Annotated in this window: 51 protein-coding genes (1 of these 51 running past the window's edge); 27 read left to right on the forward strand and 24 right to left on the reverse strand. The window is 51.9% G+C overall.

The genetic code is table 11. The features are described 5' to 3' along the window. Positions 1 to 355: 355 nt before the first annotated feature. Both Dpoa2040_RS18295 and folE read left to right on the forward strand, forming a co-directional pair. The gene (locus tag Dpoa2040_RS18295; protein ID WP_246867214.1) at positions 356 to 2407 is read left to right on the forward strand and encodes a phage head-binding domain-containing protein; all 2052 of its coding nucleotides are present in this window, start codon (positions 356 to 358) and stop codon (positions 2405 to 2407) included. A gap of 250 nt (positions 2408 to 2657) precedes the next feature. After that, complete coding sequence (gene folE / locus Dpoa2040_RS01090; RefSeq protein ID WP_168639992.1) at positions 2658 to 3326, forward strand: GTP cyclohydrolase I FolE; 669 nt, start codon at positions 2658 to 2660, stop codon at positions 3324 to 3326. Here folE and Dpoa2040_RS01095 read toward each other — a convergent pair. Beyond that, complete coding sequence (locus Dpoa2040_RS01095) at positions 3314 to 3463, reverse strand: hypothetical protein (RefSeq protein WP_168639991.1); 150 nt, start codon at positions 3461 to 3463, stop codon at positions 3314 to 3316. The genes folE and Dpoa2040_RS01095 overlap by 13 nt on opposite strands. A gap of 11 nt (positions 3464 to 3474) precedes the next feature. On the opposite strand from Dpoa2040_RS01095, the gene yeiB reads away from it, so the two are divergent. Beyond that, a complete protein-coding gene (gene yeiB / locus Dpoa2040_RS01100) occupies positions 3475 to 4623 on the forward strand; it encodes a DUF418 domain-containing protein YeiB (protein ID WP_246867215.1) in 1149 nt (382 codons plus the stop codon). Here yeiB and sanA read toward each other — a convergent pair whose 3' ends face one another. Both sanA and rimO read right to left on the reverse strand, forming a co-directional pair. Further along, positions 4624 to 5379 carry an outer membrane permeability protein SanA gene (gene sanA, locus Dpoa2040_RS01105; protein ID WP_168640017.1) on the reverse strand — a complete coding sequence of 252 codons (756 nt, stop codon included), beginning with the start codon at positions 5377 to 5379 and terminating at the stop codon, positions 4624 to 4626. It abuts the gene before it with no gap. Positions 5380 to 5564: 185 nt separating this feature from the next. Further along, entirely contained in the window at positions 5565 to 6968 is a 1404-nt protein-coding gene (gene rimO, locus Dpoa2040_RS01110; RefSeq protein WP_173024001.1) for a 30S ribosomal protein S12 methylthiotransferase RimO, read from the reverse strand. A 307-nt stretch (positions 6969 to 7275) separates the two neighbouring features. Here rimO and Dpoa2040_RS01115 point away from each other — a divergent pair, with 307 nt between their 5' ends. Then, positions 7276 to 8400: a PQQ-dependent sugar dehydrogenase gene (locus tag Dpoa2040_RS01115; RefSeq protein ID WP_168639994.1), complete on the forward strand. Its 1125-nt coding sequence runs from the start codon at positions 7276 to 7278 to the stop codon at positions 8398 to 8400. A 67-nt stretch (positions 8401 to 8467) separates the two neighbouring features. Here Dpoa2040_RS01115 and Dpoa2040_RS01120 read toward each other — a convergent pair whose 3' ends face one another. Then, positions 8468 to 9085 carry a glutathione S-transferase family protein gene (locus tag Dpoa2040_RS01120; protein WP_168639995.1) on the reverse strand — a complete coding sequence of 206 codons (618 nt, stop codon included), beginning with the start codon at positions 9083 to 9085 and terminating at the stop codon, positions 8468 to 8470. A 465-nt stretch (positions 9086 to 9550) separates the two neighbouring features. Beyond that, the gene (locus Dpoa2040_RS01125; protein WP_146411325.1) at positions 9551 to 10369 is read right to left on the reverse strand and encodes an alpha/beta fold hydrolase; all 819 of its coding nucleotides are present in this window, start codon (positions 10367 to 10369) and stop codon (positions 9551 to 9553) included. Between the two features lie 521 nt (positions 10370 to 10890). On the opposite strand from Dpoa2040_RS01125, the gene Dpoa2040_RS01130 reads away from it, so the two are divergent. Beyond that, on the forward strand, positions 10891 to 12096 hold the full coding sequence (locus tag Dpoa2040_RS01130) for a serine hydrolase (RefSeq protein WP_168639996.1): 1206 nt from the start codon (positions 10891 to 10893) through the stop codon (positions 12094 to 12096). A gap of 56 nt (positions 12097 to 12152) precedes the next feature. Here the strand turns inward: Dpoa2040_RS01130 and deoR are convergent, their stop codons facing one another. Together deoR and Dpoa2040_RS01140 are read right to left on the reverse strand one after the other, a co-directional pair. Then, on the reverse strand, positions 12153 to 12923 hold the full coding sequence (gene deoR / locus Dpoa2040_RS01135; protein ID WP_042873881.1) for a DNA-binding transcriptional repressor DeoR: 771 nt from the start codon (positions 12921 to 12923) through the stop codon (positions 12153 to 12155). Between the two features lie 447 nt (positions 12924 to 13370). Beyond that, positions 13371 to 15059 (reverse strand): aspartate:alanine antiporter, encoded by a 1689-nt coding sequence (locus tag Dpoa2040_RS01140; protein WP_042870171.1) that lies wholly within the window; start codon positions 15057 to 15059, stop codon positions 13371 to 13373. A gap of 348 nt (positions 15060 to 15407) precedes the next feature. On the opposite strand from Dpoa2040_RS01140, the gene Dpoa2040_RS01145 reads away from it, so the two are divergent. Continuing rightward, positions 15408 to 15779 carry an inner membrane protein YbjM gene (locus tag Dpoa2040_RS01145; RefSeq protein ID WP_042873882.1) on the forward strand — a complete coding sequence of 124 codons (372 nt, stop codon included), beginning with the start codon at positions 15408 to 15410 and terminating at the stop codon, positions 15777 to 15779. A 188-nt stretch (positions 15780 to 15967) separates the two neighbouring features. On the opposite strand, the gene Dpoa2040_RS01150 is transcribed toward Dpoa2040_RS01145, so the two are convergent. After that, positions 15968 to 16225 carry a GrxA family glutaredoxin gene (locus Dpoa2040_RS01150; RefSeq protein ID WP_042870173.1) on the reverse strand — a complete coding sequence of 86 codons (258 nt, stop codon included), beginning with the start codon at positions 16223 to 16225 and terminating at the stop codon, positions 15968 to 15970. 453 nt (positions 16226 to 16678) lie between these two features. Here Dpoa2040_RS01150 and nfsA point away from each other — a divergent pair, with 453 nt between their 5' ends. From nfsA to rlmC, 9 genes are all read left to right on the forward strand, one after another. Beyond that, a complete protein-coding gene (nfsA, locus tag Dpoa2040_RS01155; RefSeq protein ID WP_168639997.1) occupies positions 16679 to 17401 on the forward strand; it encodes an oxygen-insensitive NADPH nitroreductase in 723 nt (240 codons plus the stop codon). 53 nt (positions 17402 to 17454) lie between these two features. Next, on the forward strand, positions 17455 to 17748 hold the full coding sequence (locus Dpoa2040_RS01160; RefSeq protein ID WP_256376371.1) for a hypothetical protein: 294 nt from the start codon (positions 17455 to 17457) through the stop codon (positions 17746 to 17748). A gap of 138 nt (positions 17749 to 17886) precedes the next feature. After that, positions 17887 to 18366, forward strand: coding sequence for a YbjN domain-containing protein (locus Dpoa2040_RS01165; RefSeq protein WP_042870178.1), 480 nt, complete (start codon positions 17887 to 17889; stop codon positions 18364 to 18366). 383 nt (positions 18367 to 18749) lie between these two features. Then, positions 18750 to 19859, forward strand: coding sequence for a spermidine/putrescine ABC transporter substrate-binding protein PotF (gene potF, locus Dpoa2040_RS01170; protein WP_042870180.1), 1110 nt, complete (start codon positions 18750 to 18752; stop codon positions 19857 to 19859). A 118-nt stretch (positions 19860 to 19977) separates the two neighbouring features. Further along, positions 19978 to 21105 (forward strand): putrescine ABC transporter ATP-binding subunit PotG, encoded by a 1128-nt coding sequence (potG, locus tag Dpoa2040_RS01175; RefSeq protein ID WP_042870182.1) that lies wholly within the window; start codon positions 19978 to 19980, stop codon positions 21103 to 21105. 14 nt (positions 21106 to 21119) lie between these two features. Then, on the forward strand, positions 21120 to 22079 hold the full coding sequence (potH, locus tag Dpoa2040_RS01180; RefSeq protein WP_042870184.1) for a putrescine ABC transporter permease PotH: 960 nt from the start codon (positions 21120 to 21122) through the stop codon (positions 22077 to 22079). After that, the gene (gene potI / locus Dpoa2040_RS01185; RefSeq protein ID WP_042870186.1) at positions 22076 to 22921 is read left to right on the forward strand and encodes a putrescine ABC transporter permease PotI; all 846 of its coding nucleotides are present in this window, start codon (positions 22076 to 22078) and stop codon (positions 22919 to 22921) included. Before potH ends, potI begins: the two co-directional genes overlap by 4 nt. Positions 22922 to 23045: 124 nt before the next feature. Then, positions 23046 to 23483, forward strand: a complete 438-nt coding sequence (locus tag Dpoa2040_RS01190; protein ID WP_128569706.1) for a YbjO family protein — start codon at positions 23046 to 23048, stop codon at positions 23481 to 23483. Positions 23484 to 23519: 36 nt separating this feature from the next. After that, positions 23520 to 24677 (forward strand): 23S rRNA (uracil(747)-C(5))-methyltransferase RlmC, encoded by a 1158-nt coding sequence (gene rlmC / locus Dpoa2040_RS01195; RefSeq protein ID WP_256376370.1) that lies wholly within the window; start codon positions 23520 to 23522, stop codon positions 24675 to 24677. A gap of 124 nt (positions 24678 to 24801) precedes the next feature. On the opposite strand, the gene Dpoa2040_RS01200 is transcribed toward rlmC, so the two are convergent. The 5 genes from Dpoa2040_RS01200 to artP all read right to left on the reverse strand — a co-directional run bounded on the left by Dpoa2040_RS01200 (position 24802) and on the right by artP (position 28703). Next, positions 24802 to 25551, reverse strand: coding sequence for an arginine ABC transporter substrate-binding protein (locus Dpoa2040_RS01200; RefSeq protein WP_168639998.1), 750 nt, complete (start codon positions 25549 to 25551; stop codon positions 24802 to 24804). Positions 25552 to 25822: 271 nt separating this feature from the next. Next, positions 25823 to 26494: an arginine ABC transporter permease ArtM gene (artM, locus tag Dpoa2040_RS01205; protein ID WP_168639999.1), complete on the reverse strand. Its 672-nt coding sequence runs from the start codon at positions 26492 to 26494 to the stop codon at positions 25823 to 25825. Next, positions 26494 to 27210, reverse strand: coding sequence for an arginine ABC transporter permease ArtQ (gene artQ, locus Dpoa2040_RS01210; protein ID WP_168640000.1), 717 nt, complete (start codon positions 27208 to 27210; stop codon positions 26494 to 26496). Before artQ ends, artM begins: the two co-directional genes overlap by 1 nt. Positions 27211 to 27225: 15 nt before the next feature. Beyond that, positions 27226 to 27957, reverse strand: coding sequence for an arginine ABC transporter substrate-binding protein (gene artJ, locus Dpoa2040_RS01215; RefSeq protein ID WP_168640001.1), 732 nt, complete (start codon positions 27955 to 27957; stop codon positions 27226 to 27228). A gap of 17 nt (positions 27958 to 27974) precedes the next feature. Beyond that, positions 27975 to 28703 carry an arginine ABC transporter ATP-binding protein ArtP gene (artP, locus tag Dpoa2040_RS01220; RefSeq protein WP_168640019.1) on the reverse strand — a complete coding sequence of 243 codons (729 nt, stop codon included), beginning with the start codon at positions 28701 to 28703 and terminating at the stop codon, positions 27975 to 27977. 351 nt (positions 28704 to 29054) lie between these two features. Between artP and Dpoa2040_RS01225 the strand changes: the two genes are divergently transcribed. Together Dpoa2040_RS01225 and Dpoa2040_RS01230 are read left to right on the forward strand one after the other, a co-directional pair. Beyond that, positions 29055 to 29402: a heavy metal-binding domain-containing protein gene (locus Dpoa2040_RS01225; protein WP_168640002.1), complete on the forward strand. Its 348-nt coding sequence runs from the start codon at positions 29055 to 29057 to the stop codon at positions 29400 to 29402. Beyond that, a complete protein-coding gene (locus tag Dpoa2040_RS01230) occupies positions 29399 to 30304 on the forward strand; it encodes an N-acetylmuramoyl-L-alanine amidase (RefSeq protein ID WP_168640003.1) in 906 nt (301 codons plus the stop codon). Before Dpoa2040_RS01225 ends, Dpoa2040_RS01230 begins: the two co-directional genes overlap by 4 nt. A gap of 153 nt (positions 30305 to 30457) precedes the next feature. Here Dpoa2040_RS01230 and Dpoa2040_RS01235 read toward each other — a convergent pair whose 3' ends face one another. The 3 genes from Dpoa2040_RS01235 to hcp form a co-directional block, all read right to left on the reverse strand. Further along, positions 30458 to 31927, reverse strand: a complete 1470-nt coding sequence (locus Dpoa2040_RS01235) for a DUF2867 domain-containing protein (protein WP_210423772.1) — start codon at positions 31925 to 31927, stop codon at positions 30458 to 30460. Positions 31928 to 32161: 234 nt separating this feature from the next. Next, a complete protein-coding gene (gene hcr, locus Dpoa2040_RS01240; RefSeq protein ID WP_168640004.1) occupies positions 32162 to 33169 on the reverse strand; it encodes an NADH oxidoreductase in 1008 nt (335 codons plus the stop codon). A gap of 61 nt (positions 33170 to 33230) precedes the next feature. Then, positions 33231 to 34883, reverse strand: coding sequence for a hydroxylamine reductase (gene hcp / locus Dpoa2040_RS01245; protein WP_042870206.1), 1653 nt, complete (start codon positions 34881 to 34883; stop codon positions 33231 to 33233). Positions 34884 to 35132: 249 nt separating this feature from the next. On the opposite strand from hcp, the gene Dpoa2040_RS01250 reads away from it, so the two are divergent. Continuing rightward, positions 35133 to 36794, forward strand: coding sequence for an ATP-dependent endonuclease (locus Dpoa2040_RS01250; protein ID WP_042870208.1), 1662 nt, complete (start codon positions 35133 to 35135; stop codon positions 36792 to 36794). A gap of 96 nt (positions 36795 to 36890) precedes the next feature. On the opposite strand, the gene cspD is transcribed toward Dpoa2040_RS01250, so the two are convergent. Further along, complete coding sequence (gene cspD / locus Dpoa2040_RS01255) at positions 36891 to 37112, reverse strand: cold shock-like protein CspD (protein ID WP_012770072.1); 222 nt, start codon at positions 37110 to 37112, stop codon at positions 36891 to 36893. Between the two features lie 321 nt (positions 37113 to 37433). On the opposite strand from cspD, the gene clpS reads away from it, so the two are divergent. Next, entirely contained in the window at positions 37434 to 37754 is a 321-nt protein-coding gene (gene clpS / locus Dpoa2040_RS01260) for an ATP-dependent Clp protease adapter ClpS (protein ID WP_042870210.1), read from the forward strand. Positions 37755 to 37782: 28 nt separating this feature from the next. Beyond that, positions 37783 to 40059: an ATP-dependent Clp protease ATP-binding subunit ClpA gene (gene clpA, locus Dpoa2040_RS01265; protein ID WP_168640005.1), complete on the forward strand. Its 2277-nt coding sequence runs from the start codon at positions 37783 to 37785 to the stop codon at positions 40057 to 40059. Positions 40060 to 40282: 223 nt separating this feature from the next. Here clpA and infA read toward each other — a convergent pair whose 3' ends face one another. The 5 genes from infA to trxB form a co-directional block, all read right to left on the reverse strand. Continuing rightward, positions 40283 to 40501: a translation initiation factor IF-1 gene (gene infA, locus Dpoa2040_RS01270; RefSeq protein ID WP_002211347.1), complete on the reverse strand. Its 219-nt coding sequence runs from the start codon at positions 40499 to 40501 to the stop codon at positions 40283 to 40285. Between the two features lie 91 nt (positions 40502 to 40592). After that, positions 40593 to 41321, reverse strand: coding sequence for a leucyl/phenylalanyl-tRNA--protein transferase (gene aat, locus Dpoa2040_RS01275; RefSeq protein ID WP_168640006.1), 729 nt, complete (start codon positions 41319 to 41321; stop codon positions 40593 to 40595). An 11-nt stretch (positions 41322 to 41332) separates the two neighbouring features. Continuing rightward, complete coding sequence (cydC, locus tag Dpoa2040_RS01280) at positions 41333 to 43054, reverse strand: cysteine/glutathione ABC transporter ATP-binding protein/permease CydC (protein ID WP_168640021.1); 1722 nt, start codon at positions 43052 to 43054, stop codon at positions 41333 to 41335. A gap of 19 nt (positions 43055 to 43073) precedes the next feature. Continuing rightward, on the reverse strand, positions 43074 to 44840 hold the full coding sequence (gene cydD, locus Dpoa2040_RS01285; protein WP_168640007.1) for a cysteine/glutathione ABC transporter permease/ATP-binding protein CydD: 1767 nt from the start codon (positions 44838 to 44840) through the stop codon (positions 43074 to 43076). A gap of 227 nt (positions 44841 to 45067) precedes the next feature. After that, a complete protein-coding gene (gene trxB / locus Dpoa2040_RS01290) occupies positions 45068 to 46024 on the reverse strand; it encodes a thioredoxin-disulfide reductase (RefSeq protein WP_168640008.1) in 957 nt (318 codons plus the stop codon). A gap of 500 nt (positions 46025 to 46524) precedes the next feature. Between trxB and lrp the strand changes: the two genes are divergently transcribed. The 6 genes from lrp to dmsD all read left to right on the forward strand — a co-directional run bounded on the left by lrp (position 46525) and on the right by dmsD (position 55202). Further along, the gene (lrp, locus tag Dpoa2040_RS01295; RefSeq protein WP_010277211.1) at positions 46525 to 47019 is read left to right on the forward strand and encodes a leucine-responsive transcriptional regulator Lrp; all 495 of its coding nucleotides are present in this window, start codon (positions 46525 to 46527) and stop codon (positions 47017 to 47019) included. A 117-nt stretch (positions 47020 to 47136) separates the two neighbouring features. Then, complete coding sequence (locus Dpoa2040_RS01300; protein WP_168640009.1) at positions 47137 to 50769, forward strand: DNA translocase FtsK 4TM domain-containing protein; 3633 nt, start codon at positions 47137 to 47139, stop codon at positions 50767 to 50769. Between the two features lie 159 nt (positions 50770 to 50928). After that, positions 50929 to 51543, forward strand: a complete 615-nt coding sequence (gene lolA, locus Dpoa2040_RS01305; RefSeq protein WP_128569709.1) for an outer membrane lipoprotein chaperone LolA — start codon at positions 50929 to 50931, stop codon at positions 51541 to 51543. A 7-nt stretch (positions 51544 to 51550) separates the two neighbouring features. Continuing rightward, entirely contained in the window at positions 51551 to 52894 is a 1344-nt protein-coding gene (locus tag Dpoa2040_RS01310; protein ID WP_168640010.1) for a replication-associated recombination protein A, read from the forward strand. Between the two features lie 106 nt (positions 52895 to 53000). After that, on the forward strand, positions 53001 to 54296 hold the full coding sequence (gene serS, locus Dpoa2040_RS01315) for a serine--tRNA ligase (RefSeq protein WP_168640011.1): 1296 nt from the start codon (positions 53001 to 53003) through the stop codon (positions 54294 to 54296). A 291-nt stretch (positions 54297 to 54587) separates the two neighbouring features. Next, positions 54588 to 55202, forward strand: coding sequence for a Tat proofreading chaperone DmsD (dmsD, locus tag Dpoa2040_RS01320; RefSeq protein ID WP_168640012.1), 615 nt, complete (start codon positions 54588 to 54590; stop codon positions 55200 to 55202). A 144-nt stretch (positions 55203 to 55346) separates the two neighbouring features. Here dmsD and Dpoa2040_RS01325 read toward each other — a convergent pair whose 3' ends face one another. Both Dpoa2040_RS01325 and Dpoa2040_RS01330 read right to left on the reverse strand, forming a co-directional pair. Continuing rightward, positions 55347 to 55952: a glutathione S-transferase family protein gene (locus Dpoa2040_RS01325; RefSeq protein ID WP_168640013.1), complete on the reverse strand. Its 606-nt coding sequence runs from the start codon at positions 55950 to 55952 to the stop codon at positions 55347 to 55349. A 125-nt stretch (positions 55953 to 56077) separates the two neighbouring features. Beyond that, positions 56078 to 56722 (reverse strand): DsbA family protein, encoded by a 645-nt coding sequence (locus Dpoa2040_RS01330; RefSeq protein WP_042870227.1) that lies wholly within the window; start codon positions 56720 to 56722, stop codon positions 56078 to 56080. Between the two features lie 647 nt (positions 56723 to 57369). On the opposite strand from Dpoa2040_RS01330, the gene Dpoa2040_RS01335 reads away from it, so the two are divergent. Beyond that, positions 57370 to 57671 carry the start of an MFS transporter gene (locus Dpoa2040_RS01335; RefSeq protein WP_168640022.1) on the forward strand. It continues 847 nt past the right edge of the window, so only the first 302 of its 1149 coding nucleotides appear in the window; the start codon lies at positions 57370 to 57372; the stop codon falls past the right edge of the window.

A 57671-nucleotide genomic window follows, 5' to 3' on the forward strand; every position in this document is an offset into this window, starting at 1 on the left:
TGTCGTTGTGACAACGTGAGTCTACCACCTGTGCTGATGTGGCTCTTGCTACGAGGCAATGAAGCTCGGATTGACGCCAGTCGAAGCCCCCAACATGCGTATGTGTTTTTTGTCTCGTATGCCCGTCTGTGTTGCATACCTGCACGCCGTAAAATATTGCCCCATGTTCTGCCGATAGATTCAGGTGAATACTGGTCGTCGCCTCGACCAGTGCGTGAAGTCACATTCGACAAATGACCATGGGTTATAAATTGTGTTTGTTGTGTACGCAGCTATTGACCTGCCCCTCATTGATTAACAAACCGCGATGTTAGTAATGTCCTCGGTGACTACTAACGCCCGGAGAAAATAAATAATGGCGGATTCACTTATCCCTAATATCGTTGTATCAATGCCTTCTCAATATTTCTCTCTTGCCCATTCGTTCAAGGCTAATGCCAACGGTAAGATTTACATTGGAGCCATTGATACCGATCCAACCATCCCAGCCAATCAGATTCAGGTCTATGTCGAAAACGAGGATGGCAGCCACGTACCAGTAGCACAGCCAATCGTTATTAATGCTGGCGGCTATCCGGTATACAACGAACAAATTGCCAAGTTCGTTACCGTTCAAGGTCATTCGATGGCGATTTACGATGCCTACAATGAGCAGCAATTTTATTTCCCTAACGTTCTGAAGTATGAACCGGATCAATTAAGAATCGACCTGTCTTCCAGCACTGGGACCTACCTTATAGGAAAGGGTGATCAGACATTAGATGAATATCTAGAATTTAATAAACGCGAGTTCGATAACTCATGGAGACGTTATGTAGGTCACATAACAACTATGCAAAAAGAAGGCACATATTCTGGGGAAGTTCATTATAATCCGGTTAGTGATGATGGGAAAACCATTGGCAACTATACGTTTGAATCTCCGGTTATTATAGATTTTGCATCAACATCTGATTATGTTGTCCCTTCATCAGGAGTGATATTTAAACTCGGTGTAAATGGACTTACACAAATTGCTAATTTTTCACAGGACAACTATCGGTTAAAAAACTTCACAGCGATTGGCGGAACTCCGGAAATTGCAACATTTGAGCCATTCACTGGATTAACCGCCGTGATAGAAAATGTGCGCATCATAAATAATGGAGAGCCATCAAAATATGCAATTAATTTCAAAGGGCAAAATTGGTGGCCCACCGTATCGAACAGCATATTTAAAGACTACACAGATAAAAAAGGAAATTTCTGTAAAGCGATAGATGACGGTGGGGAATCATCAATACGACGCAGTGGAAATAGCAGGTTGCTTTTTACTGGAAATAAGGTTTGGTTTGGTGGATCAGAGCTTGGTGGAAGTATGTTAACCGCAAGCGCCGTATTCAATATTATCAGAGATAACGCTTGTGAACATGCTGAAAACGCTGTTGTTTTACAATATCCGTCCGCATTTAGCTGTATAGACGGCCTATATGCTGAGTGTTTTTTTGGAGGTGGAAAGCAAATACTTATCGGAGATAAAGATGCAGAGCCATCTATGTCGACAATGCCAATGTATGGCATAAAAATAAAAAATATCTATTTCAATAATCATTCACAACAGTCGAATCGGCTGATCGCTGCCGGAAATAACACGGTAGCGATTATTGATCTCGTAATTGACGACGTTACCATTACAAACCCTAATGTCAATGCGCCAGTTATTGAAGTTAACGATGTTCCTGGTCAGTCAATTTATGTCGGTAATATATCGTCAGGCGGAATGCCGTTAATAAACAAAACCAATAATGCTGTTAAAATAATTGATATTAATGGGAATTTCATAAAATCGCTGAACGGAAATCTAGCATCTGGAGGGCCTGATTCATTTACTGTTAAAAACGGAAGGATGAATGTATTTGGCAACTGTTTCATTAATTCAAATGGAACGTTTAGCGTATCAAGATATGCATCGGGCGATCAGTATCAAAAAAATAGAGAGTCTAAAAACTATGCTGCAATGACAGTAACCGCAGGCACATCATGCGGATTTGAGTGGCAAAACCCGCGTTATACAGATATCTCTGGCAGAACAGCAACCGTACAATTCTTAGCTAAATCTAGTACCACGGTTTCTGTGATCGTCTTGGTAAAATGTAAGTATCAGGGAGGAGTAATTACGTTAGCGGCGTCAGCAGAAACAATTAATGGAGGGGATTTTCAAGAATTCACAATTCCATTCTACGCGTCTCGCACAGATAATGACGATGCCGTGCTTTCAGTTGAATTGCGCATAGATGCATCATCTACAGTAGATGTTTATGTATGCGCATACAGGCTAAATAGAGGCGAAACGGGATTGTGTAGAGCGGCAACTGATTTTACGAGAGGCGAAATAGATGCGCTGCTACCGCAATACGTGTTTATATAGCTAATATTGCGTGACACAACCGCGCTGTAATGTGACGAGCTGTGCCGTATTGCAGCGTAAAGGAGCGACGTGAGCGGGATGGATGTGGTAGTGGATCGAAAAATTAGTGCAAAACACCCATATCATCTTGCTTTCATTTTTTCTCTCCAGCTATCACAATCGCTGGATAATCGTCAGGCTCTCCATTAGAGTTGTGGGCTACGTTGGCTCCGGGCAACGTCAGACAGAAAGACACCTGCTGGAGAAAAAAATGTCGGCTGTATTAACAAAAGAAGCAGCTCTGGTTCACGAAGCATTGTTGGCGCGTGGACTGGAAACCCCACTGCGCGGCAAAATGCTGGAGAATGAAACCCGTAAGCGCCTCATCGCTGAGCACATGACGGAAATCATGACCCTGCTGAACCTCGATCTGGAAGACGATAGTCTGGCGGAAACGCCTCACCGCATCGCTAAAATGTATGTGGAAGAGATTTTTTCCGGTCTGGATTACGCCAACTTCCCGAAGATCACTATCATCGAAAATAAGATGAAAGTAGACGAAATGGTGACGGTGCGCGACATTACGCTGACCAGCACCTGCGAACACCATTTTGTGACTATCGATGGTAAGGCGACGGTGGCCTACATCCCGAAAGAGGGGGTGATTGGGCTATCTAAGATCAACCGCATCGTGCAATTTTTCTCTCAGCGCCCACAGGTGCAGGAGCGGCTGACTCAGCAAATTCTGGTTGCATTGCAGACGTTGCTTGGCACCAACAACGTGGCAGTATCGATTGACGCAGTGCATTATTGTGTTAAGGCACGCGGTATTCGTGATGCCACCAGTGCTACTACCACCACCTCGCTGGGCGGTTTGTTCAAATCCAGCCAGAATACCCGTCAGGAATTTCTGCGCGCGGTGCGTCATCACCACAACTGATTACTATTGTTGTTCGTTTTCTGGCGGTTAACCGCAACCGCCAGAAAATTATGGGCATTTGCCGTATCAGTCACTACAATTCGCGAATACGTCCCTGTATTTGCTAAAAACCATGCCGCCACCGCCTCATTCTTCATCTCGTATCCCTATGCTGGACTTCGCTCGTGGGTTGGCGATGCTTGGCATCCTGTTGATGAACATTGTTTCGTTCGGCTTGCCACATGCTGCGTACCTTAACCCGGCGTGGCAAGGGCCGCCATCTACCGCTAATGCCTGGGCATGGGCGCTCATGGATATGGTGGCGCAGGGGAAATTTCTTACGTTGTTTGCACTGCTGTTTGGCGCCGGACTGCAACTGCTGCTAAAACGCGGCAAGCGCTGGATTCATGCCCGGTTATTCTGGTTGATGATATGTGGCCTGCTGCACAGTCTCTTTCTGTGGGACGGCGACATTCTGCTGGACTATGGACTGATCGGGCTGGTGTGTTATGGCATGTTGCGTCATGCCGACAGCACTCGCATGTTGCTGCGTACCGGCGTCGTGTTGTACCTGATGGGTCTGGCGATGCTGGTGGTGTTGAGTCAGGTGTTGAGCCAGGACGGCGGGAATTTCTGGCAACCGGGACCAGCCGAGGTGACCTATGAAGCCTGGTGGCTGACTCAGGGGGGGGTTGAAGCCTGGTGTAACCGTCTGTCACTACTGAATGAAAGTCTGCTGTCATTAGGCATTCAGTATGGCTGGCTGCTGGCCGGGTCGATGCTGTTGGGTGCAGCACTGATGCGCAGTGGTTGGTTGAAGGGGCAGTTTAGTCAGCGCCATTACCGCCGTGTTGCACTGTGGTTGTTGCCGCTGGCGTTGCTGATTAACGGGTTGGGTATCATGGCTCAGTGGCAACTGCAGTGGGACTATCGCTGGTGCGGTTTATTGCTGCAAATTCCGCGAGAAGTGGGGGCACCGCTGCAGGCGATTGCGTATCTGGCGTTGTGTTATGGATTCTGGCCGGTGCTGGCGAACTGGCGGCTGACCCGCTGGATAGTGAATGTCGGGCGTATGGCGTTAAGCAGCTATCTACTACAAACCCTGATTTGCACTACGCTGTTTAATCGTTTTGGCTGGTTCATGCAGTTGGAACGCTGGCAGCTATTGCTGGTGGTGCCACCGGTGTGGCTGTGCAATTTGCTGGCAGCGCGTATCTGGCTGGGTATTTTCCGACAAGGGCCAGTAGAGTGGTTATGGCGTTGGCTGACGGCACAGGTAGCGGGGCCGATTTCAGCGCAGTCCGCAAATGAGCCGTGATTAACGGGAAGACGACGTGGATGGTTTCTGCCGTAACGGCGGCTCTACGCGTGAATCCTGCTCGTTCATGAATTCTGGCGGTACCGCTGGATAGCTAGGTTCATCATCCGAAATTTTATATTCAGACGGAATGGGTACCTGTGGTCCCAGGAAACGAGGCTCACGCTTGAGGATATAAAGATCGAACAGGGTGCCCAGCCGGGCGCCAAATTCCCGCAACCGTACCTGCCAGATATCCTTGGGTGAAGGCACTGCGAAACACTGCGCCTGAATGCCCTTGTGCAGGGCGATAAACAACGCGCGTTCGCAATGAAACCGCTGGGTAATAATAGTGAAATCGTTGGTATCGAATACCCTGCGGGTTCGCACGATGGAGTCCAGAGTACGAAAGCCGGCGTAATCCAGCACGATACTGGTGGGAGGAACTCCGGCAGCGATCAGGTCGCGCCGCATGGTCATCGGCTCGTTATAGCTCTGCTGCGCATTGTCGCCGCTTAGCAGCAAGTAACTGATTTTACCGCTGTTATAAGCATTGATCGCACCCTGAATACGGAACAGGTAATACTGGTTGATAACACCAGTACGGTAATACTTGGCTGTACCCAGCACCACCCCGACCTGACGCGGCGGCAAGTCCTGCACATCCTCGTAGATATAAGGCGCGGTTCGCCAGCTAATACAGCGGTCAAGCAGAAATGCGCTGCAGGCCATCACCAGAACTGTGGCAAAAAGGCCAAATATCAGTCGTTTCCACATGCTGCTGCCTTCATCCGCATGGAGTAGAAAGTCATCATGGCGTAGATAGTCATGAGGCAAGGCTACTTGAGGTGCCTGAGTGACGCAAGGCGAACTGTCTGGAAGCGGCAAACATTGCTGATTTTTTGGGCATAATCGTGGGTGGAAGAACCGGCCAGGGGGTAATCCAGCCGGTTAGCAGGGGATCAGACCAGGCTGCCCCATAAGTCGTATTCGTCGGCGTGTTCAATCTTCACGGTAACCAGATCGCCAACCTTGACCCGTTTTTCACCGTTCAGATAGACCGCGCCATCGATCTCCGGTGCATCCGCCATGCTGCGACCGATGGCTCCTTCTTCGTCCACTTCATCGATCAGCACGTTCAGTTCTCGCCCGATTTTAGCCTGCAGACGCTGACTGGAAATCTGTTGTTGTACCTGCATGAAACGATGGTAACGTGCTTCTTTCACGTCTTCCGGCACCTGATCCGGTAGTTCGTTTGCCGCAGCGCCCTCAACCGGGCTGTAACGGAAGCAACCTACGCGATCCAACTGCGCTTCTTGCAGGAAATCCAACAGCATCTGGAAATCGTCTTCGGTTTCGCCGGGGAAGCCGACAATAAACGTTGAACGTAGGGTGAGGTCAGGACATATCTCGCGCCAGCGCTTAATGCGCTCCAGAGTACGCTCCACCGCGCCGGGGCGTTTCATTAGCTTGAGGATTTTCGGGCTGGCGTGTTGCAACGGAATATCCAGATACGGTAGCACCTTGCCAGCCGCCATCAGCGGAATAATGTCATCCACATGCGGATAGGGGTAAACATAGTGCAGGCGCACCCACAACCCCAGCGTTGACAATTGTTCGCACAGGCTGACCATACTGGTTTTCACCGGCTGACCGTTCCAGAACCCGGTGCGGTGTTTGACATCGGCGCCGTAGGCAGAGGTATCCTGAGAAATGACCAGTAGTTCCTTCACTCCCGCTTCTGCCAGCCGTTTGGCTTCATCCAGTACAGAGCCGATGGGACGGCTGTCCAAATCGCCGCGCATCGATGGAATGATACAGAAAGTACAGCGGTGATCGCAGCCTTCAGAAATTTTCAGGTAGGCGTAGTGACGTGGCGTCAGCTTTACGCCTTGCGCCGGGATTAAGCTGGTAAACGGATTATGTTCCGGCTTCGGGACATAATGATGCACGTGGTTAAGAACCTGCTCATAGCTGTGCGGACCAGTGATTTCCAGCACTTTTGGATGCACTTCGCGGATGTGATTCTCTTTTGCACCCAGGCAACCGGTCACAATGACTTTACCGTTTTCGTTGAGCGCTTCGCCAATAGCTTCCAGTGACTCCTGTACTGCGCTATCGATGAAGCCACAAGTATTGACGATCACCAGATCGGCGTCATTGTAGCTTGGTACAACCTCATACCCTTCGGTACGCAGTTCAGTCAGGATGCGCTCCGAGTCCACCAGGTTTTTCGGACAACCGAGACTGACAAAGCCAATCTTGCGGGACTGATCCTGGCTGGTACCCGCGGATTGATCGCTCAGCGCTTTTTGCGGTGCCGACAATGTGGTGGTTTGTGATGGATCGAAGGTGTTAACAGTCATAGCGTCTCATAACATCGGGTTGGGGCGGAAAAATGCGGCGGATTATACCTGAATCATCGTCAGGAAACAGTCCTGTGCGATGAAAAAACAACCAGCAAGCGTGGTGTAGCCGTGACCGTCGCTGATGACATCAAAAAGATGCAAATTTGAGTAAACTTTACCTGGTGGTCGGGTTCAACATGCGAGTAGTTTGGTTTTACGAGTAGCTTGGTTTTATGAGTAGCCTGGTTTTACGAGTTGTTTTGCATTCTGTGTCGTTTGGTATGTGGTGCTCTGATTATCATCACCAATAACAGGGAGAATTGACATGCTTTTGTCCCGCTTTCGTTGTGTTACCTTGCTGGTGTTGGCGGCGGGGGGGTTGTTTTCTGTGAGGCTGTTTGCTGCGCCGACAGTAACCGTGTTGCAGGATAATCTTGATCACCCCTGGTCGATGGCGTTTCTGCCAGACGATCAGGGATTGTTGCTGACTGAGCGTTCAGGTCAGTTGCGGTACTGGCAGACCGGGAAGGGGGTATCAGCGCCGATTGACGGCGTCCCGGCGGTGTTTGCCTATTCGCAGGGCGGTTTGCTGGATGTGGTGTTGTCACCAAACTTTCGCCAGAATCGTCGCGTATACCTGAGTTATGCTGAGTCAGGGCCAGCAGGACTGGCGGGAACGACAGTCGGATATGGCGTGCTGTCGGATGATATGCAGCGGCTTAACCACTTCACTGTGATTTTCAGGCAATTGCCGAAACGTTCGACCGGTGCGCACTTTGGCGGTCGAATGGTGTTTGATAAGCAAGGCTATCTGTTTATTGCATTGGGTGAAAATCAGCAACGTATGCTGGCCCAGGATCTGGGTAGCTTGCAGGGGAAGCTGGTACGCCTCACGCCCGATGGACAAGTTCCGGCTGATAATCCCTTTGTGAATCATACCGGGGCCAGACCGGAGATTTGGGCCTACGGATTACGCAATCCACAGGGACTGGCGCTTAATCCGTGGTCTGGTGATGTGTGGGAAAGTGAGCACGGCCCACGAGGCGGTGATGAGGTGAATATTCCCCGACCGGGAGAAAATTACGGTTGGCCGCTGGCGACTTATGGCATCGATTACTCAGGGCAGAAAATTCCGGAGTTTCAGGGAATGGAGGTAGATGGTGCCGCCAATCCGATTTATTACTGGAAAGTCTCACCAGCCATCAGCGGCATGACATTCTATAACAGTGGTCGTTTCCCAACCTGGCGGCATTCGTTATTTATCGGTGCACTGTCTGGCACCAGCCTGATTCGGCTATCGCTGGAGGGGGATCGTGTCATTTCCGAAGAGCGTATGCTGACAGAGCGGAACGAGCGTATTCGAGACGTGCGAGTCGGGCCTGATGGCTATCTCTATGTATTGACTGACCAGGATGACGGTAACTTGCTGAAGATTGGGCTGGCTGAGTGATGAAACGCTTTGCTGCTGATGTACCTTGTTGTGCAGGTGCGCCCGAAAGTGGGCGCACGCGGTGATATCAGGTTAGTGGTAGCATCACGGTCTGGCGGAATGCGTCCCGTTCGGTCAATTGCTGATACCAGCGTTCCAGATGCGGGCGAGGCTGGCGGTTAATCGGCAGGTTGAACCAACTATAAGCGATGCATCCTATCGGGATGTCGCCAATACCGAATTCGTCGCCGGACAACCAGCGCTGCTTTGCCAGTATGGTGTCAGCAATACTGAATAATTTTTCGCAATCGGCAATCCCGGTATCGACATCCTGCATGTTGCGTTTTTCCGGGGCGGTGCGTACCAGATTGATGAATACCTTCTTGTATGGATCAGTGAAACTCGTTGCCCAGTCCAGCCATTTGTCGATGCTGGCCTGGATTTTCGGATTAGCGTGGTAGAAACGCCCCTGGCCATATTGTGCAGCCAGATAGCGTACGATGGCGTGTGATTCCCACAGCACCAGCTCGTCGTCCTGTAAGCAGGGGACTAACCCGTTGGGATTCATGGACAGATAATCAGGGTCGTGGTTGCGTCCGAAGTGTCCTCCTGCCGGCACCAGCTGATACGCCAGTCCGAGTTCTGCTGCGCACCAGCGCGCTTTCTTCACATTGGTCGAATTTTCACGACCCCAGATTATCAACATCGCATTACTCTCCTTTGTGTTGCTTTGGTGCTTAAAAGTCAGCGGGGTATCACGCTGTTCGGGCAGTATTAGCTTGTTGTCACTATATCCATCGCAACGGTTTGATGTCACTGATTATGACAAGGTGATAAACCAGCAGCGCTGGATAAAAACGCAACTGCCAATACCGGATAGATAACAATGATAAAAAATTGGTGGGAACAGGACAGGGGGACAACAACAGTGGGAGATGTGTCGGTTCAGGCGGATGAGACTATGGGATGAACGGTCTTCTTCTGAATCTGGCTCGGTCTGGTGGCTCAAAGATGAATGGTAAGGTATTTTTTGACGGTTCTGTTCATCGGCGAACTGACTGAAAAACCGTGCTAATAATCTCGAATGTCGCCGATAAATTAATATTATTTGATAATTTATGTCATACCCAAGACCCTGAAATTATTCAGGGACCTGGCAGTATGTTTTTCGTTATGCGAAAAATGATATTATTCTTTCTGCTACTTGCTTTGCTGCTTTCCTGTTTTCAAGATCGAGAAAGTGACCGGCTTCAGGAATCGTAGTAAATTCACAAGAGTTGATATACTTTTCCATTTTTTTGATATCGTCAGCGGTAGTGTATTCGTCATCTTCACCATTCAGGAAAAGCACTTCAGCATTAATGTCTTTAAATATTTCAATATAGTTATCTTCCTTAAGCGTGAGTACCTGGTCTATATGGAAGTTAACCTGCTGAAATGCGAACTCGCTCATGGAGGATATATGCTTCAGATTAATATGCTTTAATAAAGGCGGTAAAAATTTACCTACTTCATTATTGAGCAACTCTGCTGCTTTTTCAAATTCCTTCGAATGGATGTAATACTTGGCTCGTTGAATATAATCGCGCATTTTGTCGTTAAGATGTGCTGAAAACGACGCGATTACGGCTTTCTTGATCTGTTTAGGCTTATGCGACAAGGCAAGCATTGAAGACAGTCCACCCCACGAGATCGACAGGAGGTGGTCCGGTTCAAATGTATCGATGAGATGAAGCAGAATATTGACTTCATCGTTTTTAGTTATGACTCTATCCAGCGTGTTGTAAGGCAACGATTCACCAATAAACGGTAAATCAAAAAGAATTATATTATATCTGCTGGAGAGGTTTTTTACGGTGTTTTTGAATGCCGCCGTTGTCGATAGTGCTCCGTTAACCATAATAATGGTTTCATGTGCAGGATCGGAAATATGCCTTTCAACATATATTTTCCATGAGTCATATGTGACAATGCATTTTTCTATTGACATGATAAAGTCCCTTTTGTTTGCCCGGCCAGGGGCATGGCGCTATCGTTAGACCATTTTTAGTATTGAGATTTAACCGGATTAATAATCCTTCCTCTTAAAAAGCTTAAGGAATAAAGGAGTTATGCTTCTTGTTAATATATTGACACGATTAATTTATCACATTATTTGGGATGAGATAAATGGCATCTAATTTATTTGCACTATTAAGCTTTCTAAAAAGAAATAGCAGATTGAAAATGCTGAACTAAGTGCTATGCCAAGACTATTTCGTCAGTAATTTTCATTAGTTCGACAGGAATGTAGGAGCGATGGCGCTGTAATGGTGTAAACCATGACATTATCATCTGGTAGTAGTGAGTCTGACTGTGCGCTCATACAGGTTTTGCTGGTTTTTTTGTCTTTTTTGACGAACTTTACAGAATTAACGATTCTATTCTCAGGTATGACCGGCTACCTTGTACCATCTGGAGTGAGTAAACTGATTGAAGATCCTCACTTTTAACACGTTATGGACCACGCGCATGAAGAGAATGACACCTCCCATTTCCTGGGGACGCGTCGTCGTTGTGGCTGCCACGGTGCTGATGACGGTTTCTCCGGTGCTTCGGGCGGAGCAGATGCCGCCGCCGCAAATTGACGCTCAAGCTTTTATCCTGATTGATTACGCCAGTGGGCGAGTGCTGGCGGAGTCGAATGCTGATGCCCGACTGGAACCCGCCAGCCTGACTAAAATTATGTCCAGCTATGTGATTGGTCAGGCGATCAAAGTCGGTAAGATTAAGCCAGAAGATAGCGTGACCGTTGGAAAAGACGCCTGGGCTAATGGTAACCCAGCGCTACGCGGATCATCGCTGATGTTTCTTAAACCGGGTGACCAGATTCCGGTGTCCGATCTCAATAAAGGGATGGTGATCCAGTCTGGCAATGATGCCAGCATCGCTCTGGCGGATTATGTTGCAGGTAGTCAGGATGCGTTCGTCAGTTTGATGAACCAGTATGCGGCCTCCCTTGGGTTGACGAACACCCATTTTCTCACTGTGCATGGTTTGGATACGCCGGGGCAGTACAGCACGGCCCGCGATATGGCACACCTGACTCAGGCGTTGATCCGCAATGTACCGGTCGAATACGCGTTGCACAGTGAAAAAGAATTTACGTTCAATAATATTCGCCAGCCAAACCGAAACCGCTTGCTGTGGAGCAGCAATTTGCATGTGGATGGCGTGAAAACCGGTTATACCAGTGGCGCAGGGTACAGTCTGGTGGCTTCGGCTGTTGATGGCGATATGCGCTTGATTTCGGTTGTACTGGGCACGTCCTCTGATGCAGTACGCTTTCGGGAGAGTGAAAAGTTGTTAACCTGGGGATTTCGCTTTTTTGAAACGGTGATACCAGTACGCAGTGATGCGCCCTTTACCACCCGGCGAGTGTGGTTGGGTACAGCAAACCAGGCCCGATTGGGTGTTGCACAGGATGCAGCGCTAACCGTTTCGAAAGGGCAGATGAAAAACCTGAAGGCCAGCTTCACGCTGACGCAACCGCAGCTCAAAGCACCGCTGAAGAAAGGGCAGGTCGTCGGGACCATTGATTTCCAACTGGATGGCAACAGTATCGGCCAACGGCCGCTGGTGGTGATGGACGACATACCGGAGGCGGGGTTCTTTGGTCGCTTGTGGGATAGGATATTGATGACCTTATCCGGTTGGTTTGGCGGTCTATTCGGTTGACCGACTGGAGATTGCAAGTCTTCTGGCTGAGCCGCAGGGGCAACTGCGGCGATGGGTCAAGGCGCGATCAACTGAATGTTGTTGGCTTTGAGATAGTGCACGATGTCAGTGTCCGGCGTACGGTTGGTAATCAGCATATCAAATAAAGTCAGTGCACCGATGCGCGCGGGTTTGCGTTTGCTGAATTTGCTACTGTCTGCGATTAAAATCACTTGTTGAGATAACGCCATGGCGCGGTGTTTCATTGCCAGTTCGGCGAAATTAAAACAAGTTGCGCCAGCCTCCGTGTCAATTCCCCCTGCTGAAATAAAAGCTTTGGTCGGACAGATCTGGTCCAGTTCGTGCTGGTGTCCTAGCGGAGTAAAAATGGCATTGTCAGGATGAAATTCCCCGCCGCACAGAATAATCCGCCCATTCGGTTTGCCCTGCAACGCCAGAAAGGTATTGAGCGAATAACAAATACCGGTAAACGGCAAGTCGTCTGGAATAGCGGCGATAATGAAAGGTATGGTAGTACCGCAGTCGAAGAACAGTGTATCGTTTGGTTCGATACAGGCGGCAGCCAGTTCACCTGCGATGCTCTTTTCTACAACATGTTTGGCCTGTTGATCAGAAACGACATAATTATTGGCGCTGTTAGCTTTTGGATCACAGACTATGTAGCCGCCCAGCAGTACCACCGATGCATCTGGCCGGGCGCTCAGGTCGCGTCGGACTGTCATCTCAGAGACGCCAAGCAGTTGCGCTGCATCCTTCAGATGTAATTTGTCGGTTTTTTTTAAGGTCTGAGCCAGTTTGTTGAGTCTTGCTGCGCGACGCGTTTCCATGTTTTCCTCAATAATGCCTGTCAGACGTGCCCGATGCAGAATATCCACCACGCACTACGTCATCCGTCATGGTAATGACTGAATCAGGATAGATGATAGGGTGAAAAGAAAAGCACTGGGATGATTAACCGCAGACAATATGTGCTGATTATTCTCAGAGATGGGGTAGAAATATAACCTCATGGAATGTAGGGCGCAAATCTATCGTGCAAATGTTATAACGTGCCAGACCTTATTAGACCGAGTAATAAAGCCAACGCACCTGCAATTTGACGTTTGACGAGTATAAAAGAAAATGCCCGTCGTTCTTGAACCTAACCGGCGTGAACGACGGGCTCCTCAATTCAGGGATATCAAAGAAAAGCAGTGGCACTAATTCAGACTTTACCTTTGGAAAAAAGTTCTGTGTGATTCAAAAAAAAACTGACGTTGATTTACAAAATGACGTCAACCGGGCAGTTGTGGCCAGATAATCACAATCAACGAACCGGCCAGTGTCAGCAACACGTTGGCGATCGCATAGGTTCCTGCGTACCCCAGCGCTGGAATATTGCTGCGGGAGGCGTCGCTGATAATCTCCATCGCCGGTGCGCAGGTACGCGCCCCCATGATGGCGCCAAACAGCAACGCCCGATTCATGCGCAGCACATAAGCACCAAACAAGAAGCAGACAACAACCGGCAACAGGCTGACAATCAGCCCGGAAAACACCATCTGGATGCCGATATCGCCAAAGCTGTGGTTAATAGTACTACCTGCGCTTAGCCCGACTCCTGCCATGAACACCATCAATCCAAACTCTTTCACCATATTCAGTGCGCCCTGCGGGATGTAACCGAAGGTTGGGTGGTTGGCGCGTAAAAAACCGAGCATGATGCCGGAAAACAGCAAACCTGCCGCGTTACCGATGCCGAAGGAAAAATTGCGGAACTGGAAGGTGATCAACCCGACCATGATACCGATGATGAAAAAGGCACAAAACGCCAGCAGGTCGGTGACCTGGCTATGGATGGAGATAAAACCGATGCGGTCAGCAATGCTTTTCACCCGGCGGGCATCGCCGCTGACCTGCAGCACATCCCCTTTGTTTAGGACTACGCCGTCATCGATCGGCATTTCGATCTGGCTACGAACGATGCGGTTGAGGAAACAGCCATGATCGGTCAGTTTCAACTGGCTCAGGCGTTTACCCACGGCATTATGGTTTTTTACTACAATTTCTTCTGTCACGATCCGCATATCCAGCAGCTCGCGCTCAAATACTTCCTTGCCGTCGCGGAAATTGGGGTTGAGGCGAGCATGGGCATCCGGATATCCCACCAGCGCTATCTCATCCCCTAATTGCAGCACGGCGTCGCCATCCGGTGTCGCCAGAATGCCATTACGGCGGATACGTTCAATGTAACAACCCGTCTGACGGTAAATGCCCAGCTCACGCAGGTTTTTACCACCGGCCCAGGCTACCAGCTCCGGCCCGACCCGATAAGCGCGAATGATCGGCAGGTAAATTTTGCGCTGGCTGTCGGCATCCAAACCACGTTCGCGGGCTATCTGTTGTGCACTGGTTGGCAGATCCTGATGCTGCAGTTTCGGCAGATATCGGGCACCGAAAATCAGGCTCACCAGACCGATAAGATAGGTCAGCGCATAGCCGAGGCTCAGTTGCTCCTGCGCCATCGACAATTGCGGGCCGAGGTTAATGGTGTTGCGCAACGTATCGCCTGCTCCTACCAGCACTGGCGTTGACGTCATGGCACCTGCCAACATACCAGCGGTCAGGCCGATGCCCCAACCGAATACCTTACCCAGCATCAGGGCGATCAATAATGCGCTGCTGACCATCACCAGTGCCAGCATCAGATAATTTTTGCCGTCGCGGAAAAAAATCGAAAAAAAGTTAGGTCCGGCTTCCACGCCAACACAAAAGATAAACAGCATAAAACCGAGATTGAGCGCATCGGTGTTGATAGCGAAATGCTGTTGTCCTAACAGCAACGACACTACCAGAACGCCAATGGAATTGCCGAGTTGCACCGAACCAAGCCGCAATTTTCCCAGACAAAGACCTAAACAGAGAACTACAAACAACAGCAGAATGTAATTCCCGTTTAACAAATCAGCGACGTTTATATTCATGGAATGTAACTTGTTGTTTACCGTTAACTTATTGATATAAAAAGTAATTTGAACTAAATTTACCTCATTAAAGAGGTTCCGGCCATGTCTGAATGACAATATGGCGATTTAAGAAAAGCGTGAACCCCGTTATTCATTATCCGGCAATGCCTCAAAAGACGGGGAATACCGTCCGATATGGTTGCGCCATTTTAGTGATTTCTCCGACGGACAAACAGCCGATGAGGCTGATAAATCAGCGCATCGTTGGCGTTTTGTCCCATCAGGGCTGTTTACCGCGACATGATTGAGGTGAGTGATGATCGTTGCTCGTCATGCGCGGCGTTACTCTATTTCGGGGAGGTTCGCATGACAGGTAACAGAGGGTGGTTGGGCGTAGTCAGCTGTTTTGTCTTGTTTACGCTGGTATTTCTCAGTCAAAAGATGCGTATTGTGGGTACGTCGTTGGAAGATGGTTTTCATGGGGACCCCGGTATGTTGTTGTTTTTACTTCCAGGGATGGTATCGAGCTACCTGTCGCGTAATCGGCGCTTGCGTTATCCCTTAGCAGGCGCATTGCTGGCCATGCCTCTTTGCCTGCTGGTGCTGCAGGTGTGGCATTTTTCCAGCCTGTCGTTCTGGCAGGAGCTGGCTTATGTCAGCGGAGCGGCGTTTTGGTGCTTGATGGGGGCATTGGCTTTCCTGTTTTTGCGTGCGGTCGGCCTGCATTATTTTTGCTAAACATTCTATTTTCACTAGAAACTATATTTTCACCAGAAACTATATTTTCGGCGGATACGATGGATACCGGTAACTGATGACACGGTAACGCTGGTATTTAGGGGCGAGCGATGACTGGCAGAAAAACACAAAGGCGCAGTTAGCGCCTTTGTGTTTTTCGCAGCAGCCTTGTTGCCGTAAAAACGGGATTACTGGAACAGATGTTCTCTGGCGTAGGCTTCGAAATCAGTGCAGCCGCCAATGTGTTTTTCATCCAGGAAAATCTGGGGTACGGTTTCTACCGGTTTTCCCACCGTTTTGGACAAATCGTCTTTGCTGATGCCTTCGGCGTGAATATCAACATAACGGTAATTAAAATCGTCACGCTCTTCGGTCAGCTTCTCAGCCAATTCTTTGGCACGGACACAATAAGGGCAACCAGGACGACCAAAAATAACTGCGTACATGTGAACTCCTTAAACTACTCATTTTGTCTGGGTATCGCTGTAATCAGCGATACTCCTATTGTAAACGGTTCTTAGCCAACTGCATTACTATGCCTGTAATCTGGGGTTATCTAAAGTCGTCATTGCCTGTTGCACCAATCAGCGCCATCTATTGGCCGAATACCGCCATACTCACCGTGTACCTTGCTTAAAATCGCTAATGGCATTGGTCTGCTTTCTGGTCTGACCTATACTAGCGTTGTCTCTTTAATGGCGTGCGGTGATAGCGTTTTAAGCGTCCTGACGTGTGGGGCAAATCGCACGATATAGGCAAGGGGCATAACCGTAATGGTCGTTTTATCAACAAAATAATGACCGGGCGACAGTACGGTTATCGACTTATATGCCTCGACGGAAATGAAATCTTGATCGGGGTATGTGTTATTTCAACATTGAGCATCAGGAATATTTAACGTGACGCCAACCATCTCGTTGTTACGCCAGCATCGATCCATCCGATCATTTACCGAACAATCGCTTAATGATGAGCAGCGCAATGCTATTATTGCCGCGGCGCAAAGTGCTTCAACTTCCAGTTTTCTGCAATGCAGCTCGATTATCCGTATTACTGATCGGGTGTTACGGTCGCAACTGGTGCATTTGACGGGTGAACAACCCTGGGTTGGGCAGGCGGCGGAATTTTGGGTTTTCTGTGCCGATTTTAATCGTCATCAGCAAATCTTCCCACAGGCTGAACTGGGGTTAGCGGAACAGTTACTGCTCGGTTGCGTTGATACGGCACTGATGGGGCAGAATGCGCTGGTGGCAGCCGAATCACTGGGGCTGGGTGGTGTCTTCATCGGCGGAGTACGTAATCAAATAGCCGAAGTCACTCGCGTGCTGGCGTTACCACAGCACGTTTTACCGCTATTTGGATTATGTATTGGGTATGCGGCAACGCAACCGGACCTTAAGCCGCGTTTGCCAGCGGCGTTGGTGGTGCACGAGAACCGTTATCAGCCGCTGGATAGCGCCGTGCTGGCGGAATATGACCAGCATATCGTTGAATACTATCGCCATCGTGATAGCAATCAGCGCATGGATAGCTGGAGCGATCAAATCCGGCGTACGCTGAGTAAGGAGCGCCGTCCGTTCATGCTGGACTACCTGCGGCAGCAGGGCTGGGCCACCCGATAGTACCTGAGCGCTATGAAAATCGCCATTCTGTCACAGGACGGCTCTCTCTATTCCTGCACGCGGTTATGCGAGGCGGCGATTTTCGCTCCAACCTTCATCGGGGCGGGTCAGCCAGCAGGGTGAACATCACGTCGCAGGAGCGTGCAATTGCGGTCAAGGCCGTAAAAACATTGGGACTGAATGTAGCGGGTGTTGATATACTGCGTTCGGCGCGAGGACCCTTGGTTATGGAAGTCAACGCGTCACCTGGGTTGGAGGGTATCGAAACCGCAACCGGGTTGGATATTGCAGGGATGATGATCGAGTACATTGAACAATATCATCGCACCGTATCCCGTTCGGCCTGATCAGGGTGAATGTCCAGACGCAAGCGTAACCTTATAATCCGGCGTGTAAACGCGCTGTCGTGGTCAGTCAGTGTTTACCTCTGGTTGGCATTGCGTAGGTCAGGTTTTTTTTATTTCCATGAATATGAGGCGATCAATATGGATTCAATCATCGTCCCTGATTTGAATTTGCTTCGGCGGTGGCTGGATCAACTGGGCATTATTTATTTCGAATGTGATTCCTGTCAGGCATTACATTTGCCGCATATGCAGAATTTTGACGGCGTATTCGACGCCAAGATTGACATGGCCGACAGCGTCATCTTGTTTTCTGCACTGGCTGAAGTAAAACCGACCGCGTTGATTCCGCTGGTGGGCAACCTGAGCCAGATCAACGCCAGTTCGCTGACGGCCAAGGCGTTTCTTGATATTCAGGACGACAACCTGCCTAAATTGATCGTGTGCCAGACATTCAGCGCTGGTGCCGGTATGACGCTGGAGCAGTTCCGCCATTTCATGCAACAGGCTGAGCAGCAGCTTTCTATGGTGATTCTGGAAGCCAGCGCCAACAATCTGCTGTTTTTGGGGGACGAAGAAGATAGCCCTGCTGAGCGTTTTAATACCTCAAGCCTGCACTGATTGCGTTATGGATCAATAACCGACCATCAGCTTTTCTTATTTTTTAAAACCGCATTTAATGCGGTTTTTTATTGGTTAAACCAAATGTTTTTCTGAGTTTGTCGTCTGATAACGCAGCACATAGATAAATTGTGAATAAATAATCGATAAAACCCGTTTTTTGTGTTCCGGTCTGGTACGGGCGTAACAGTGCGGTTATGCTTTATTTCTGTATGGTTCAGATAATAACGTTGTGGCGGGCGGTGCGTTAACGATGAAAAAAGCGCGTGCATAGCCATTCATTATGTTGTCATGCTGATTCCAGCGAAACAAAGAGCGGTGTTGCTTGCGGGCACCGTGCATTCACCCCCCTGTATTTACCCCTGGTATGGAGGAAGGAACGGATGTTCACCCAACGTAAAAAATGGCTTTCGGGTGTTTTAGCCGGCTTAATGGTAGCCGCGTCCGTCACCGCATCTGCGGAAGAGAAAACGCTGCATATTTATAACTGGTCTGATTACATCGCGCCGGACACACTGGAGAACTTCCAGAAAGAAAGCGGCATTAAAGTCGTGTATGACGTGTTTGACTCCAACGAGGTGTTGGAAGGCAAACTGATGGCCGGCAGTACAGGGTTTGACCTGGTGGTGCCTTCCGCCAGTTTCCTGGGGCGTCAGATCAGTGCCGGTGTCTTTCAGCCGCTGGATAAAAGCAAACTGCCAAACTACAAAAACCTTGATCCTGAGTTGATGAAACTTATCGAGGAACACGATCCGGGCCATAAATATGCCGTGCCGTATCTGTGGGCGACCACCGGTATTGGCTACAACGTGGATAAAGTGAAAGCCGTGTTGGGCAAAGATGCGCCGGTTAACAGTTGGGATCTGGTGCTGAAACCGGAAAATCTGGAAAAACTCAAGAGCTGTGGTGTCTCTTTCCTTGACGCACCGGCTGAAATTTATGCCACGGTGCTCAACTATCAGGGCAAAAACCCGAACAGCACCAACGAGGCGGATTACACCAAAGATGCGACCGATCTGCTGCTGAAATTGCGTCCGAACATCCGCTACTTCCACTCGTCTCAGTACATCAACGATCTGGCCAACGGCGATATTTGTGTGGCAATCGGTTGGGCTGGCGATGTCCTGCAAGCGGCGAACCGGGCGAAAGAAGCGAAAAACGGCGTGAACATTAGCTACAGCATTCCGAAGGAAGGCGCGCTGGCGTTTTTTGACGTATTTGCGATTCCAAAAGATGCCAAAAATCTGGATTCAGCCTATCAGTTCCTTAACTATTTGCTGAGACCGGAAGTGATTGCCAACATCAGTAACCATGTGTATTACGCCAACCCCAATAAAGAGGCGACAGCACTGGTGAAAGATGAAGTGCGCAACAATCCGAATATTTATCCGCCTGCGGATATTCGGGCCAAATTGTACACGCTCAAAGTGCAATCTCCCAAAATCGACCGCGTGATTACGCGCTCGTGGACCAAGGTAAAAAGCGGTAAATAATCGCTGGCCTTGATTCCACTTTCATGCAACAGGCGGCTCAACCCCGCCTGTTTGTGTTATTTGTGTCGCAGTCATGTGACTGCGATTTTGTTCTGCTTCTGCCGGAGAGCAATATTAAGTGAACGAAGCGATTCCCCGCCCCAAGCCCCAGAAGGCAGCCACGCCGTTGCTGGAAGTGCGCAACCTGACCAAATCCTATGATGGTCAGTTTGCGGTTGATGACGTCAGTCTGACCATCTACAAAGGTGAGATTTTCGCCCTGTTGGGCGCCTCAGGATGTGGCAAATCCACGCTGCTTCGCATGTTGGCTGGCTTTGAACAGCCTACCCAAGGGCAAATTGTGCTGGACGGGCAGGACCTGTCTCTGGTGCCGCCTTACCAACGTCCGATCAATATGATGTTTCAGTCTTACGCGTTGTTCCCGCATATGACGGTGGAGAAGAATATCGCTTTTGGCCTGAAACAGGACAAGCTGTCACGCGGCGAAATCAATGATCGCGTGGAAGAGATGCTGACGCTGGTGCATATGCAGGAATTCGCCGGACGTAAACCGCATCAGCTTTCCGGCGGTCAGCGTCAGCGCGTGGCACTGGCGCGTAGCCTGGCTAAACGTCCCAAACTGTTGTTGCTGGATGAGCCGATGGGCGCGCTGGATAAAAAATTGCGTGACCGTATGCAATTGGAAGTGGTCGATATCCTGGAGAGAGTGGGGGTGACTTGCGTGATGGTCACGCACGATCAGGAAGAAGCCATGACCATGGCAGGCCGTATCGCCATTATGAATCGCGGCAAGTTCGTGCAGATTGGCGAGCCGGAAGAGATATACGAAAACCCGAACAGCCGCTTCAGCGCCGAGTTTATTGGTTCGGTCAACATGTTCGAAGGGTTGCTGAAAGAACGCCAGGATGATGCGCTTATCGTGCAGAGTCCGGGGCTGGTGCATCCGCTGAAGGTCAATTCGGATGTGTCGGTGGTGGACGGCGTGCCGGTATATATCGCGCTGCGTCCGGAAAAAATCATGCTGTGCGAAGACGTGCCGGCAGACGGCTGTAACTTTGCTGTGGGTGAAGTGGTACACATCGCTTATCTGGGCGATCTCTCTATCTACCATGTCCGGTTGAACAGTGGGCAGACTATCAGTGCCCAGTTGCAAAACGCCGACCGATTCCGTAAAGGCTCGCCCACCTGGGGGGATGAAGTCCGCTTGTGCTGGGATGCGGACAGCTGTGTGGTGCTGACGGTGTAACGGGGGAAGACGCTATGGCGATGTTATCTGAACAACATGAACCACCGGGCCAGTCAATGAGCCCACTGCGCGCCACGTTGGCTCGGCTGCGTCTGGCGCATGGCCGCAAGCTGGTTATCGCGCTGCCCTATCTGTGGCTGCTATGCCTGTTTATGCTGCCGTTTCTGATCGTCTTCAAGATCAGTTTTGCGGAGATGGCGCGTACTGTGCCGCCTTACACCGATTTGATTGAATGGGCGGAGGATCGGCTGCAAATCAGCCTGAATATCGGTAATTACCTGCAACTGCTGTCCGACCCGCTGTACATCGACGCTTATCTGCAGTCGCTGAAAGTGGCGGCGATTTCTACCTTGTGCTGTCTGGCCGTGGGGTACCCAATGGCGTGGGCAGTAGCGCACAGCAAGCCGTCCACTCGCAACATCTTGTTGCTGCTGGTGATTCTGCCGTCATGGACCTCGTTCCTGATCCGTGTATATGCCTGGATGGGAATTCTTAAAGACAACGGCATTCTGAATAATTTCCTGATCTGGCTTGGGGTTATCGATCAGCCACTGGTGATTTTGCATACCAATCTGGCGGTGTATATCGGTGTGGTCTATTCCTATCTGCCATTTATGGTGTTGCCGATTTACACCGCGCTGACCCGCCTTGATTACTCGCTGGTTGAAGCTTCGCTGGATTTGGGCGCCAGACCGGTAAAAACCTTCTTTAGCGTGATTGTGCCGCTGACCAAAGGCGGCATTATCGCCGGGTCGATGCTGGTATTTATTCCCACCGTGGGCGAGTACGTGATTCCTGAACTGTTGGGTGGACCGGACAGCATTATGATTGGTCGCATTCTGTGGCAGGAGTTCTTCAATAACCGTGACTGGCCGGTGGCATCGGCGGTGGCGATGGTGATGCTATTCCTGCTGATCGTACCGATCATCTGGTTCCATAAACATCAGAATAAAGTTGCGGAGGATCAGGCATGAACAATTTACCGGTCGTGCGTTCGCCGTGGCGAACACTGATTCTGGTGCTGGGATACAGCTTTCTGTATGCACCGATGTTGATGCTGGTTGTCTATTCCTTCAATAGTTCCCGTCTGGTGACGGTGTGGGCGGGTTGGTCCACCCAGTGGTACGGCGCGTTGTTTGAAGATTCTGCGATGATCAGCGCGGTATTACTTAGCCTGACTATAGCGGCGGCGTCGGCCACCATGGCGGTGGTATTGGGGACGCTGGCGGCGGTAGTGATGGTGCGCTTCGGCAATTTCCGTGGTTCTAACGGGTTTGCTTTTATGCTGACCGCGCCGCTGGTCATGCCGGATGTGATCACCGGGTTGTCGCTGTTGCTGCTGTTTGTGGCGTTGGCGCAGGCTATCGGCTGGCCGGCAGAACGCGGTATGTTGACCATCTGGCTGGCGCACGTCACATTCTGTTCGGCATATGTCACCGTGGTTATCAGTGCCCGCCTGCGCGAGTTGGATCATTCGATTGAAGAAGCGGCGATGGATCTGGGGGCGACGCCGCTGAAGGTGTTTTTTATCATAACTGTGCCGATGATAGCACCAGCGCTGGTGTCCGGCTGGCTGCTGGCCTTTACCCTGTCGCTGGATGATCTGGTGATTGCCAGCTTTGTCTCCGGTCCCGGTGCCACTACGTTGCCGATGCTGGTTTTTTCCAGCGTAAGAATGGGTGTTAACCCGCAAATTAACGCGCTGGCGTCTCTGATATTGTTGGTAGTAGGCATTATCGGTTTGATTGTCTGGTGGTTTATGGCCAGGGCGGAAAAGCAACGTCAGCGTGATTTGCAAAAAGCAAGGCGTGGCTGATAGCGTTTCGGTTTCGCCCTGAACTTGCCAATTTTCGCCACGTCGCCATACTTTCTGGTGGCGTGGCGATTTCAGGGGGAACGCAATCATACTGTACGGTAAACGGGAACTGCCGCGACGTGGCATGTTTGCCCCCGTCGCTATCATGGTGGCAGGTTCAGCGATTATCGCTACCCGGTGTATGGGGATCGTCCTGACTATCAGTGAACTGGGGCTGAATGGTTTTGGTGGTTGGCTTAGCAGTAGCGCCAAACAGTGGGACAGTACGTTGGTACTACTGGCTGCGCTGTTGGTGGTGTGTCTCGAAGTTCGCTGCGGATTTGCGGTACTCAGTGGGTTGAATTGGGGGCGCTGGTGCTTCCTGCTAACCCAGTTCCTGGTGACGCTCTACATGCTGACGGCGTCGCTGATGGAGTTTTTGCCACCGATTTTTCATGTCAGCGGCGACGGTATCGGTGAGATTTTGCACCATTTGCTGATGCAGCGGTTGCCGGATTTTCTGCTGATTTTGCTGTTGTTTCTGCCCCGGCGCAGCCAGCGTTTTTTTACACGCCATCCCTAACTTTCTCGCACGGGGGTGATACAATCAGCCCCCTTGATGTTGACGACAGATTCCAGACTCTCCATGCAATGTGCCCGCTATAACGACGGCTTGTGCCGTTCCTGTCAATGGCTGGAAACCGCCTATTCGCAGCAGGTAACCGATAAGCAGCAGCATCTGCTCGGCTTGCTGGCCGCGCTTCCGGTTCAGCGCTGGCTGATGCCAGTAACCTCGGCGGAAATCGCCTTTCGCAATAAAGCTAAGATGGTCGTTAGTGGTAGTGTCGAACGCCCGCTGCTGGGGATGCTGCATCGTGATGGTGCGGCGGTGGATCTTTGTGATTGTCCGCTGTATCCCGACAGTTTTGTGCCGGTGTTTAGCGTATTGAAAACGTTCATTGCCCGCGCCGGGCTGACGCCCTATAACGTTGCCCGACGCCGGGGGGAACTGAAATATTTGCTGTTGACGCAAAGCACCCTGAGTGGTCATTTCATGCTGCGTTTTGTGCTGCGTTCCGAAACCAAGCTGTCGCAACTGCGCGCCGCGCTGCCGTGGTTACAGCAGCAGTTGCCGCAGTTGGCGGTGATATCCGCTAATATTCAGCCAGTCCATCAGGCGATACTGGAAGGGGAGCAGGAGATTCCGCTGACGCAAACGCAGGCGCTGGAAGAACGCTTTAATCAGGTGCCGCTGTACATCAGGCCGCAAAGCTTCTTCCAGACCAACCCGCAGGTAGCCGCTGCCTTGTATGACACCGCCCGGCAATGGGTATCGGCGCTGTCGGTGCGCAGTGTGTGGGATCTGTTTTGCGGCGTGGGCGGATTCGGCCTGCATTGCGCCGGGCCTGACATGCCGCTCACCGGTATTGAAATTAGCCCCGAAGCCATTGCTTGTGCACAGCGTTCGGCTGAGCAAATGGGGATGAAACACGTCAACTTTGCTGCGCTTGATTCCACCCACTTTGCCGTTGGCGAAGCACAGACGCCGGATCTGGTGATCGTCAATCCCCCCCGGCGTGGTATTGGTGCCGAATTGTGCGATTATCTAAGCCGGATGGCCCCGCCGTATCTCCTTTACTCCAGTTGCAACGCCGAAAGCATGGCGAGAGACATCACGCGTCTGTCGGCGTACCAGATTCAGCAGGTACAGTTATTCGATATGTTCCCGCATACTGCGCATTACGAGGTGCTGACGCTGCTGCAACGGCGCATTTGACGTGCTTGTTGCGGCCTCGCGCCATACTGTCCTGTAGCGGGATCAGATAGGGCACTGCGTAACCAGGTGATTCATCTGGAGCACGCTGTCGGCAACAACCGACAGCGTAAAGGCAGGGCACGGTTTATTGCTGTGGGAACCACTTGTCGTTGATGGCTTTGTAAGTGCCGTTAGCATTGATGGCGTTCAGTGCGCCGTTCAATTTTTCCAGCAGCGCCTGATTGTCTGGCCGTACTGCAATACCCAGTCCGATGCCGAAATAGGCAGGGTCGGTCACTTTCTCGCCGACGGTTGCCAGATCCGGGTTGGTTTTCAGCCATTCGTTCACCACGGCGGTATCGCCGAATACGCCGTCCAGGCGACCGTTTTTCAGGTCGATCAACGCATTCTGGTAACTGTCGTACGGGACGGTTGTGACCTCCGGGTGTTTTTCCTGCAAGAATTTCTGGTGAGTTGTGCCATTTTCCATGCCGATGCGTTTACCTTTCAGCTCGGTAAGTGTGTGATATTTGCCTTTCTGAGCAATGATGATCGCTGAGTTGGCGTAGTACGGTTGGGTAAACGCCACTTGCTTGCTGCGTTCTGGTGTGATGTCCATTCCGGAAATAATGGCGTCGTAACGGCGGAATTTCAGCGCCGGAATCAGGCTGTCAAATGCCTGATTGGTGAAGCTACAGGTTGCCTGTAATTGTTTGCACAGCGCATTGGCGAGATCGATATCAAACCCGACGATCTGGTTGCTGGCATCCAGAGATTCGAATGGCGGATAAGTGGCCGATGCGGCGAAGCGGATAGTGTCTGCCGCCATAGCGTTAAAGGTCATGGTGCTAAGGGTGGTGGTGGACAGCAGTGCGGCAAGAATCAATTTTTTCATCAAGTACTCCAGCTTAACTTATGTTTATCAACGTGATTGTCGTTGAAAAGGATAACGACAGCATGTCATTAAATGTTTTTTTATGCAAATTAAATGATTATAAATTCAATTTAAATGGTGTTTGGATAGTTTTTTTTGAGAGAGATTTTTTAATTAATTAAAAATAAAACAGATTTAAATTGATGGTTCATCTGGGAGATGAGTTTTTATGCATAAAAACGCCGGCATAAAAGCCGGCGTAATCAGCATTTAGGTCATGCTTGCTGATGATTCAGGTGTTGCGCTGTTCGAAACGTAGTGCGCGTCGTTCGACGATGCGCATCAGTAGCGTCAACAGGCCATTGACGCACAGGTAGACAATCCCTGCCGCGCCAAATACCAGCACGTCATAGGTACGACCGTACAGCAACTGACCGTAGCCCATCACTTCCATCAGCGTAATAGTGTAGGCCAGCGAAGTACCCTTAAACACCAACACCACCTCGTTGGAGTACGACGAAAGTGCACGTTTAAACGCAAACGGCAGCAGAATACGCAATGTCTGGCGCTGATTCATCCCCAACGCCGCGCAGGACTGCCATTGTCCTGCCGGAATAGCTCGCACCGCACCGTAGAACAGCTGTGTGGTATAGGCTGCGCTGTTCAGCGCCAGCGCGCTGACTGCGCACAACCACGGCTGCGATAGCAGATTCCACAACCACTCAACGTGTCGAATCGAGTCGAATTGGCCAGGACCGTAATAAATCAGGAAAATCTGCACCAGCAGCGGGGTGCCGGTAAACAAGGTGATATAGCCTTTGGCCAGAGCCGACAGCACCGGGGTTTTTAGCGTCAAAATCACCGTCAACAGCAACGACAGCAATAACGCCAGCAACAGCGCGGCCAATGTCAGCACCAGACTGGTGTGCAGCCCTTTCAGCAGTTCGGGAATATAGTCCAGCATCAGGACGGTCTCCGTTCAAAGCGTGTGGCGCGCGTTTCAATCTTTTTCAGGATCGCCTGACTTAACAGGGTAATCGCCAGATAGATAGCAGCAGCAATCATGTACCAGGTGAAGGGTTCCTGAGTACGGGTGGCTATGCTTTTGGTTTGCAACATCAGGTCATTGACGCTAATCAGCGAGACCAACGCGGTGTCTTTTAGCAACACCAGCCACTGGTTACCTAGCCCCGGCAGGGCATGACGCCACATTTGCGGCATAATCAGACGGCGAAAGATCGCGCTTTTGCTCATTCCCAGCGCCTGACCTGACTCCCACTGACCACGCGGTACCGCTTTCAGTGCGCCACGTAGCGTCTGCGATGCATAGGCGGCATACAGCAGCGACAATGCAATAACGCCACACAGAAACGGGCTGACTTCAAAATTATCGATAGCCAGTTTGACAGGCATCTGCACCAGACCGAGATTGAGTGTGAAACCGTCGGACAGCACCAGCAACAACTGGGACGAGCCAAAATAGATAAATAGCACCACCAGAATTTCCGGCAAGCCGCGCAGCAGGGTAACTATCGCGGTGCCACAAGCGCTGAGCGCTTTCCAGCGCGCGGTTTCCCACAGGGCAAACAACATTGCCAGCAGCAGGCCTAGTAGCAGAGCACAAACGGCAAGGCCGACGGTCATCCCGGCGGCGCTTGCAAGAGGTTGAAATTCAGTCATTGATTTTCTATCGGATTACTGCTGGAACCATTTCTTGTAGATGGTCTGGTAGGTGCCATCCTGCTTGATGTTGTTCAGCGCATCGTTGAATTTTTTCACCAGCTCATCATTGTTCTGGCGAACCGCAATACCCAAGCCGATGCCGAAATAGTCTTTATCGGTAACTTTATCGCCAACAGAAGCCAGATTTGCGTTCTCTTTCAGCCACTCGTTCACGACGGCAGTGTCGCCGAAGACGGCGTCCAGACGACCATTCTTCAGGTCCAGCACCGCGTTCTGGTAACTGTCATACGGCACGACGGTGATGTCTTTGTGCTTATCCAGCAGGAATTTCTGGTGCGTGGTGCCATTCTGTACCCCGACACGCTTGCCTTTCAGCGCGGCGATATCCGCCAGTTTGCCTTTCTGAGCAATGAACAGCGCTGAGTTTTCATAGTACGGCTGGGTAAAAGAGACTTGCTGCTGGCGTTCCGGGGTGATGTCCATACCGGCGATTACCGCATCGTAGCGACGGAATTTCAGGCCGGGAATCAGACTATCAAATGCCTGGTTGCTGAAGGTGCAGGTGGCCTGAATGTGTTTGCACAACGCATTAGCGAGATCAATGTCGAAGCCGACGATCTGGTTACTGGCGTCTACCGATTCAAACGGAGGGTAGGACGCCTCGGTGGCAAAGCGAATGGTTTCGGCTGCGCCAGAAGAAAAGCTTAACCCGCCGAGCAGAGCGGCAACAAACAATTTTTTCATGTTATTATCCTTATCTATCAGTGAGATAAATAGCCAGCAAATGCTGGTGTCTGTGGTTGGGAAAAGTGTGAGGCGTCGCCTTGTTCCACAATGAGGCCATTTTCCATGTACACCACGCGGCTGGCGGTTTTGCGTGCGAAATCCACTTCATGGGTGACGATGACCTGAGTGATACCGGTTTCGCTCAATTCCTTAATAATGCTAACCACCTGAGCGGTGATTTCCGGGTCGAGGGCGGCGGTCGGTTCGTCGAATAATAAGACCTGCGGTTCCATCATTAGCGCACGGGCGATGGCAACTCGTTGCTGCTGACCGCCGGAGAGGTGCAACGGGTAGCGGTCGGCAAAGTCGCTAAGCCGCAAACGATTCAGCAATTTTTCTGCGCGAGCATGTGCATCCTGACGGTTAAGTCCCAATACGCGGCAGGGTGCTTCGACCAGATTTTGCTGCACGGTGAGATGTGGCCATAAATTATACTGCTGGAACACCATGCCGACATTGCGGCGCAGGTCACGAATGGCGCTTTCGACGGGCATCTGGCTAAAATCGAAAGTATTGCCGCCGATGCTCAACGTACCGGATCGGGGCGTTTCCAGCAGGTTCAGTACCCGTAATAACGAACTTTTGCCAGCGCCGCTGGGGCCGAGCAACACCAGCGTTTCGCCAGCGGGACAATCGAGGGTGACATCGAACAGCGCCTGCTGTGCGCCATAGAAACAGTTAATGCTGTTTAGTTGAATACTCATGCGCAAGAATTGAATAGACATTGATGCCGCAAATGGTAGCCTCGGCAGAATAGTTATGCAATCACCATGGGTTAAAATTTGCAAATACACGAGTTACTGTTGATATTTTAGCACAAAATCTCGCTTTGCCGCGATGATGGCTAGATTTGTCAAGGTGATAGCCGCACAGTGGCAAACAATCTTCAGCTATAACTTTCCCCGGTTATAGCCAGATGCGTTGCAAAAATATGCGATTGGTGATGATTGTGTTGCAGAAAAATCTGTTAATGGTGGTAATTGCTATCAAAGCGTAAGCAAATCGCAGGGAAGTGCGGTAGGTTTGAACCGCTCATCTGAATGCGAGGAGACATGATGCAATTACCCACTATATCGCAATTATCCACTACATCGATGTTGGAAGGTCACGTCATTGAAACTTACTGCGGCGTGATAACAGGCAAAACGATTCCTGATGTTAATATCTTCCAGGATTTTTTTGCTGGTATCAGCAATATTGTCGGTGGTCGTTTCGGAGCCTATGAAAAGGAGCGACGCTATGCCCGACAGATAGCTTTTCGGGAAATGCAACAGCAGGATAAGGAACTGGTGGGGATGGATACAATTGTCGGCATTGATATTGACTATGAAACAGTTGGCAAAGACCGCAGCATGTTGATGGTGTCAGTCGGCGATTCCCCAGTTATGGTTCGCTTATCATGAATCGCTTGATTATCGGATTGTCATGGCGGAGCGTGACGCTAATTTTATTGATGCTGCTGGCGGGCTGTCATACTCGTGAGCGCTATATTGATGAGGGAGATTACCAACTGGATGTGTCGTCTACGGCTATTAGCCGGAGTGATCGGGTTCGCTTCCTGGTGTTTCACTATACAGCGGAAGACTTTGGCGCTTCACTGAAAATACTTACTACTGGACAGGTGAGTGCACATTATCTGGTGCCGGCTCATCCACCGCAGGTCAGTCGCAAACCCGTAGCGTGGCGGTTGGTGCCCGAATCGCAATCCGCCTGGCATGCAGGCACCAGTTACTGGCGCGGTTATACCCAGTTGAACGGCACATCCATTGGTATTGAACAGGAAAATCTTGGCTTACAACAAACCGCGTCCGGCACCGGTGTGTGGCAACCCTATACACCACAACAGATTTCGTTGGTAACCCACCTTGCTCGTGACATCATCGCCCGTCATCATATTGCACCACAGTATGTGGTGGGGCATAGCGATATCGCTCCCCAGCGCAAACTCGACCCAGGACCGTTGTTTCCCTGGCAGCAACTGGCGCAGGAGGGGATTGGTGCCTGGCCGGATGCACAGCGGGTTCGCTTCTACCTGGCAAACAGACAGGAATATGATCCGGTAGACAAAAACGCGTTGCTGGAAAAACTGGCGTGTTATGGCTATGAGGTCACTCCGGGTATGAGCGATATCCAGCAGCAACGTGTAGTGGCGGCATTTCAGATGCACTTCCGGCAACAGCGCTATGATGGTGAAGCGGATGCGGAAACCGAAGCCATTGTCGATGCGTTGTTGGAAAAATATGGCGCGATGGCATCATGCAAGGAAACGCCGGTAATGGATAACAATCATTCCACCTTTGGTTAAGACAGACACCACGTTGTAGCATCAATCAACATGACGTAGAACCGGTTCCGGCAAGTGGTACTGTGGATAAACCGGGGCGTACACGGGTGCCTGAGGCATCCGGTACGGCCCGTGGTCCACATGGCAAGCGAATGAGCCTGTTGGGATGGTTTCTTAGTCGCCATGAGTAAGGCTATCAATATCCAGTCGTTCCGCTTCCTGTGCTAATACCGCGATGCGGCGTGCCATACCTCGAAACACGAACAGATGCGCAGGCATCATCAGGAACCAGTAACCCAGCCCGTTACAGCCGGCAGGATGCCACCAGGCACGGACATCCAGTACCCGATAGGTGCCGCGATCAGCAATAGAAAAAGCTAGCCGCCCTAACCCCGGAGCTTTCATACCAAATAACAATACCAACTGCTGACATGGCTTGACCCGGATGACCTTCCAGCCGTTGACGAGGTCGCCTTCAAGCAACTCGGTTCGCTCTGGCCGACGGTAAATAACCTGATTGCCGCACCAGTCATCTATTTTGGCCCGGATTGCCCACAAGGGGTTGGCGTAAAAATAGCCGTCCTGCCCACCGATTTGCTGAACGACTTGCCACAATGCCTGACTGCTGGCTCTGGTTTTATGGCTGTAACCCGCTTGTTTAGGATAGAAAGCATAGTCAGCGCGCCAGCGCGCCTGTACATCAGGGTCATATCCCCAGTCGGGGTGCTGTGCTGCCGCTTTTTCGTCATCTAGTGTGGCTTGCACCGCCTCATCAAACCCCAGCAGCCGCTGCGGGATCAGGCGGCGTAGTTCGCTGTCGTCCATTGGCAGATCGTGACGTAGCCCTTGCACCAGCGCTTTGGCGGTAGAACTGGACACTGAGGTTACCAGATTGAGAAACCAGGCTGAGACTAATCCGGTCGGCACCGGGATTGGGAGCAGCAAGCGACGTTTGCCGGTAATGCGGATAAAACGCTCGAACAAGGTCTGGTAACTGAGGTATTCCGGCCCGGCTGCGTCAAAAATACGATGCTGCCCGGCTGGATAGTGCCTCAGTTCCGTCAGGTAGGTGAGCAGATTTTCCAGCGCGATAGGCGCGGATTTTGAACGTACCCAGCGTGGCGGCGTCAGCACCGGCAAATTGTTCACCATATCACGCATAATTTCGAACGCGGCAGAACCTGGGCCGACGATAATCCCTGCACGCAGCTCGGTGACGGGAATGCCGCTGCTGCGCAGAATATCACCGGTCAGCTTGCGTGCCTGCATGTGGGTGGATGGACGGCGTTCGGTCTGCGCTGAACCCAGATAGATAATTTGTTGGACCCGGCTGGTGCGCAGCACCTGACGCAGGTTTTGCGCCGACTGGTATTCACGTTCCAGGAAATCAGCGCCGTCGCCCATACTGTGCGCCAGATAATAGAGGGTTTCTGTCTGCCATAATCCTTCTGGCAGCGTGTGTGGTTTCATCAGGTCTACATGTTCACAGCGTACGCCAGGAAGATTCAGCGCTGCCAGCGAGTCGATACGACGCGAAGCGGCAATCATTGTTTGACCTTGCTGGCTCAGTCTTGCAATGAGGTGGCGGCCAATATAACCACTGGCGCCAATAATCAGAATCGGGGCGGGTTTGAAGGTCATCATGTATTTTGCTCCTGCCACAACAGCGCAATTGAAACTGCAGCGGTGTCCCTGTCGATATTCACACCCGCAATACATATCAATACAACATAGGCTGTGCCCCGCGATAAGCGTGACATAACCTAAATATAGCCGGAAGCGGAAGGGGGAAAAACCCCACCTTAACAGTTTGTTAATGAAAATGCGGCGGGGCTTGTGAGAATGGCGTATGCCTTATGGCAAAATGGTGTGGGAAAATCAGGCGAGTTCGACATCGCCTTGTAACTGACAACTGCACGCTAGCACATAGCCGTTTTCAATTTCTTCAGGTGTCAATGTCATTGTGCTGGTGGTGGTATAGTTGCCGCTAAGAATCCGGGTTTTGCAGCTACCACATACGCCGGCGCGACAGGCGGCATTCACCGGCAACTGATGGCTTTCCAGCGCTGCCAGCAGACTGATGCCGACCGGAACGTTCACCTGTTGCAATGAATGGCGGATAGCCATGATGAGTTGTTCGCCATCGCCATCCACCTCAGCATCAGGAGCACCGAATTGCTCTTTGAAAATCCGATCACCCGGAACGCCGGCCTGTAAACAGAAGGTTTCCACCTGTTTCATATAGGGCTGTGGACCACAGGTCATTACCGTGCGGCTGAGGATATCCGGCACCTGTTGCGATAGCACGGATTCAGTAAGTCGTCCGCTGAGAAAACCGGCTTCAGCCTGCTGTTCCGCCATCAGGGTTAAGTGCAGTTGCTGTGGATAACGCTGGCGCAGTGCTTGCCATTCCGCAGCAAAAATCACGTGTTGTGGGGAGCGAACATTGAAGATGACCTGAATATCGGTGTGCGGGCGGTTGGCCAGCAGCCAGCGCGTCATCGACATAATCGGCGTCACACCGCAGCCTGCGGCCAGCATCAGGTAGCGATCACTAACGGCGCGGGTGCAGGTAAATTCGCCTTGTGCATCAGAAACCCACAGATAGTCGCCGGGTTTTACCTGCCCAGTCAGCCAGCGCGAGCCTGTGCCGCTTTCCAACCGTCGCACGGTGAAGGTGATGAACGGGCTGAGTCCCGGTGAGGAAGAGAGGGTATAGGCACGCAGCGTTTCACTACTGTTGGCGATGCTGACCAGTGCATATTGGCCGGGCTGCCAGGGGTAAAAGTCATGACTGATCAGCGAAAGCGTCCATACATCCGGCGTTTCCTGATGGAGGGAGTGCATCTGCATACGGTTTGGGCACTGTGGGGTAGGCATGGTCATGAGTCGTCTCCATAACAGCCTTCCGCGACAGCAGCGCGGAAGGCTAAGGTCAACAAAAAAGTCAGGCAGCGAGAATGTCTTTCAGGTCCTGCTCTACGGTGGTGATGGCACGCATACCGAACTTCTCGTTCAGTATCGCCAGCAGCGACGGTGTCAGGAATCCAGGTGCGGTAGGGCCGGTGTAGATATTTTTCACACCCAGCGACAGCAGCGTCAGCAGGATGACAATCGCTTTCTGCTCGAACCATGACAGCACCAGACTCAGCGGTAGATCGTTGACGCCGCAACCCAGTTTTTCCGCCAGGTTGACCGCCAGCATGATAGCGGAGTAAGCGTCGTTACACTGACCGACATCCAGCAAGCGCGGCAAGCCTTCCAGCGTACCGAAGTCCAGCTTATTGAAGCGATATTTACCGCACGCCAGCGTCATGATCAGGCAATCTTGCGGTACGCTGCAGGCGAAATCAGTGTAGTAACTGCGTTCGGTACGACTACCGTCACAACCGCCAACCAAAAAGACATGGCGAAGTTTTTGGCTGGCGACCAGGTCAATCACGGTATCAGCGGCATTCAGCAATGTCTGACGGCCAAAACCGACGGTAATCAGATGTTCAATCTCACTGTACGGAAAGCCTGGCAGTTGCTGTGCCTGTGCGATGACAGCGCTGAAATCATCCCCTTCGAGGTGTTGAGCACCTGGCCAGCCGACGATGCTGCGGGTCCAGATTCGGTCGGTATACTGGCCTACATTCGGGTCGATGATACAGTTGGAGGTCATCAGAATCGGGCCGGGGAATTTAGCAAATTCGGTTTGCTGGTTCTGCCAGCCGCTGCCGTAGTTCCCGACCAGATGAGAGAATTTCTTCAACTCTGGGTAGCCGTGCGCTGGCAACATTTCGCCGTGAGTATAGATATTGATACCGGTGCCTTCGGTCTGCTCCAGTAGCATACGCAGGTCTTTCAGATCATGACCGGAAATCAGGATTGCCTTGCCAGCGACCGGGCGTACGTTAACCTGGGTCGGCTGTGGATGACCGTAGGCAGAGGTTTCCCCCTGATCCAGTATCGCCATCACGTTGAAATTCATCTTGCCGATAGCCATTGCGTTGCTAAGCAGCGTGTCGATATCGGTAGGTGCGGTGCCGAGCCAGGCCATCAGCGCATGGTAGTCGGCGTACAAGACGTCATCGTGCTGTCCCAGTACATGCGCGTGCTCCATATAGGCAGCGGCGCCTTTCAGACCGTACAGGCACAGCATACGCAGCCCGTGGATATCGTCGCCAATAGCGGCTTTATCCTTGTTCAGCGCAAACTCGGTAGCCTGTTGCAGTAGCGTCGGGATGTCGTCGCCCGCCAGTTGCAGTTCCGCCATCGGATGATCGACCGAGACGCCTGCGTCCAGCAACCTGCAACGGGTTGCCAACCCCTGCCGCAAACGAATCGCCTCACGGGCGTAACCGATGATACGTGGCGAATCAAAGTTTACGTTGGTCAGGGTAGAGAAGAAGGCACGGGGTGAAAAACTGTCGATCTCGTGATCGACGATGCCCAGCGCGCGGGCCTGCAACGCCCAGGCAGACAACCCCTGAAGTACGGCGACCAGCAGATCCTGCAGGTCAGACGTTTCGGCAGTTTTGCCGCACATGCCTTGCGCGTAGGCGCAACCATTGCTGGCTGGGGTTCGGATGGTCTGTTCACATTGCACACAATACATGATGGCTTCCTTTTAAAGTTGCATTTTTAATGCCTGTTTAAGAGCATAGAACGGTTGCGGATACCTAAAAAGGGTTTTTATATGCAACTTAAGCCTAATTTGATTTGGCGCAATTTTTACCTGTGGATGACAATCACTCGCATCTGTTGGCCATTTTATGCGCCGCGAGACAGAACCGAGGCATAAGGGTTGACCGTATTGCACTTTTGTCGTCATGCTCATCAGAAAATCGCAGAGCAGGGGGCACGGATGTATCTGGAAAGAGTCGAGATTGTTGGATTCCGTGGCATTAATCGACTGTCGCTGACGCTGGATGACAATAACGTGCTGATCGGCGAAAACGCCTGGGGTAAGTCGAGTTTGCTGGATGCGCTCTCGCTGTTATTGACGCCGTCGCCACCGCTTTACCATTTTGATTTGCAGGATTTTCATTTTACGCCGGGTGATGAAACCAGCCGCGAACGCCACCTTCAGGTCATCTTTACGTTTTGTGAGTCTGAACCTGGTCACCATCTGGCTCCCCGCTATCGTTCGTTATCACCGGTCTGGATTAAAGGCGAAGGGCGATTGCATCGCATTTTTTATCGGCTGGAGGGAGAAATGGATGAAAGCCAGGCGATTTTTACCTGGCGCAGTTTTCTGGATGCCAGTGGTCAGGCTCTGCCGTTAGACAATATCGATTGGCTGGCCAGCGAGGTGGTTCGCTTGCATCCGGTGCTGCGGCTGCGCGACGCTCGCTTTATCCGCCGTTTCCGCACCGGCACGCTGATGCCGCACATTGCCGATAATGACCGGTTATCACGCCAGTTTGAGACGCTGGTGCGCGAGCTGGCGCAGAATCCCAACCGGCTGACTAATCAGGAGTTGCGGCAAGGTTTGGTGGCAATGCGCCAATTGGTCGAGCACTATTTTTCCGAACAAAGTGCAGATCCAAACGACAGAAGGCATCATCGCCATGCGCGCGCCGGCAATGGCCGGGCGTGGCGCTCGCTGGATAACATCAATCGTATGATCTCCGGCTCCAACAACCGCAGTCACCGCATTATTCTGCTGGAGCTGTTTTCCACCTTGTTGCAGGCTAAAGGCTCGGCGGTGCTCGACCCGCACTCACGTCCACTGCTGTTGATTGAAGACCCGGAAACCCGGCTGCATCCGATCATGCTGTCGGTGGCATGGGGACTGCTGACGCAACTGCCGTTGCAGAAAATTACCACCACCAATTCCGGTGAGTTGCTGTCGCTGGTGCCGGTAGAACAGCTTTGCCGTCTGGTGCGCGAGTCGGCAAAAGTTGCTACTTATCGTATTGGCCGTCAAGGCATGACGCAGGAAGACAGCCGCCGTATTACTTTTCACATTCGTTTTAATCGCCCTGCGTCGCTGTTTGCGCGCTGTTGGTTGCTGGTGGAAGGTGAAACCGAAGTTTGGATGCTCAGTGAACTGGCTCGCCAGTGCGGACACCATTTTGAAGCGGAAGGAGTGAGAGTTATCGAATTTGCACAGGCGGGGTTAAAACCGCTGCTGAAATTCGCCTATCGCATGGGCATCGAATGGCATGTGCTGGTAGATGGCGATGACGCCGGGAAAAAGTATGCGGCCACGGTTCGCAGCCTGCTGCAATCGCAGGGTGAGTCTGAGCGTGACCATCTGACGATGCTGCCGGCGCTGGATATGGAGCATTTCATGTACCGTAATGGCTTTAGTCAGGTTTATCACCGGGTCGCACAATTGCCTGAGCCGGTGCCGCTGTCGGCAGCGAAGGTCATCACCAAGGCTATCCACCGAACGTCTAAGCCGGATCTGGCGATTGAGGTGGCGTTGGAGGCGGCCTCGTTGGGCGAATCGGTTATTCCGGTACTCATTCGCAGTATGTTTTCGAGGGTATTATGGCTGGCGCGTGGACGTGCTGATTAAGAATACCGGTCGCACGGTGGCGACCGGTATTAGACTTGTATTTGACCTGGTTCACAGAAATTAAAGGAGATAGACCGGAAAGCGCAAGGTGAACATTCAGGCGACCGTTTCGCCGGCGACCGGCACGATCAGACTGGCGTGATTTCCCTTTGGCCCCTGGTGCACAGTAAATTGCACCACCTGGCCTGCTTTAAGCGTCCTGTAGCCGTCCATCTGAATGGTTGAATAGTGGGCAAAAATATCTTCACCACCGCTCTCGGGACAAATAAAGCCAAAGCCTTTGGCGTTATTGAACCATTTAACAGTACCTGTCTCCATGCATCTTCATCCTTCGCTAGAGTGTCCTCTAAGGTGAGGTTATTGGGTTAAGGCGAAACCAAATTGATTAAAACGACATCAATTCAATTCTACACTCTAGTGAAATCACCCTTGTCGTCAAGCGCTCGGATTAGACACTTTGTCGCAGGTTTGTGAAAATTTGATACAGATAACGCTATCGGCACGTTTTATTGCCGTTAATATCAGGAAAGGCGTTTTCGGGACCTGCACGATTTTGACCGGGCGGTGATACAATGAAAATCAGGTACGCGGCTGTAACCACAGCCAGCGGATAAGTATCAGAACTGATTTGGGTAAAAGATGGGAACTCATAGTACCGGACCGCAGACCGACGACCTGACCAAAGAGCATATTACTGAAGCTTTGCAGCCGCCATCGATGTATAAAGTAATACTTAACAATGACGATTACACGCCGATGGAATTTGTTATTGACGTTCTGCAAAAGTTCTTTTCTTATGATATTGAACGTGCAACGCAACTGATGCTTACGGTTCACTATCAGGGCAAAGCCATCTGTGGCGTTTATAGCGCCGAAGTGGCCGAAACCAAGGTAGCTCAGGTGAACCGCTATGCCAGAGAGAATGAGCATCCATTGCTCTGTACGCTGGAAAAAGCCTGAATAAGGCAATTTATTGGGGGAGGTGCCTATGCTCAATCAAGAACTGGAACTCAGTCTCAACATGGCTTTCGCCAGAGCGCGTGAGCACCGGCATGAATTTATGACCGTGGAGCATTTGTTGCTGGCGCTGCTCAGCAACCCCGCCGCACGAGAGGCATTGGAAGCCTGTACGGTCGATTTGGCGGTTCTGCGTCAGGAACTGGAAACTTTTATCGAGCAGACTACGCCCACACTGCCGCAAAATGATGAGGAACGGGATACTCAGCCGACGCTGAGCTTCCAGCGTGTGCTGCAGCGTGCTGTGTTCCATGTGCAATCGTCGGGGCGCAGCGAAGTATCCGGCGCTAACGTCCTGGTGGCTATTTTTAGCGAACAAGAATCCCAGGCCGCCTACCTGCTGCGTAAACACGACGTCAGCCGGTTGGATGTGGTGAACTTCATTTCGCATGGTACGCGCAAAGAAGAGTCCGGTCCGGCATCAAACCCGGAAAACCCGGTTAATGAAGAACAAGCTGGCGGGGAGGAGCGTATGGAAAACTTCACCACAAATCTCAACCAGCTTGCTCGCGTGGGAGGCATCGACCCGCTGATTGGCCGTGACAGCGAACTGGAGCGCACTATTCAGGTACTGTGCCGCCGCCGTAAAAACAATCCCTTGCTGGTAGGCGAATCCGGCGTGGGGAAAACCGCTATTGCCGAAGGGCTGGCCTGGCGCATTGTACAAGGCGACGTGCCGGAAGTGATGGCGAGCTGCACTATCTATTCGCTGGATATTGGTTCATTGCTGGCAGGCACCAAATACCGTGGCGATTTCGAAAAACGCTTTAAAGCGCTGCTTAAACAACTGGAGCAAGATCAGAGCAGTATCCTGTTTATTGACGAGATCCACACGATTATTGGTGCTGGCGCGGCTTCTGGCGGTCAGGTGGATGCAGCCAACCTGATCAAACCGCTGCTGTCCAGCGGCAAAATTCGTGTCGTGGGGTCCACCACTTATCAGGAATTCAGCAATATCTTCGAAAAAGATCGTGCACTGGCGCGTCGCTTCCAGAAAATCGACATCACTGAACCGAGCGTGGAAGAGACGGTGCAGATCATTAACGGTCTGAAGACGAAATACGAAGCGCACCATGATGTGCGGTATACCGCTAAAGCGATTCGCGCCGCAGTAGAACTGGCGGTGAAATATATCAACGATCGTCATTTGCCGGATAAGGCCATCGATGTTATCGATGAAGCGGGTGCGCGTTGTCGCCTGTTGCCGATCAGCAAACGCAAGAAAACCGTCAATGTGGCGGATATTGAATCGGTGGTTGCCCGTATTGCCCGTATTCCGGAGAAAACGGTTTCCGCCAGTGATCGTGATGTGCTGCGTAACCTGGGGGATCGTCTGAAAATGCTGGTGTTCGGGCAGGATAAAGCTATCGAAGCGCTGACCGAAGCCATCAAGATGAGTCGTGCAGGGCTGGGTCATGAGCGTAAACCGGTCGGGTCATTCCTGTTTGCCGGGCCTACCGGCGTAGGTAAAACAGAAGTCACGGTGCAACTGGCGAAAGCGCTGGATATTGAGTTGTTGCGTTTCGATATGTCTGAATATATGGAACGCCATACGGTCAGCCGCCTTATCGGTGCGCCTCCAGGCTATGTGGGTTACGATCAGGGGGGCTTATTGACCGATGCAGTGATTAAACACCCGCATTCGGTGCTGTTGCTTGATGAAATCGAGAAGGCGCATCCAGATGTGTTCAACCTGCTGTTGCAGGTGATGGACAACGGTACGTTAACCGATAACAACGGTCGCAAAGCGGACTTCCGCAATGTGATTGTGGTGATGACCACCAACGCCGGGGTGCGGGAAACCCAGCGGAAGTCGATTGGTCTCATCCAGCAGGACAACAGCAGCGATGCGATGGAAGAGATCAAAAAGGTCTTTACGCCGGAATTCCGTAACCGTCTGGATGGCATCATCTGGTTCAATCATTTGTCGGCAGAAGTGATTCAGCAGGTCGTGGACAAGTTTATTGTCGAACTGCAAGCGCAACTGGATGCTAAAGGCGTATCGCTGGAAGTCAGCGAGGAAGCGCGTAACTGGCTGGCGGAAAAAGGTTACGACAAGGCGATGGGCGCTCGCCCTATGGCGCGCGTGATTCAGGAAAACCTCAAGAAACCGTTGGCGAATGAACTGTTGTTTGGTTCGCTGGTAGACGGCGGCTCAGTGAAAGTGGAACTGGATAAGCCAGCTCAGCAACTGACATACCGTTTCCTGAGCGCACAGAAAACTAAAGCCGAAGGTGCAGTTCACTGAGTGACATCGTCGTCACTGATATTACTTGTCAGATTAAAGCGAAGGGCATCGTCAGATGCCCTTTTTTATGCCTTCATGCCGAGTAATGAAGCAGTGACGTTTTTTTGAATTAAGGGCATGTAAAGCCATTCACTCACAGCCTTAAAATACAAACGCCCCTGCAGCAAAGGCAAGGGCAAAGGATAAACATCCCTGCGTGTCGCTTCAGGCGATAACGCGGCTGTTAACGGCTACGGAAGACAATGCGGCCTTTGCTCAGGTCGTACGGGGTCAGTTCCACAGTCACTTTGTCACCCGTCAGGATGCGGATATAGTTTTTACGCATTTTACCGGAGATATGAGCGGTAACCACGTGCCCGTTTTCCAGCTCAACGCGGAACATGGTGTTGGGCAACGTATCCAGCACGGTGCCTTGCATTTCAATATTGTCTTCTTTGGCCATCGAATCCTCTAGGTGTAATTACCTTAGTTTTTAACCGGCAAGATAATGCCGAAAAACCCTCATTATGTAAAGGCGCGTAAGTCGCCGCCATTCATTTATCCCTGTTGGGAACCAGCTCGATAACAGGGGCGCTTAGTGTTTGCGGATGCCAGCAGCCATCGCGTAAGGCTGTTTGCTGCAACGAGGTCAGCTGTTGCAGGAACGCGTGTCTGGGGATATCACAGGCACCCAATGAGGCGGTATGGTCGTTAAGCACCTGGCAATCAATCAACTGACCGCCGTGGCGTACAAAATGCTGCAGGAACGCTGCCAGAGCATATTTGGATGCGTTATCCGCCCGGCTGAACATCGACTCACCACAAAACAGTGCGCCCTGTGCGATGCCGTATAACCCGCCGACCAGTTGATCGTTGCGCCAGACCTCGACTGAATGCGCCAGGCCGGACAAATGCAATTGATGATAAGAGTGCATCATCTCTTGGCCAATCCAGGTTCCTTCCTCTCGATCACTGGCACAAGCGGAAATCACCGCGTTAAACGCCTGATTCAGCGTAACCCGATAATCAATGCGGCGAATGAATTTTCTCATGCTGCGGCTAAGATGAAACTGCGCCGGGAACAATACCGCACGCGGGTCCGGGCTCCACCACAGGATCGGCTCGTCGGGTGAAAACCACGGAAAAATCCCATGCCTATACGCGTTCAGCAGACGTTCTGGTGATAGATCGCCACCATAGGCCAGTAACCCATTCGGGTCTCGCAGTGCGGTTTCTGGTTTTGGGAACCGCAACGAGAATGGGGAAAGCTCACACAGTAGCATAAGCACCTCGTCTACAGGTGTTGATGGAATTGCCAGTAGCGCCCTTTTAACGCCATCAGGCTGTGATGTGAACCCTGTTCCACCAGTTTTCCGCCGTCCATCACGCACAGTCGGTCCATATTTTCCAACCTATTCAGGCGATGGGTAATCACGATAAGGGTTTTTCCGCGGCAATGCTGGTGCAATAACTGCAGTATGCGGTGTTCGGTGTCGGCGTCTAGCCCTTCGGTCGGTTCATCCAGTAACACCAGCGGAGCAGGGTGGAGCAGAGCGCGCGCCACGCCGATACGGCGTTGTTCGCCACCGGATAACTGACGCCCCCCTTCGCCGAGCCAGGCGTTTAGACCTTGATCATCGAGTAGTTTCTCCAGCCCGACCTGCGTCAGTACCACTTTCAACTGTTCGTCGCTGGCTGTGGGGGCCGCCAGTCGCAGGTTTTCCCGTAATGTTGCGCTGAAAATATGTACGCGTTGCGGCACCACGCTCATGACTTCGCGCAAGGTTGCTTCCGTCCAGGCGGTGATTGACGTGCCATTAAGGCGGATCTCGCCGGTGTTGCAATCCCAGGCACGGGTGAGTAATTGCAGCAGGGTTGACTTGCCGCAGCCGGTGCGACCAAGCAGTGCGACATGCTCTCCCGGTTCAACTGTCAGCGAAACTTCGCTCAGCACCGGTTGGCGCTGCTCTGGGTAGGTGAAACTCACGTTATTTAACGTTAGCTGGACCTGCTCCAGTGCTTCTGGTCCCTGTGATGGAAAGGTGACGGATGGACGCAACTTCAGCAGTTGATCGACTCGCGCCGCCGACGCCACAACGTGGCCGATGTGCTGAAATGCGCCAGCGACCGGAGCCAGCGCTTCAAAAGCGGCAAGAGCAGTAAAGACGAACAACGCGATAAGCGCCCCCGGTTGGTGGTTAGCGCCAACGCCGCCAGCAGCAAGCCATAACAGCAACGTGGCGGTCAGACCGCTGGCCGCAATCAGGATCGCTTGTGATAAGGCGCTCAACCCGGCTTGTTGGCGTTGCCGCTCAAACCAGCGCTGTTCTAACACTTCCAGTTGCTGGCGAAAGTGTGCCAGTGCACCGAAGACCGCCAGCTCTGCCTGACCTTGAATCCAGGTGGTTAATTGCACCCGGTAATGGGCACGCAGTGCGGTCAGATCGCTACCGATGGGTTGTCCTGCACGGTAAAACGTCAGCGGCAGTACAATTAACAACGTCAGCATGATGGCCGCCAGTGTGAACGCCAGCGAGGCGTCGAGCCAACTCAATCCATATGCCAGCGCCAGAATGACCACCAGTGCGCTTACCAGCGGCGAAATGACTCGCAGATAGAGATGATCCAGCGTGTCTACATCTGCCACCAGCCGGTTGAGCAGTTCCGCCTGACGAAAGCGAATCAACTCGCCGGGCGACAGCGGTAGGATACGGCTGAAAGTGAACACCCGCAGATGCAGCAGGACGCGAAAGGTGCCGTCGTGGCTGACCAACCGCTCAAAATAACGGCTGGCGGTACGCAGGATTGCCGCACCGCGTACGCCAGCTGCGGGCAGCATATAGTTAAATGTAGTTAACCCAGCCAGCCCGGCGACGGCGGAGGCGGCCAGAAACCAGCCCGATAGCGTCAACAGACTGATGCTGGCCAGCAACGTAGCAATCGCCAGCACGATGCCCAATCCGAGCCGAAACAGATGGCGACGATACAACGCCAGAAAGGGCTTAAGTACCTGCATTGCGTGAATCTTTTCCATCTCACAGTTCTCCCCGGCGCTGCGTCAGGAGCGTGGCAAACGGCCCGTCTGCCTGACTCAGGGTAAGATAGTCGCCTTGTTGGACCAACTGGCCGTCAACCATGACCCAAATTTCGTCGTAGTCCCGAATTTCGCTTAACTGATGAGTAACCAGCAGCGTAGTCTGAGCATGTGATGCTTCATTCAGCGCGCTCATGACTCGTTGCTCGCTGTGGGCATCAAGACTGGCGGAGGGCTCGTCCAGCAGCAGTAATCGGCATGGATGCAGCAGCGCACGCGCCACGGCGATCCTCTGCGCTTGCCCAACCGACAGACGGGCGGCGCCGTCACCCAATTGCGTATCCAGTCCCTGTGGCAACTGTGGCAGAAATTCGTGCACATAAGCGCGCTCAAGCGCCTGTTGCAGGGTATGTTCACTGGCCTGTGGGCGACCCAGCAGCACGTTCTGCCGCAGCGTGGGTTCCGGCAGATGAGGGTTCTGCCCCACCCAGCTAAGATGCTGTCGCCATGTTGTGGGCGATAGGGTGCGTAGTTCCTCTCCATTGACTGTCAGTGAACCGCGATAAGGCAGGAAACCTAACAGCAGGTTAAGCAGCGAACTTTTTCCAGCACCGCTGGGACCGACCAGCGCGACGCGTTGTCCGGCTTCCTGCCTGAAGTTAAGCGGCCCGGCCAGCACGTTGCCTTCCGATGATAAAATGGTGAGGTCATGGGCGATGAGCGTTACAGGCGCATCACTTTGGAAGGGAAGCGTGCCAGTCCCGGTTTCCTCGGTTTCCGACGTCATGAAGCGGTGCAGAGCTTCCGCTGCGCCGATTGCCTGCGCTTTGGCATGATAAAACGTGCCGAGGTCACGCAAGGGTTGAAAGAATTCCGGTGCCAAAATCAGCACCAGAAAACCCGCAAACAGCGTTACGCTGGTGCCGTAACTGCCGAAGTGCAACTCACCGAGGTATGAAAAACCAAAATAGACGGCTACTACCGCAATTGAGATCGATGCGAAGAATTCCAGCACGCCGGAAGAGAGAAAGGCCATACGCAGCACTTCCATCGTTCTGCTGCGAAATTGTTCCGATGCCTGACGGATCTGCTCGATTTCCGCTTCGCCGCGATGAAACAGACGTAAGGTGTCCAGACCGCGTAGTCGGTCGAGAAAGTTGCCGCTCAATCTGGCCAACGCCTGAAAGTTGCGTCGGTTGGCGTCAGCCGCACCCATACCCACCATGGCCATGAACAGTGGGATCAATGGGGCTGTGGTCAGCAAAATCAACCCTGCGGCCCAGTTCACCGGAAACACGATAATCAGTATCAGCACGGGAATCATGACCGCCAGAGACATCTGGGGCAGATAACGAGCGTAGTAATCGTGCATATCGTCCACTTGTTCCAGAATCAGTGTCGCCCAACTGCCGGCTGGCTTTCCCTGAATCCAGGCCGGTCCCAGTTGTTGCAACCGGTCCAGAACCTGCTTGCGGATATGTTGCCTGATCGTCTGACCACAGCGGAAACCGACACGTTCCCGTACCCAGCTAATCAAAGCCCGTAATACGAATATCGCTGCCAGTAGCAGGAATGTCGTGATCAGGTGGTTGCGTGGCGCATGGGTGATAATCAGAGCGTGCAGCAGCGAAGCCAGTAACCAGGCTTGAGCCATAATCAGCAGGCCGCTTATCAGGCCCAGCACCAGCGATAGTCGTAGCCAATGGTGTGCCAGACGGCTTTGCTGTTTCAGCCAGCGGGTCAGTTCTCGTTGTCGGGTGTCTTTCATCAGGTGGCGGTCGGTTCCAGTTGCTATATGAGAATAACGCTTATATAACCGTTAATTGACACAATTGTGCGTATAATGGCTGCGATGGCGTCATGTTACCTCGGTGACGGGGTTGTGCAAACGAAAAGCAGATTGTGGAATCGTGTGTCGATCAATTCCTGTATTGATGACCGGCAATAAAAAACCCGGACGCGATCACGACCGGGTTGGATTGCGGTATTCAGCGTTTACTTGCCAAGTGCATCCAGATAGCGCTCGGCGTCCAGTGCCGCCATACAGCCGGTGCCGGCGGAGGTAATCGCCTGACGATAAATGTGGTCCATCACATCGCCGGCAGCGAATACACCGGGAATGCTGGTCTGGGTAGCGTTGCCATGTATACCGGATTGCACCTTGATATAGCCGTTTTCCAGTGCCAGTTGGTCACCAAAAATGGCGGTGTTTGGGCTGTGGCCGATAGCGATAAATACACCGGCCACATCCAGTTGTTCGGTTACTTCGCCAGCCGCCTCACGCAAACGCACGCCGGTCACGCCCATCTCGTCGCCCAGCACTTCATCCAACGTACGGTTGGTGTGAAGCACGATATTGCCACTGGCGACCTTTGCCATCAGTCGGTCAATCAGGATTTTTTCCGCACGGAAGCTGTCGCGGCGGTGAATCAGATGCACTTCAGCGGCGATATTAGACAGATACAGTGCTTCTTCCACTGCGGTGTTACCGCCGCCGACTACCGCCACTTTCTGGTTGCGATAGAAGAAACCGTCACAGGTCGCACAGGCGGATACGCCTTTGCCCTTAAACGCGTCTTCCGTCGGCAAACCAATATAGCGGGCGGATGCACCGGTTGCGATGATCAGCGCATCACAGGTGTATTCATCGCTGTCGCCGAACAGGCGGAATGGACGGGTTTGCAGGTCAACGCGCGTGATATGGTCAAAGACGATTTCGGTGTTGAATTTGGCGGCATGGGCGTGCATACGCTCCATCAACAGCGGACCAGTCAAATCATCCGGGTCACCGGGCCAGTTTTCCACTTCGGTGGTGGTTGTCAACTGACCGCCTTTTTCCATTCCGGTAATCAGCAGTGGATTTAGGTTTGCCCGCGCAGCGTAGACCGCGGCGGTATAGCCTGCCGGGCCTGAACCCAGAATCAATAGTTTACGATGTTTAACAGTGCTCATGAGTTCCTCATTTCACTCGAACGGACGATGCAGCCGATTGTAAGGAAATTACTGGCGTAAAAAAAGTGTGGAGAAATGTGGTTGGTTATTGGTTCAATCGTTACGGAATGTTGTCAGTAAATGGCAAAACCCGGTTATTCAGTCGGTAATGCATGAAAACGCTGCTTGAATGGGGGCAAAACGCTAAATCTGGCACTTTCTTCTGATTTTAATTGTTTTACTTTGACAATCAGCTGCGCTTTTGCGAAAACATCCTTGGAAGAGGAAATATTTTGTATGTGAATAGTTGAATGCTCCAGCTTTATGCGTTTGGGGTCTATGTCGGCGGCGTCGCCTGCTGGCTAATTGCCGGTATTTTTGCAACGTTTTCGAAAAACGCAGTTGGAACAGAGAATAACCACATTACAAAAGACAGGGGTCTTCTTTAGGGGTGGCTCTGGAACATACAGGTTGGTCAGAGACCGCGATTAAACAGGGAAGGATGAAGAGAGACAATAAGAATGGTAGACACGAAAAAACGTCCGGGAAAAGATCTTGATCGTATTGATCGCAATATCCTGAACGAATTGCAAAAAGATGGGCGCATCTCCAATGTAGAACTGTCCAAGCGGGTCGGGCTTTCGCCAACGCCTTGTCTGGAACGCGTTCGTCGTCTGGAACGACAGGGTTTTATTAATGGTTATACCGCACTGCTGAACCCACACTATCTGGACGCGTCATTGCTGGTGTTCGTTGAGATCACCCTTAATCGCGGCGCGCCGGATGTATTTGAACAGTTCAATGCAGCGGTGCAAAAGCTTGAAGAAATTCAGGAGTGTCATCTGGTTTCCGGGGATTTTGACTATCTGCTCAAAACGCGTGTACCGGATATGTCGGCATACCGTAAGTTGCTGGGAGAAACGCTGTTGCGTCTGCCGGGCGTAAACGATACCCGCACCTATGTGGTGATGGAAGAAGTGAAGCAAAGCAACCGGCTGGTCATTAAGACCCGCTGACGGCAAGGGTGCATAACCCGATAAATTCAGCTACACTCCTGTGAATATGTACAGTATGGCGCCGGGAAGTCCTCGGCGCTTTATCATGAAACATTTACAGGGAGCCTGGAGAGACGCTTGAGCCAGGAATATACAGAAGATAAAGATGTCACGCTGAAAAAACTCAGCGCGGGTAGACGGTTACTGGAAGCGATATTAATCGTGGTGGTGCTTTTTGCCATTTATCTGGCGGTTGCACTACTGAGTTTTAGCCCTTCGGACCCCAGTTGGTCACAGACTGCCTGGCATGAGCCGATTCACAATCTGGGGGGCGGGGTGGGTGCCTGGCTGGCGGATACCCTGTTTTTCGTGTTTGGCGTACTGGCATATGCCATTCCTGTGGTGATGGTATCGCTGTGCTGGGTGATTCATCACCAGCGCGGGCAACGTGCCACACTGGATTATTTTACCCTCTCACTGCGCCTGATTGGCACACTGGCCTTGATTTTGACGTCTTGCGGACTAGCGGCGCTCAATGTCGATGACATTTACTACTTCGCTTCCGGCGGGGTGCTCGGTAGTCTGCTCAGCAGTTCGATGATTCCACGCTTCAATAATATTGGCGCAACCATGATTCTGCTGTGCGTGTGGGCCGCTGGGTTGACGCTGTTCACCGGCTGGTCATGGCTGACGATAGCGGAAAAGATCGGTTCGGGAGTCATGGCGTGCCTGACGCTGTTTTCCGGTCGTCGGCGTAAGGATGATTATCTTTACGACGATGATGACGATATCGATGAACGCCCGGCAGAAGCGAAAAAAGAGGCTTCCCGTAACGATATTCTTCATAAAGAAGAGCGAGTTTACGAAGATGAGCATTCGCTTAGCGATGGCAGCCTCACTGCGTCGTCTTCGGCAGGAGATGATGACGATGATGTGCTGTTTTCCGCTCCAGCAGTAACAGCACTGTCGTCAACTGCGGTTGCATCGGCATCGACGCTTGGCGATACAACGGCAACGGTGGTCGATGCAGTAGATGCCGTGAATAAAAACGCCCTGGCGATGACTGATGTCGAACCGGTGTTAAAACCACAGCCTGAACCGATAGCGGCAACGCCGTCGATTGAACGGACATACGATGCTCCAGCGCCAATATCGACACCTGAAGCCACTCTGAGTGCAGATGTTCCTCCCGCATCGCCGGTGTATTCATCAGCGACTGCGTCTGCCGGGGCCATGGCATCACCGTCTCTGGTTTCTGGGGCGTCACTGCCGAAATCGATACCTGACTGGCAGCCGTTGACCTTGCAGGCGAATGATCGAATTGTACGCCCTGCACCAACAGCCGCTGTTTCGAACGCAGCAGTTGGTGCAACTGTTGAATCGGAAGCGAATGTTGAATCAGAACCGAAGAAAACCGTGCCATTCATGCCGGCATTTACCGCAGATGAAGAGAACAATCCGCAGGTGAAACGCGGGATGGGACCGGAATTGCCGCGGCCAAATCCGGTACGAATCCCGACTCGCCGTGAACTGGCATCGTATGGCATTAAGCTGCCTTCACAGCGGCTGGCTGAACAGCAGGCCCGCGAAGCAGAACAACGCGCACAGGCAGCCCGTGTAGACCCGCTGTCACAGGATTCAATAACATCAGATCATTCAACGCTATCTGCCATTGAATCGCCTTTGTCGGTTGCAGGTGATATGCCGCTTAATGTTTCCGGTGAGGATCAGGATGCACTGGCGCAGGAAGCAGCGCTGCGGCAGGCTTTTGCTGATCAGCAACGTGAACGCTATGGCGAGGCTTATCCCGACGATGGCGAGGATGAAGATGCATTGTTGCAGGCGCAACTGGCGCGTGATTTCGCCGCCATGCAGCGCTCTCGTTATGGAGAGGAGCATGAGCAGGGCAGAAATGAGCAGGGTAGAAAACAGGATGCACAGCCGCAGTTTGCCATTGAGTCACCTGTGTTAACGCCTGTAGCGGTAGAAACCCGACTGCCTGACGCCGCGCCGAAAACCTCAGCGTCGTTGCCACCAGATAGCCCCTTTGCTATTTCACCTTTCGCTGATCTGGTGGATGATGGCCCGTCAGAACCGTTATTTACCCTTCCTGCGCAAGATATCTTCCCGGATGAGTCGCCTGCACAACCGGCAGCGCCGGTGCATGTGCCACAGGTTACAGTGCAGCATGAGCCTGAAGAGGTGGAAACAGCATCATCACCGTCGATTATGGACAGTCTGATTCATCCGTTCCTGATGCGTAATGATCAACCGTTACAGAAACCGACGACGCCATTGCCATCGCTGGATTTGCTGACGCCGCCTTCGATGAACGATGCGCCAATAGACCGTGATGCGTTGGACGAAATGGCGCGATTGATCGAAACCCGACTGGCGGATTACCGCGTCAAAGCCACAGTGGTGGATTATCATCCGGGACCAGTGATCACCCGGTTTGAACTGGATTTGGCACCGGGCGTAAAGGCAGCGCGCATCTCTAATCTGGCCCGTGACCTGGCTCGTTCGCTGTCGGTGGTGGCGGTGCGTATTGTCGAGGTTATCCCCGGTAAGCCCTATGTCGGCCTTGAACTGCCAAACCGCCATCGTCAGACGGTTTTCCTGCGAGAAGTGCTGGATTGTGATCGATTCCGTGACAACGCATCGCCGCTGGCAGTAGTGCTGGGTAAGGATATTTCCGGCCAGCCGGTTGTGGCCGATCTGGCTAAAATGCCGCATTTGCTGGTAGCAGGTACCACCGGTTCCGGTAAGTCTGTCGGCGTTAACGCTATGATTATCAGCATGTTGTATAAGGCGACGCCAGCCGATGTGCGCTTTATCATGATCGACCCGAAAATGCTGGAACTGTCGGTATATGAAGGTATCCCCCACCTACTGACTGAAGTCGTGACGGACATGAAAGATGCCGCCAATGCGTTACGCTGGTGTGTGGGAGAGATGGAGCGCCGTTACAAGCTGATGTCAGCGCTGGGGGTGCGTAATCTCAGTGGCTATAACGAACGTGTGATGCAGGCCGAAACGATGGGCCGCCCGATACCGGATCCGTTCTGGAAGCCAGGTGACAGCATGGACACCCAGCCGCCAGTGTTGGAAAAACTGCCATACATCGTGGTGATGGTGGATGAGTTTGCCGATCTGATGATGGCGGTGGGTAAGAAAGTGGAAGAGCTGATAGCACGTCTGGCCCAGAAAGCGCGTGCCGCCGGGATACACCTGGTACTGGCGACGCAGCGCCCGTCGGTAGATGTGATTACCGGCCTTATCAAGGCCAATATCCCTACCCGTATTGCGTTTACCGTATCGAGTAAGATTGACTCGCGTACTATTCTCGATCAGGGCGGTGCGGAATCACTGCTTGGCATGGGCGATATGCTGTATATGGCACCGAACTCATCAATCCCGATTCGCGTGCATGGCGCATTCGTGCGTGACCAGGAAGTTCATGCCGTTGTGCAGGACTGGAAGGCTCGCGGTCGCCCTGAGTATATCGACAGTATTATCAGCGGCGATGACGACAGCGAAAGCGGTAGCTTTGGTTTTGACGCAGACGAAGAATTGGACCCACTGTTTGATCAGGCGGTAGCGTTCGTGGTGGAAAAACGCCGTGCCTCGATTTCCGGGGTGCAGCGTCAGTTCCGCATTGGCTATAACCGTGCAGCCCGCATTGTTGAGCAGATGGAGATGCAAGGTATCGTCAGCAGTCCTGGTCATAATGGTAACCGTGAGGTGCTGGCGCCACCGCCGATGGAGTAATGATCGGTATGGCGTATGTCCCTGCAAAGAAGCGTAAAAGTATTGGATAACAGATAATTCGCCTGTCATGCCGCGTCCGGCTGGGCTACAGTAGCGTCCAACTGAAAGCGGCCCTTGTTGGGGCCGCAATAGCGGTAAGAACATGCAAAGGATTTTTATATGATAAAAATAGGGTTGATAACGGCTTGTTTACTGACCAGTCTGGTTTCTGGCGCTGTCTATGCCGATGCTGCCAGTGATTTACAGAGTCGATTGAGTAAAGTTAACAGTTTCCATGCCAGCTTCACGCAGAAAGTCACCACCAATGACGGTGCAGCCGTGCAGGAAGGCGCTGGGGAGTTGTGGGTAAAACGTCCGAATCTGTTCAACTGGAAAACCACGGCACCAGATGAAAGCACGCTGGTGTCTGATGGTAAAACGCTCTGGTTTTACAATCCGTTCGTTGAACAGGTGACGGCAACCTGGGTAAAGGATGCGACCGGTAATACGCCGTTTATTCTGATAACCCGCAACGATCCAAAAGACTGGGGCAAATATAACGTGACTCAGAAAGGGAATGATTTTGACCTGATTCCCCGTGCGGCTAATGGCAATCTGAAACAATTTTCCATCAACGTGACCAGTGATGGCACTATCCATGGGTTTACCGCCACTGAACAGGATGGGCAGCGCAGTGTTTATACGCTGAAGAATCAGCAAAATGGCGAGGTGGATGCTGCAAAGTTCCGGTTTACGCCGCCGAAAGGCGTAGCGGTGGACGATCAGCGTCAGTGAGGCGTGTGTGAGTAACCTGTCACTCGATTTTTCCAGTAACCAGTTTCAGCCTCTGGCTGCGCGGATGCGGCCAGTCAAGCTGGCGCAATATATTGGCCAACAGCACCTGCTGGGACCCGGCAAGCCGTTGCCGCGCGCCATTGAAGCCGGGCAGCTTCACTCTATGATTCTGTGGGGACCGCCCGGAACGGGGAAGACGACACTGGCCGAGTTGATAGGGCACTATGGGCACGCCGATGTGGAGCGCCTCTCTGCGGTGACTTCCGGCATCAAGGAAATTCGTGAGGCGATTGAGCGCGCACGCCAGAACCGTGATGCGGGTCGTCGTACCATTCTGTTTGTGGATGAAGTGCATCGTTTCAATAAAAGCCAACAGGATGCCTTTCTACCACATATTGAAAACGGCACCATCACGTTTATTGGCGCTACGACTGAGAACCCGTCGTTTGAATTGAATTCGGCACTGCTGTCTCGCGCTCGCGTCTATCTGCTTAAGGCGCTGAGTGCGGAAGATATCGAACAGGTGCTGGAACAGGCGCTGCAGGATAAAGAGCGTGGGCTGGGTGGGCAACAGATTGTTCTGCCGGATGAGACTCGACGTTTGCTGGCTGAACTGGTAAACGGCGATGCCCGTCGTTCGCTGAATCTGCTGGAAATGATGGCTGATATGGCAGAAATGGATGTCAGCGGCCAGCGCATATTGACATCAGCATTGCTCAAGGAAGTATCTGGCGAACGCAGCGCCCGTTTTGACAACAAAGGTGATCGTTATTACGACCTGATTTCTGCGTTGCATAAATCGGTGCGTGGTTCTGCGCCGGATGCCGCTTTGTACTGGTATGCCCGTATTATTACTGCTGGTGGGGACCCCTTATACGTTGCACGGCGGTTATTGGCTATCGCCTCTGAAGATGTGGGCAATGCCGATCCGCGGGCGATGCAGGTAGCGATAGCCGCCTGGGATTGTTTTACTCGCGTTGGCCCTGCCGAGGGTGAACGAGCCATTGCTCAGGCAATAGTATATTTGGCGTGTGCGCCGAAAAGTAACGCGGTGTATACCGCGTTTAAATCAGCGATGCGCGATGCCCGCGAGAAACCGGATTATGATGTACCGGAACATCTGCGTAATGCGCCAACCCGCTTGATGAAAGAGATGGGAGTGGGGGCCGAATATCGCTACGCGCATGATGAAGCCAACGCCTATGCTGCCGGTGAAGTGTATTTCCCGCCTGAAATGGCAGAAACTTGCTACTATCAACCGACTTCGCGGGGGTTGGAGGCTAAGATTGGCGAAAAGCTGGCCTGGCTCGCTGCTCAGGATCAAAATAGCCCGACAAAACGCTACCGCTAGCATTCACGTTGCGGTAAGGTTATTCCGAGATTTTCTGCTGCATGGTGTCGTTACCGGCACCTTGTAATTATCGATATCCCCTTAATAATACAAGCACAGGACTAGCATGCTCGATCCCAATTTGCTGCGTAATGAGCTAGACGCAGTTGCCGAAAAATTACTGGCTCGCCGAAATTTTAAACTGGATGTAGAAGCGCTGCGTAATCTGGAAGAACGCCGTAAAGTGCTTCAGGTCGAAACAGAAAGTTTGCAGGCAGAACGTAACTCACGATCGAAAGAGATCGGGGCGGCTAAATCGCGTGGGGAAGACATCGAACCGTTGCGCCGTGACGTAAATGAATTGGGTGAAAAACTGGATGCCGCTAAGGCTGAATTGCAGCAGGTGCAGAACAATATCGAAACCATCGCCCTGACTATTCCCAATATGCCCGATGACTGTGTGCCGCTCGGTAAAGACGATTCGGAAAATCAGGAAGTGCTGCGCTGGGGCGAGCCGCGCCAGTTTGATTTTGCAGTGCGCGATCATGTGGACCTGGGTGAGCTGACCGGCGGCCTGAACATGGCGCTAGGCGTAAAGCTGACCGGTGCGCGTTTTTCTGTGATGAAAGGGCAGGTAGCCCGTTTGCACCGTGCGCTGGCACAATTCATGCTGGATTTGCACACCACCGAACATGGTTATCAGGAAGCCTATGTGCCTTATCTGGTCAATCACACGTCATTGTACGGTACCGGGCAACTACCGAAATTTGGTGAGGATCTGTTCCATACCAAGCCGTTGAGTGAAGAAGCGGAAACCAGTAATTACGCGCTGATCCCTACCGCGGAAGTCCCGCTGACCAACATGGTAAGAGATGAGATTCTTGATGACGATACGCTGCCAATCAAACTGACCGCCCATACGCCGTGCTTCCGTTCTGAAGCTGGGTCTTATGGCCGCGATACCAGAGGGTTGGTCCGTGTTCACCAGTTTGACAAAGTTGAAATGGTGCAGATTGTCCGTCCGGAAGAGTCGATGCAGGCCTTGGAAGAACTTACCGGTCATGCAGAAAAAGTACTGCAGTTGCTAAAACTGCCGTATCGCAAAGTGCTGTTGTGCAGCGGCGATATGGGCTTTGGCTCCTGCAAAACTTACGATCTGGAAGTCTGGTTGCCTGCGCAGAATACCTACCGTGAAATCTCATCCTGTTCCAATATGTGGGATTTCCAGGCTCGTCGTATGCAGGCTCGCTGTCGCAGCAAAAGGGATAAGAAAACCCGCCTGGTGCATACTCTGAATGGTTCTGGTCTGGCGGTTGGACGTGCACTGGTAGCGGTACTGGAAAACTACCAGCAAGCCGATGGTCGGATTGAAGTGCCGGATGTATTACGCCCGTATATGAATAGCCTGCAATTTATCGGCTAAGCACAATGTTGCAGTAGTAATGATGCTGTTATCAAAGCGCCTTTTGAGGCGCTTTTTTTATTACTGAAATACGTGTCCGGTATAGCGTATGGTGCGCAGAATTGTCTGATTCCCGGTCTGATGTCGGCGTTGATAACAGGATTCAGGCATCCTCTTATAGAGTGATAACGTGCGGGGTTCTAAGTTTTTTGCGTCGCACTGACCAAGGCTGCTTCAGGATAGGAAAAGGCTGGTGATGACAAGATGAAAACAAGGAGTGAACTACTAAATAGAGAGCCAACGAGGTGATTTATGTCACGACATATCGTCAGCCTGACCGGACGGTTGTTGGGCGCTTTACTCTATTATGCACCCGATGATGAGCACAATGTAGTATGGATAGAGCGTCTGAGACATCCAGCATGGCAGAAAACGTGGCCTTGTGGGAAGCAGTCCGATATCGCTATGGCCGCCCGGCAAATTAGGATCGGCCTACAACCTGACTACGATGAGCTGTTATCGGCGGCCTGGCGTCGCTTGTTTAATCGTGCTGAAGGTATTCCCGCACCGCCTTGGGGGTCGGTGTATCTTGATCGGCAAAATGTGCTCTTTGGTGACTCGACACTGGCTCTGCGCCGCTGGCTGAGGAGATTGGGAATCGAACCGCGCTGTGATCGCCATGAGCCGGAGGATCATATCGGCCTGATGCTGATGCTGGCTGCATGGTGTGCGGAAAACCAACCGGACAGTCTGCCTGAACTGCTTACCGAACATCTGCTGCCTTGGGCGATGCGTTACCTGGACTTGCTGGAGTACCACGGTTGTCACCCGTTTTATCAGGGAATCGCCTGGCTAACTCGCATCACGTTGCAGGATTGGCAAACACGTTTTCAGTTGATTCAGATGGAAAAAACGCTGTTTTATTAGTCCCCGGCGTTATCTTAGGGAGCCGGGGAGGGGAGAAGTTTGTGGTATGGCTATCAAAGCGATGGGGCTTACGGCTTATCTCGTTGCGGCATACCGGTTGCTGACTCGCTGTAGCAGTAACGGCTGCCACAACCGTTCCATGGATTAACCGTATCGAGCGGCGCGTTGCCAGGCGGGCCTGGCTCGCATTGCTTCCAGCAAGCGCCAGAGATTAGGGTATGAAGGCGAAAGCCAGCCGCGTTGGGCAGCAATGTCCAGAGGGAATCCCATCATGATGTCCGCTGCTGAGAATGCATCGCCAGCCAACCAGTGAGATTTTCCGGCTTCCTGTTCCAGAAAGTCATAATGCAGATTGAGCTGGGTATTGACCATATTGCGAATCGGCCAACCAAATGGTCCCATCTTATAAGCCACCAGCTTTAGCAACATTGCCGACATCAGTGAACCTTCAGCATAATGCATCCAATAGCGATAGCGCCAAAAATCCGGACTGTCGCTTGTTGGTGCCAGATGTGGGCCGAATGTCGCTACCAGATATTCCAGAATCACGCCGGTTTCTGCCAGTACTCGACCATCATGTTCAATCACCGGCGCTTTTCCCAGAGGGTGGATGTCACGCAATGCATTCGGTGCACGCATAGTGGCTTTATTGCGCTGATAATTGATCACTTCATACGGGACATCCAGTTCTTCCAGTATCCATAGAACCCGCTGCGAACGAGAAGTATTAAGATGATGAACTCGAATCATGGGGGCGCGCTCTGCTTTCTGGTGGATCAGGTGTTGAGTTGTAGCATAGATGGCGAAAAAAGAAAAATCAGACAACCCGCTGTTTCTAATAGCATTCAGTCATAAAAAAGCGGGTTGACGTGAGTCTACTGATTTTCTTTTACCAGTCTTACCAGATAGTCATGCCAGTCATTTGCGCGACCCAGCCATGGGGCAATATTCAAGGTGGTAAAGATATCGTCTACTGCAAAAACTATTGTTGGGAAACCCGCGCCGCCTGATTGAGTAAGCCATTGACGACTCTCCTCAATATGTTTGCGGGTTGGCAAACCACGCCAGTGTGTACAAGCATTTTCGAAATCGTCCAGTGGCAGGCCGATTTCCACGGCCATTTTCATCAATACCGACATTTCAGAGATGCACAGTCCTTCAACATAATGGGCACGTTGCAAGCGTTCGAGTAAATCGATCCCCCGGCCACCTAATTCTTCAGCAGCCAGAATGGCCGTAGTGGGAGGCTCTGAGTCCAGTGTTGCTGTCACATCCCACAACAACCCATTGAAATAGCCATCGCCGAAAGGCTGGCCGCTCATTTGGGCAATACGGCGATCATGAGGTTGAACATAATCCCGCCATTCCGGTGTAATACGGCGTCGATTCGGCCCGGTCATCATACCGCCGGCGTGCAGCACGACAGGCAACCCTTCAATTTTACGGGCTGCATGGATTAACGGCGCAGCGGCGTAACACCAACCGCATAGAGGATCGAAAATGTAGTGTAGCCTGTTCATTCATACGCTCCGTATGTTGCCCAACGTGTCGGGCACATCAGAAAAGGGAAAGAGACGGGTTATCGCGCCACAAACCTTCCCAAGCATGTGCCGGAATGGCAGCCCGCTATTACTACTTGTGTGACGCTCTGTTTTAATTATTGTCTATTTCCTGAGAGTTAGCAGCGGAGGACGTCATTTTATCTCCCCTGTTCTGCGATCATAGATCGCAAACTTGAAAGAAAAGCGGCAGTAGCGCACCAGCAGGCTTGATATTGTCAGGCTGATATTATGCCATTGCATTTCGCCTTTGATGACTGTAGCACTCAGCTCTGGCGAAGCCGCTTCACCGAGATTCGGGTAAGCTGCCTCATTGCATTAATCAGCGCTACGCCCTTGGCTGATGACGGGATATTTTGCTTAAAGGTTTTCAGGTACTGACGAGTAAAATTCACATTTCGTGGTGACCAGGGCGCAGCCCCCTCTTTGTTGAGTAGATAATGGCCTGGCATCACGGTGGTTGGTTTGAGTTTATCGATACCATGTTAGGCTGCTGGAATACTGACGGGCGAGCAAAATGTGCGCTAAGCGGTGATAAGGCAATTGACTTTGTCATTGCCAGTGGCATGATGCGCGCAAAGTATCCTCTCTTTCTGGCTTGTCTCTCCATGTCAACCTATACGCGCCCGGTTTTATTGCTGCTCTTCGGGTTGTTGTTACTCACTGTTTGTCTGGCTGTGCTGAATACACTGGTGCCGTTATGGCTTAATGATCGTCAATTGCCGGTCTGGCAGGTTGGCGTGGTAGGGTCAGCTTACTTCAGTGGGAATTTACTAGGAACGGTGGTTGCTGGCGGGTTAATCCGGATCTATGGCTTTAATCGCAGCTATTATTTGGCGGCACTGATGTTTGGGTTAGCGACTGCCGCACTGGCGTTATCACCGGATGTCGGCAGTTGGATTCTGTGGCG

Origin of the sequence: Dickeya sp. CFBP 2040 (assembly GCF_012273755.1) — a bacterium.
GTDB classification, from domain to species: domain Bacteria; phylum Pseudomonadota; class Gammaproteobacteria; order Enterobacterales; family Enterobacteriaceae; genus Dickeya; species Dickeya poaceiphila.

What these genes read in the sequence shown, in the direction of transcription:
- cydC (WP_168640021.1), bottom strand. Translation starts at nt 43,054, where the DNA reads ATGCAGGTACTTAAGCCCTTTCTGGCGTTGTATCGTCGCCATCTGTTT.
- Dpoa2040_RS01200 (WP_168639998.1), bottom strand. Translation starts at nt 25,551, where the DNA reads ATGAAAAAATTGATTCTTGCCGCACTGCTGTCCACCACCACCCTTAGC.
- artJ (WP_168640001.1), bottom strand. Translation starts at nt 27,957, where the DNA reads ATGAAAAAATTGTTTGTTGCCGCTCTGCTCGGCGGGTTAAGCTTTTCT.
- clpS (WP_042870210.1), top strand. Translation starts at nt 37,434, where the DNA reads ATGGGAACTCATAGTACCGGACCGCAGACCGACGACCTGACCAAAGAG.
- hcp (WP_042870206.1), bottom strand. Translation starts at nt 34,883, where the DNA reads ATGTATTGTGTGCAATGTGAACAGACCATCCGAACCCCAGCCAGCAAT.
- serS (WP_168640011.1), top strand. Translation starts at nt 53,001, where the DNA reads ATGCTCGATCCCAATTTGCTGCGTAATGAGCTAGACGCAGTTGCCGAA.
- Dpoa2040_RS01165 (WP_042870178.1), top strand. Translation starts at nt 17,887, where the DNA reads ATGGATTCAATCATCGTCCCTGATTTGAATTTGCTTCGGCGGTGGCTG.
- Dpoa2040_RS01235 (WP_210423772.1), bottom strand. Translation starts at nt 31,927, where the DNA reads ATGATGACCTTCAAACCCGCCCCGATTCTGATTATTGGCGCCAGTGGT.
- lolA (WP_128569709.1), top strand. Translation starts at nt 50,929, where the DNA reads ATGATAAAAATAGGGTTGATAACGGCTTGTTTACTGACCAGTCTGGTT.
- potF (WP_042870180.1), top strand. Translation starts at nt 18,750, where the DNA reads ATGTTCACCCAACGTAAAAAATGGCTTTCGGGTGTTTTAGCCGGCTTA.
- artQ (WP_168640000.1), bottom strand. Translation starts at nt 27,210, where the DNA reads ATGACTGAATTTCAACCTCTTGCAAGCGCCGCCGGGATGACCGTCGGC.
- Dpoa2040_RS01250 (WP_042870208.1), top strand. Translation starts at nt 35,133, where the DNA reads ATGTATCTGGAAAGAGTCGAGATTGTTGGATTCCGTGGCATTAATCGA.
- cydD (WP_168640007.1), bottom strand. Translation starts at nt 44,840, where the DNA reads ATGAAAGACACCCGACAACGAGAACTGACCCGCTGGCTGAAACAGCAA.
- hcr (WP_168640004.1), bottom strand. Translation starts at nt 33,169, where the DNA reads ATGACCATGCCTACCCCACAGTGCCCAAACCGTATGCAGATGCACTCC.
- rlmC (WP_256376370.1), top strand. Translation starts at nt 23,520, where the DNA reads ATGTTGACGACAGATTCCAGACTCTCCATGCAATGTGCCCGCTATAAC.
- deoR (WP_042873881.1), bottom strand. Translation starts at nt 12,923, where the DNA reads ATGGAAACGCGTCGCGCAGCAAGACTCAACAAACTGGCTCAGACCTTA.
- folE (WP_168639992.1), top strand. Translation starts at nt 2,658, where the DNA reads ATGTCGGCTGTATTAACAAAAGAAGCAGCTCTGGTTCACGAAGCATTG.
- Dpoa2040_RS01095 (WP_168639991.1), bottom strand. Translation starts at nt 3,463, where the DNA reads ATGAAGAATGAGGCGGTGGCGGCATGGTTTTTAGCAAATACAGGGACG.
- clpA (WP_168640005.1), top strand. Translation starts at nt 37,783, where the DNA reads ATGCTCAATCAAGAACTGGAACTCAGTCTCAACATGGCTTTCGCCAGA.
- potH (WP_042870184.1), top strand. Translation starts at nt 21,120, where the DNA reads ATGGCGATGTTATCTGAACAACATGAACCACCGGGCCAGTCAATGAGC.
- Dpoa2040_RS01130 (WP_168639996.1), top strand. Translation starts at nt 10,891, where the DNA reads ATGAAGAGAATGACACCTCCCATTTCCTGGGGACGCGTCGTCGTTGTG.
- yeiB (WP_246867215.1), top strand. Translation starts at nt 3,475, where the DNA reads ATGCTGGACTTCGCTCGTGGGTTGGCGATGCTTGGCATCCTGTTGATG.
- Dpoa2040_RS01190 (WP_128569706.1), top strand. Translation starts at nt 23,046, where the DNA reads ATGTTTGCCCCCGTCGCTATCATGGTGGCAGGTTCAGCGATTATCGCT.
- Dpoa2040_RS18295 (WP_246867214.1), top strand. Translation starts at nt 356, where the DNA reads ATGGCGGATTCACTTATCCCTAATATCGTTGTATCAATGCCTTCTCAA.
- Dpoa2040_RS01125 (WP_146411325.1), bottom strand. Translation starts at nt 10,369, where the DNA reads ATGTCAATAGAAAAATGCATTGTCACATATGACTCATGGAAAATATAT.
- aat (WP_168640006.1), bottom strand. Translation starts at nt 41,321, where the DNA reads ATGCTACTGTGTGAGCTTTCCCCATTCTCGTTGCGGTTCCCAAAACCA.
- Dpoa2040_RS01230 (WP_168640003.1), top strand. Translation starts at nt 29,399, where the DNA reads ATGAATCGCTTGATTATCGGATTGTCATGGCGGAGCGTGACGCTAATT.
- Dpoa2040_RS01225 (WP_168640002.1), top strand. Translation starts at nt 29,055, where the DNA reads ATGCAATTACCCACTATATCGCAATTATCCACTACATCGATGTTGGAA.
- Dpoa2040_RS01330 (WP_042870227.1), bottom strand. Translation starts at nt 56,722, where the DNA reads ATGAACAGGCTACACTACATTTTCGATCCTCTATGCGGTTGGTGTTAC.
- Dpoa2040_RS01145 (WP_042873882.1), top strand. Translation starts at nt 15,408, where the DNA reads ATGACAGGTAACAGAGGGTGGTTGGGCGTAGTCAGCTGTTTTGTCTTG.
- Dpoa2040_RS01120 (WP_168639995.1), bottom strand. Translation starts at nt 9,085, where the DNA reads ATGTTGATAATCTGGGGTCGTGAAAATTCGACCAATGTGAAGAAAGCG.
- Dpoa2040_RS01325 (WP_168640013.1), bottom strand. Translation starts at nt 55,952, where the DNA reads ATGATTCGAGTTCATCATCTTAATACTTCTCGTTCGCAGCGGGTTCTA.
- Dpoa2040_RS01115 (WP_168639994.1), top strand. Translation starts at nt 7,276, where the DNA reads ATGCTTTTGTCCCGCTTTCGTTGTGTTACCTTGCTGGTGTTGGCGGCG.
- artM (WP_168639999.1), bottom strand. Translation starts at nt 26,494, where the DNA reads ATGCTGGACTATATTCCCGAACTGCTGAAAGGGCTGCACACCAGTCTG.
- dmsD (WP_168640012.1), top strand. Translation starts at nt 54,588, where the DNA reads ATGTCACGACATATCGTCAGCCTGACCGGACGGTTGTTGGGCGCTTTA.
- artP (WP_168640019.1), bottom strand. Translation starts at nt 28,703, where the DNA reads ATGAGTATTCAACTAAACAGCATTAACTGTTTCTATGGCGCACAGCAG.
- Dpoa2040_RS01140 (WP_042870171.1), bottom strand. Translation starts at nt 15,059, where the DNA reads ATGAATATAAACGTCGCTGATTTGTTAAACGGGAATTACATTCTGCTG.
- rimO (WP_173024001.1), bottom strand. Translation starts at nt 6,968, where the DNA reads ATGACTGTTAACACCTTCGATCCATCACAAACCACCACATTGTCGGCA.
- potI (WP_042870186.1), top strand. Translation starts at nt 22,076, where the DNA reads ATGAACAATTTACCGGTCGTGCGTTCGCCGTGGCGAACACTGATTCTG.
- cspD (WP_012770072.1), bottom strand. Translation starts at nt 37,112, where the DNA reads ATGGAGACAGGTACTGTTAAATGGTTCAATAACGCCAAAGGCTTTGGC.
- sanA (WP_168640017.1), bottom strand. Translation starts at nt 5,379, where the DNA reads ATGTGGAAACGACTGATATTTGGCCTTTTTGCCACAGTTCTGGTGATG.
- lrp (WP_010277211.1), top strand. Translation starts at nt 46,525, where the DNA reads ATGGTAGACACGAAAAAACGTCCGGGAAAAGATCTTGATCGTATTGAT.
- Dpoa2040_RS01150 (WP_042870173.1), bottom strand. Translation starts at nt 16,225, where the DNA reads ATGTACGCAGTTATTTTTGGTCGTCCTGGTTGCCCTTATTGTGTCCGT.
- trxB (WP_168640008.1), bottom strand. Translation starts at nt 46,024, where the DNA reads ATGAGCACTGTTAAACATCGTAAACTATTGATTCTGGGTTCAGGCCCG.
- infA (WP_002211347.1), bottom strand. Translation starts at nt 40,501, where the DNA reads ATGGCCAAAGAAGACAATATTGAAATGCAAGGCACCGTGCTGGATACG.